The sequence below is a fragment of the Vibrio sp. R11-SG3-ISO9 genome, assembly GCF_059834255.1.
This window is the reverse complement of the sequence record NZ_JCBDGU010000016.1, coordinates 1-57,671: the sequence shown is the minus strand read 5'-3', so window position 1 is coordinate 57,671 and position 57,671 is coordinate 1. Positions and strand designations below refer to the sequence as shown.

Sequence of the window (57,671 nt, the reverse complement as noted above, 5' to 3'; positions counted from 1 at the left end):
TAAAAGAGGGCGGCTTAGGTATTGGCGTTCCTGTGGGTTACATGTCTAAAGCGGCGACCACAATTGAAACGAAAGAGTGGCAACGTTTGGCGGGTGAGTACGGTGTGCCGACTTTCCTTCATGGTCGTTTTTCCAGTGAAATGCCACCAACGTCTGGCTTGTTAGGCATTGAAGAGATGCTTTCTGGCGTGGGTATCTACGGTGGTGGTTTGCTGGTTCAACACATGCACCAGCAAACTCTGAATGAAACACCAGCTGCGCTGAAAATGCTGGATGATGCTAGAGACAAAGGGTTTAGCGTGATGGCGGAGATCTACCCTTATAATTTTGGTGCCACTATCGCGGCTGCGGACTATCTCGCTCCCGATAACTATCAACGCAACATGGGACGTGACTACTCAGACATCATTGAAACGGAGACCATGAAGCCGCTAACCAAAGAGCGTTATGAACAACTATTGAAAGAAGACCCGGGTGCAAGTGTGATGTTCTATGGTGCGACCAATGAAGATCTGAAAAATGCATTGGCACACGAATCTACGATTGTCGGCAGTGATGCATTCCCGCTGATGAAAGACAACGGCATGATGGCGTACAGCTGGAATACATCTTATGAAGGCTTACAAGGTCACCCGCGTGCAGCAGGCACACAAGCTCGCGTATTGAAAATGGTGCGTGAAGATAATCTAATGCCATTAATGTCTGCGGTATCGAAAATGTCTTACATGCCTGCCAAGTTCTTGGAAGAGAACGGTATTGAGCAGATGAGCAAGAAAGGGCGTCTCCAAGTTGGTGCTGATGCAGATATCACGCTATTTGATCCAAACACAGTGACAGACAATTCAACCTTGGAAGAACCTGGCCTACCTTCGACGGGTATTCCCTATGTTGTGGTGAATGGAACTGTCGTAGTAGAAGACTCAAAAGTACTGAAAGGTGTGTACCCGGGTAAAGCGATTCGAAATAGCCTGAGTAACTAACATACTCTATTCGTTATAAAAGACGTTAACTCCTAAGCCTTGTTGAAAGACAAGGTTTTTTTGTGCCTCACGCAAGGTGGGAGGATCCCATCCATCTTACGCGATTCAAAGAAAATGGCGGCTAGCCGTACAGTAGCGTTGTCTTAAGTAAGCAGCGAGCGCGGCATGATGAACAATAAATGGGTTGGTTTGATTCTGTCGCTTGTTGCCTTGAACAATGCGCCTGTACTCGCTTTTGACGTCGAGATTGATGGGTTAACGGGCGAGCTAGAAACCAATCTAAGATCGCACCTTGCTGCTTATGAGAATCACAGGCTAGATCGAGTCAGTCAGCGTCAGTTTCGCTCTGTCATCGACACCGCACTCCACCCTTACGGGTACTATCACTCAACATTTAAATCGACCGTGAAAAATGATGATCACCTAAAGCTTGAGATTGTTGCTGGAGAGCCTGTGAGGATAAATTCGCTGGATATCCGTTTGGATGGAACTGCCGCTCATGATGAAGAGTTTTTGGCGTTGCTTGCTCAAACCCCGTTACAGCAAGGAGCGGTGCTCAATCACCAGAGCTATGATGCATTAAAATCGAAGCTGTTGTCGCTGGCGCTGCGCAAAGGCTATTTCGATGCTCAGTTTTCGGTAGCTCGTATGGAAGTGATTCCAGACCAAAATCTCGCCAATATTCAGCTTCATTTCAATTCTGGCGACCGATATCAGTTTGGCGAGGTGACGCTGCATAACAATCAGATTGAACCCTCACGCACCCAAGGTTTAGCCACATTTGAAGAAGGTCAAGCCTATGAGGCGTATCTGGTTTCCGAATATCAAGCTCGGTTGATTGAAACGGATTGGTATCGTGATGTCGTGTTAGCTCCGAACTTAAGCAGTGGAAAGAAGAGTCACCAAGTACCTATCGATATCTATCTCACGCCGAAATCTAAGCATATTGCTCAAGTGGGGGCGGGCTACTCAACCAATACTGGTGCGCGCGGCTCGCTGCGTTGGTTGCAGCCTTGGTACAACGAAAAAGGGCACAGCTTTGAGAGCAAGCTTGAAATCTCGGAGCCTGAGCAGTCTTTGTTGTTGGGGTATAAGATCCCCGAACGAGATGTTATCAACGATTACTATGGCGTTCGCTTCGAAGCCAAACACACGGATTACCTCGATACCTTGAGTGTGCTGGGGGACCTCACTTTTGAAAAGCATTGGCGGCTGGATAATGATTGGCAAAGCACGGTGTTCCTAAAGTATCTGTATGAGAACTATCAACAAGCCTCAGACAGTAATGAAACGCAGCTGATGATGCCGGGGATTGAATTTCTTTATGAGCCAAGTCGCGAGGATATCACCAGTGTACAACACCGACATCTATACTCAGTTGCTTACTCTTCAAGCAACCTGCTATCGGACTCTCAGGTTCTAAGAATAGAAGGGACTAGCCAGTTAAAGTGGGCGATAGCAGACAATCATAGAGTCTTAATGCGTTCTTATTTGGGCGCTAACTTTGCTGATTCAATTGAGGATGTGCCTTCTTCGTTACGCTTTTTTGCAGGTGGAGATAACAGCATTCGCGGCTATAAATACAACTCTATTTCACCCAAGGATGAAGCGGGCGAACTCACCGGGGGACGTTTCGCTGCAACGTTGGGGCTAGACTATCAAGCTCGACTATACGGCTCCTTGTGGGGCGGTCTGTTTTACGATGTGGGCGATGTATTTAATGATTCATCGCAATGGAAGCGAGGGGCGGGACTGAGCTTAGAGTGGGATTCGAAATGGTTACCCATCAAGCTCGATATCGCCAAAGGTCAACAGTCGGAGGATGACTATCGATTGCACTTGTCGTTTGGTGCGACCTTTAATTGAAATTTAAAGAAAACTGAAAATATAGTCATTCAGCTTTTGGTAGGGTTTAGTCCTACATATGCGATTCATCGACTTTTCCAAATCCTCATAAACTGTGCCCATCTTAACGAGTCAATCACGTTAACAAGCACGGTGATCTGGAATATTCGCCGCAAAGTAAATGGTCAGAGTTTTGAGGAAAAAGCTCTGATTAATGAACGGCACTTAAAAGAATGAACAATCTATTTTCAAATCGTAAACCTAAGCACACTTTATTATCTCTGGCGCTATTCGCGGCGATCTCAGGCAATAGCTTTGCCAATGAATCAAGCTCTACACAGCCAGAAGCACTTTCAGGCAAACAAGTTTTTGCCCACTACGGGTTAGACGAGAATATCCCTAAGCTCGCGATGAGTTCTCTTTTACAGGGTGAGCATCTTGTGGAATACGCGACACGCACAATCAAGGTTGGCGACGATGTTCGAGAGTCGAGCGTGTACTTGGTGAAAGATACAGATGCGAAGGGCAACATCGATTTAAGAATTAAGTACAGCCCAGATGCGCTTGATGCTCATGAAGATGTGATTGATGAGATTGAAAACTTCACACGTACTGAATATCGCCTCCGAGACTATGCCGAGAGCTACGACAAATCGAGCATTAAAGCGGATGAAAAAGAGGACGGTAGTGTCGTGATCAGTTTCGATTACTCCAAGTATGGTCTGCCGCAAGATATCGCCTATTTCCGTTTCTTGAGTGTGGAACTGACGCTAGAGAATGGCCAACCAACCCAGATGCGTATCTTCAATAGACAGCCGTTTTCTTACGACAAATACAGCGTCGACAGCTATGAGCAAGATATCGAATTTAGCGTATTACCGTCTGGGAAAGTGATTCTGGCGAGCAAGAATACCGAGATAAAAGGCACGTCGAAAAAGAAGCCCGTTCACGTGGTGAGCTCTATTGAGCCTGTTGCTATCTACGAAGACGATAGCGGTGTGAACATCTTAGATCATGAGCGATTAGAGCATGTATCAGACCCGCGCATGAGAGAGCAGAGTGTTGACCTTGATAGAGTGTTTCCTCTGATGGGCGACATGGTGAGAAGACAAGGTATCGACCTTCCATTGCCATTCGGTATTTCAGCGGCGTATCGCAATCAGAACATGAATATTCCGTTTACTGACTTTGTGATTGAGGGCGTTGGTCTGAATGAGCTGTTTGACCCACTTGGCAGTGTTGGTGTGGTGAATGCTGAAAGTTTTACTCTACGAGGTGATGTCAACATTCTACCTTTCTGGAATGTGTACGGCTTGGTCGGAAAGATCAACGTCGATGCTCAGGTTGATGCGGAATACACGGGCGCCGCAGGGGAAGCGATTAGAGACAAGCTCAATAACAAAATTCCGCACTTGGGTGACGCATTCTGTAAAGAGGTCTCGATGCTGTGTAACAAAGGCAATGTCCATGTGCCACTGCACCTTGAATACGATTTAGTCGGCATGGGCACCACGTTATCTGTGGGCTACAAAGAGTTCTTTGCCTCTGTTACCGGCAGCTACACAAAGACGCGTTTGAAAGGTACTGACAATTGGGGCGATGGTATCGTGACCGTTCAACCAATGTTGGGTTACCAGCTTGTTGATTACCGCACACAACTGTTTGTCGGCGCAGAGTACCAAGGCTTGGATGCTCGTATGGACGGTCACGTTGTGGCTGGCGATATTGAGTTTGATTATGACATCGGTGTCAATCTAGATAACTGGGCTTACTTGGTCGGCTTTAACAAACAGATCGGTAAGCACTATAACCTTACTGCGCTCTACAGCAAGGGCGAAACACGCGACTCAGTGACGCTGAACTTTGGCTACCGCTTTTAACCTATCTGGACACTGAACCCGAAAAAGACCGCCACTTTTAAAGTGAGAGTGGCGTCCTGCATCCGCGAGTTAATCGATTAAACAAGTCCGCTTAATATTATCGAAACGATTTAACGCTAACGAACCTATTTAACGTTAATGAAAGAACCTAGGCAGATTTGCTAGGTGTGACGAGGGAAAGGATTGGCCCATTACTTGAAGACCATTTTTATTAATAGGTATCAAATGAAAACCAAGACTAAAAACACCTTCGTGAGCATAGTGACACTCATGTTTGTCACAGCATGCTCTTCATCTCATACCCTCGACAAGCGTGTTAACGAAGCTAATTATCAGCACGTTAATGTGAGCTTGGGTGGTGACGTAACAACACCTGAACCGATTCGAATACTCAAAGGCAGCGAGCAATCTCTGTTCTACAACGAGTCGACAGCAACAACGCCATTGACGGTGAGCGATGATCAAATGCATGTACTGGTGCTATCGGGTGGCGGTGCTAACGGTGCGTTTGGTGCCGGTATTCTAAATGGGCTTTACGATGCAGGTGAATTAGCGGACTACACCGTGGTAACAGGCATCAGCGCTGGGGCGATGATAGCACCCTTTGCTTTTGTTGGCGGTGAAAAAATTCCAGAGATGAAAGCGGTGATGTTAGGCATTCAAGACAGCGAAATCATCGGCAAAAAGAACATGCTGAACACACTGTTTAAAGACGCCTTTACTCGTGGCGACAAGCTACTGGCGTTCATTGAACAAATCTACACCCCTGAGTTTATTCAAGAGATTGCTGACGTACATAACTCTGGAAAGCGCCTGTTGATCGGTACGGCACAGTTTGATTCAGAACAGCTGGTGGTTTGGAATCTGGGACAAATAGCCGCGAGCGATGCACCAAATAAAGTGGCTTTGATTCATAAGGTTCTAGCGGCAAGTGCTTCGATCCCCGGTGTATTTCCGCCTCAATTTATTCCTGTGGAATATCAAGGACAATCACTTGAAGAGCTGCACGTTGACGGTGGGCTAGCTGCTCAAATGTTCTTGTTCGCGGATCATATTGAGTACGGGAAGATCAATGATGCACTTGGTTTGAATAAAGCGCCCAAGGTTCATGTTGTGCGTAATGGTCGCCTAGCGCTGCCTTACCATTTAACTGAAGACAAAGGGATCGACCTTATTACTCGCACTGTTCAAAGCATGACCGTGAACCAAAGTGCTGGGGATCTATATCGAATTGCTTATTTTAGTGAGCAGCAAGGGTTGGATATGGCCTATAGCGATATCGATGATTCGTTCCATGCCAAGCGTGGCAGCAAAGATATGTTTGATAGCCAATACATGCTGTCGCTTTACCAATACGGTTACTTAAAAGTTCAAAATCAACAAGTTTGGTCGCAGCTTAATCCTTAAATCTATTAGCGTTTATCCAGTTAAACGGCGCAGCATTTCCTATCGTGAAATTGAATTCGCTGTGCTGTTTATGACTGGAGTGGAGATAAACAATGACAACCACTGAATTTATTATTGATGCGATTACGGTGCTAGGTACAGCAGCATTTGCACTAGCAGCGGTATTGGCGGCGTTGGAAAAGCGTGTTGATATCTTCTCTGTGACCGTACTCGGAGTTATCACGGCTGTAGGTGGCGGCACGATCCGTGACTGTATCCTTGATGTGCCAGTATTTTGGTCTGAAGACATTTCCTACATCACCATTGCCTGTGTTGCGAGCTTATTGGGTTTCTTCTTTTTTCGATTTATTCAGCTTAGAAAAATCAACACCTTGTATCTCTATATTGATGCCCTCGCGATTGCTATGTTCGCGATTCAAGGCACAGATAAGGCGTGGGCATTAGGCTTTGGCTTGCCAGTGGCTCCGGTGATTCTAGGCATTATTACTGCGGTAGGTGGCGGAGTGGTCAGAGATACGCTTCTGCAAAGACCATCGCTGCTATTAACCAAAGAGTTGTATGCGATACCCGTGGCACTCGGTTGCCTGCTTTACACCGGCTTTCTGATGTTTTTTGAGCAGTACACTCAATTCGGCGCGCTGATCTCTGCGGGGCTGGTGGTATATCTGCGCCATCTTTCGATTCAAAAACACATTGTGGTGCCTAGCTGGGCGATCATTAATCATCGCGCTTAGGTAGCGATAGCTAAGGTACTCTGATCTTCGATTTCTTACTGCATTGAGCGGTAAGGTTATGTTCATGCATGGAAGCTTTACTCGCAGGAATTGCCTGCTACTAAAAAGACAAAGCTATGCAATTAAATAAACCGTTCGCAACGCTCGCCATGAGCTGTTCGATACTCTCTACTCCGACATTGGCTTCCTTCTTCGATGAAGTTGACGGTCAATTCGATATGGGTCACCACATCGCAGAAAACGCAGCCGGATTTTTACCTGTGCCTATCATTATCACAGAGCCTGCAGTCGGATATGGTGGCGGCCTAGTTGGCGTATTCATGCATGAGACTGAAGAGCAAAAGCAAGCGCGTAAACAGGCTGCTCTCAATGCTCTGGATGGCGGCGCTCAGCTAATGCCAGCGTCTATTACAGCGGTGGGTGCTGCGGGTACAAAAAATGGTTCTTGGTTTGCTTTCGCTGGGCACAGACACTCATGGCTAGATGACTCCATTCGCTATATCGGTGGTGCTGGCGTGGGTAAAGTGAATCTTGATATCTATCAAGACATTTCATTCCCTGGGTTTGGCAATATTATCCCGCCGTTTGAAACGTCATTTGGTTTCAATACGCAAACAACAGGTGCCGCCATGCTGCAGAACTTGCAGTTTCGTGTCGCTGATACGCCGTTGATGTTAGGGATTAAGCAGTTCGCTTCTTATAGCTCTGTAGAGTCAGATAATCGTGCGATTAACCAGATCCTTGAGTGGACGCTTGGTAAAGAAAGCGTCACGTCTGGTCTTGGCCTTGTGGCGGAATACGACACTCGAAACAACCTTTTTTATCCAACATCTGGATTTAAGGTCGCTGCCGATTATATGGTTTATGACGAGAAATTGGGAAGTGATTCAGACTATCAAAAATTCGGCTTAGAAGGGCAAGGTTACATTCCTCTTGGGGACAAATGGACTCTCGGCTTGGCGGGTGACTATGAAAAGTTCGCCACTGACGAGCTATTTGTCGCCCCGACAACCCAACCTTATATTAAGTTGCGCGGAGTCCAGTCATACCGTTACCAAGGGGATGAAGTGGCTACACTGCAAACGCAAGTGACCTATGATATTGATCACCGCTGGAAGGTGTCTGCCTTTTACGGGATCGGTGCGACAAGAGATGAGAGTCACTACAGTAATGATGCCATGGTCGATGCCTATGGCGTAGGTTTTCGCTATCAGTTAGCTCGCCGATATGGTTTGTATATGGGAGTCGATGTTGCGACAAGCGAAGGAGATGACGCCTTCTATATTAATTTAGGTAGTGGTTTCTAACGCCTTCGATTTTTCGTTAGCCGTAGGTTCATGGCAGAACAAACAGCGATATATTTTCGATCTTCAAAGCCGTCACTTTAATAGAGTGGCGGCTTTTTGCTATGTGGCTCATTTTAATTTTTTCAGGTTATACGCCGAATTCCAAGATCTGTAAATGACGGATGAAGTCCGTCTTTCGCGATTGGTTCATTAAAGAAAATCACCGTAAATTTAGTACCAAGTTCAGAGCGAACGACAGAATTTCAACTTACTTTAACTTCTTGGAGCTACTTACTATGTGTACTCGTATTGTCTACCAAACTAATTCTGAAAAATTCATCACTGGCCGCGGTATGGACTGGAACGATCCAACGTCAAAATTCGCAGTTATTGTATTACCACGAGGCTTAAAGCAGTCAGGCGGTAACTATGAGAATACACTAACTTGGACCTCTAAATACGGCTCAGTTTTCACTGCAATGTATGACTCAGCATCGTCAGATGGTCTTAATGAAGCCGGTCTAGCTGCTAACGCTTTATACTTCGCAGAAGCTGATTATGGTGACTACACAAAATCGGAAAAGCCAGTTATCTCTGTGGGTGCTTGGACTCAATATTTCCTGGATAACTTTGCCACTGTAAAAGAAGCCGTTGATGCGATGCGTGAACCTGAATTCGTTATTTGTGCGCCTGCATTGGCGAATGGCCGTGCGGCAACAGCCCACGTTTCATTGAGTGACGAACAAGGTGATTCGGCGATTCTAGAATACATCAATGGTGAGCTAGTGATTCATCACGGCAGTCAATATACAGTGATGACAAACTCTCCGACGTTTGATGAGCAATTGGCAATCAATAGCTACTGGAAGCTGGTGGGTGGTAACCGCATGTTACCGGGTACGATTAATGCCGCAGACCGTTTCGTTCGTGTTGATTACTTCTTAGAGAGCACTCCGAAGTTTGAAGATGGTGCACCAGCGGTCGCTGCAGCGATGTCAATCATGCGTTCAATTGGTGTTCCTCTAGGCATGGAAGACCCAGATCATCCAAACATTTCAGCGACGCTATGGCGCTCACTGGCTGACCACAGCAATAAAACATACTACTTAGAGTCTTCACGTCAGCCAGGTCTATTCTGGGTGGATCTAAACAAAGTTGACCTAAATGAAGGTGCACCGATTGTTGGAACCGTTGTTGATGGCCCTGCTGCATTCGGTGATGTAAGTGAATCGTTATCACCAATGAAGATGATCACTTGGATGTAAACCCCATTATTTACATCGAATATGAAGACACACGCCAAGTTGCGTGTGTTTTTTTATCAGTAAAGAGTCATCAATGAGGATGAGGGTTTCATCCTACAAACGCGATTATTCGTGTTGCTTTAATCACCATATAATTTTCACACAGACCAGCACAAACAAGTCAAAAGGAAAGAACGACGCACAAGGACACGCCTGTTTGAGTCAACAAATTCAGCCAGCAAACAAGGTAGACAACCTCATGACAACGCATCGCTCAATCATTGCCATTAGCACCTCATTACTACTAGCCGCTTGCGGTAGTGATAGTTCAGGCAGCCAACCAACAAAACCTGAACCATTGAAGCCGGATCCATCGCAGATCATTGATCTCGATTTGGGTTATGCCGACATTACTGCGCTTCGCGAGTCTCTCGTGATTAATCGACTCAATGGAGATGAGGTGTTGGGCTCGGTTGAATCCTTCAAGGGGATCCCTTTTGCGGCTGCTGAGCGCTTTGCACATAGTTCTGTTACGCCTCTTGAGGGAAGCGTTAATGCGACAGAGTTTGGCTTATCTTGCCCGCAGCTAAAGACCACGATTCAGGCCCAATCAGAAGACTGTTTGAACCTGAACCTATGGCGTCCAGACAATACGCAAGCGGGCGATAACCTACCTGTCTACGTATTTTTGCATGGCGGCGATTTTGAATATGGCTCTGGTTCTGATCCATTAGTGCATGGCGATACTGTTGTGGCGCAAGGCGCTGATGATGGCAATCCATTCATCATGATTACCCTTAACTACCGATTAGGTGTACTCGGTAGTCATTGGGTGAAAGGTGAAAACCAAGATGGGAACTACGGCATTGGCGATCAAGCTCGTGCGTTAGAGTGGGTGCAAGATTACATCACAGATTTCGGCGGCGATGCTTCCAATGTCACTGTTATGGGACAAGGGGCAGGAGCGATGTCGATTGCACTGCTTCAACAGCAGATGCAGGAAGGCACTGTATCATCGGACTATTTTCAGCGTGCGATCATGCAAAGTAATCCCTATGGCTTCGAATACCGAACTTACAGTAATGCGAAATCACAGGATCAAAACCTCGATTTAGACGACGCTTCTATCAGTGAGGTACTGCAAGCACAATCGGATATCTTGAGCTTTGGAAGTCGACTAAGCGGGTGGGTAACTGGCGGTATTAACGTGTTGAGCAAAAGCACACCGATGAATGCTCTGATGCCTCTATCACCTTATCGAACCTGTAATGAACTCAGTTGGACAGGCTCTTGCTCTGACCTGACTGAACAGCCTTTTAATGCTGATTTTTCGGTGCCTACCGTTCTAGGAACCAATGCCGATGACGCCAACACCATGAGCATGTTGCCACGGCTGACATTCTTGATTCCAAAAGTCATTGAGATGATAACGGACATGCAACCGGAAGAGTTCGATTCTCTATCCGCTGAGCAGTTGAGACTTGCGGTAGATGAATGGGTGAGCGATGCATCGAATGTTGCGGCGATTCACTCGCTGGCGCAGAGCGATATGCCACAAGCTGACCTGGATCTTCCTATTGATTTGCCTGAGTTGCCAAGTACCGCTTATGAAGCTGTGAGCCAATTGTTCTTTGGGCTAGGAAATCGAGAGGAAACCTCTCAACTACTTGGTTTCAAAGACTTTGCGCCGAGCAACGAAGGTGAATTGAGCTTTGCTTTACAAAACATGTCGCAGTTTAAAATGATGATGAATGACACGCTATTTATGGGGCCAAGCCGCATGAAAGCGAAAGAGTCACAGCAATCTGCAACCTTGTATCACTTTGCTTATAAGCCAAGTTTCAACGTCTGGACTTACAACACCAAAGGCGAAAATGGCGCAGTAGATATAGAAGATGCACTCAAAACCATTAGTTGTATCAGTGGCGCGTGTAACGGGTCGGAGCTCCCGTTCGTGTTTAACAAAGCGCTGAAATTGGATGGAACCACGGTTTCACCATCTAAAAAAGACAAAGCGCTGATGGCGACCCTATCGCGCCTCTGGTTTAACGATGATTTGTTCAACAACTATCAATACCAAATACAAGCTGACAGTGTGCTAGTAATTGACAATGAGGGTGATATTGCATTGGAACTCGACTGGGATCGATACACGCAAGCGGGCGACGATCCTGCGCTTGCTAAAGGGCGTTTAAACGGCCTAGAAGACGCAGGGTTGCTTAGCCACTATTTGTCCAACGAATAGCCTTATTAATGAAAACGACCAATCTTCGATTGGTCGTTTTTTTGTTTGGTCAACAGGCCCTAACAAGAGAAAACTTTTTTGATTTATTTAATCTTCAGTGAAGGTGCACAGCGCCTTAGAGTGGAGGATTACTATATGAATTTATGTCGGGGTTTGGTTTTAAGTTATTGTTTTATATTGGATTTTATCTCTTTGTTGCGCGGTTTTATTGTAGGGTTCAATCCGTCATAACGCAGTGTTTGATTATGAAAACCCTCCATATAATGAACCCAACTTCAACAAACACACACTTAAAAACAGAGGTCATTATGAACACTTCAACTCTTATCAAAAAAGCACAATTTGAGAACGGCACTATGTTCGAAACAGGCGAAGAGATGCTTTATGTTCTTCAACTTAACGGTAGCTGGTATGAAATGGGGCAGCAATACGGTGCTCTTTCAGCTGAGCACATGCAAGCGATGTACGATGTGCTTGTTCAACCAGAATTTGATAAAGGTTTGATCAGCCAAGAAGACGCATTCGAGATGTTCGGTGCTCGTGTATTTGCTTCACTTTCACTGCGTCGTAAACAGTACTTCCAAGGTGTTGCGGATGCATTGAACTGGCCAGTAGAGAAAGTCGTGGTTCTTGATCAAAGCGGTCCAATGGCTATCTACCTTGGCAAGTTACACTCATTTTCTGGCTGTTCTTCGTTGGCAACATGGGGCGACAGCACAACCAATAACAACATGGTGGTTGGTCGTAACATGGACTGGAGTGAGATCTTCCTAGATTTCCCAATCTACACAACGGTTTACAACCCAACAGATGGTTCTAACAGCGTAGTGAATGTGAGCTGGCCTGGTTGGACGTGGATGGTGACAGGCTTTAACGACAAAGGCGTATATACCGACCTTCACGACGGCACATCAATGGGTGGCAATATTGTTTCAGTTGAGAAGCCTTCGTTCCTTAACTCAGTATTCGATTACATGACAGAGTCCGATTCAGCGCAAGCATTGAGTGCACGTTTCCAAGCGGCTCGAACAGACGTGGCTTCTATCTGGATGGTTGCAGATAAAGACGGTGAAGCGTGTGCTTATGAAAATACGATTCAAGAGAACCGCAAACGTGTATCAGACAAAGATGCGAGCTCATTTGCGACAGTAAACACCTTCTTGAATCCTGATTGGGGTCTAGGTAAGCGTGAAACATTGAGCTTCTCCCTTAAGCGATTCGATAACCTAAATGCTCGTCATGACGACCATAAAGGTGAGATTGATACTCAAGTGATGCGCGATATCTTTGATTTACCGCTTTACGACGAAGAGGGTAACTTTAAAGAGAACGGTGGTGTGACCAAGCCAACGAACCAAGATGTTGACCTAACTAACTACCAAGTGGTTGCTGATCTGAATGAACTGCAAATGTGGGTGAAACTGCCAGCGCTAGGTTCACAAAGCGATTGGGCTCATATCGATGTGAAATCACTCTTTAATCGTTAATCGTTAATCGTTAATCGTTTGATGTAAAAACAGATAGATAAGGTTTGCCAGTAGGGACACAGGCAAACTCCTATTTAAATACTCTTTAACGCCAAAGCTTGTAACTTCTGGTTTGTAAAACCTGAGCTTGTCACACCCTAGCTTGGCGATATTAATCCTGCTTCTGCTTATTTTTAAAAGGTAATAACTAACGTGAATTTACGACCGTTCAGATTCTATTGTCTGATGGTTTTCATTTCGCTGGCGATGGGATGTGCCACTTCATTTCCTGAAGTTGAAAGTGATTTTGAACAGAACTGGCAACCAACAGAATTTCAAGCGCAAGCTTACCTAATTCCAACTGCACCCGAGGCGTTGGCTCGCCGAATCGAACTGGTTCGTGCTGCTCAAACTAGCATTGATATGACCTACTTTTCGTGGGATGAGGATCTGGTGGGGCTGTTATTACTCGACGAGATCAAACAAGCGGCAGACCGAGGTGTAAAAGTACGCCTGACCTTAGACGACTTGTTGGTATTCAACGAGAAGTGGCTGGCTGACTTAGCGAATCACATCAATATTGAAATACGTTTATTTAACTCGTTCGATTCAAGACAGACTGGCTGGTTAGGCAGAGTGGTCGACTTTGCAGGAAATCGAGCAACTTTAGACCATCGCCTACATGAGAAATACTTCAATGTAGACCAACAACAGATGATATTAGGCGGTCGCAACATCGGTAATGCGTATTTTGGTTACAGCCCAAAGGCAAATTTCTTTGACCTTGATGTTCTGTTCCAAGGTGACATTCTTCGTCCTTTCGAAGACAACTATGAGGCACTGTGGAGCAGCGAACTACTCACGCCAATATCTGAGCAGATAAAGATCAAATATCAGCGAGATTATCCGCATTTCAACAAGGCGCTCGCTAAGGCTCGAAATAAGGCGAGTGAACCAGAGAGTGTGATTGAGCATTCTGTGCAGCAACTAACATCGGTGACTTTTACTGATGTATTAGCAACACCAGTATTTGATTCAACGAAAAAGCTCACTGATAGTCAGCCCTATTTTAGAGCTCGTGTGGAGAGTTTCCTCAAAGAGCCACTCAATAACGCTGAGCATGTGTTGATATCGACCCCTTATGTGATTCCAACAGAAGGGCGCTTTAAGGCGATTGAAGCGCTGACAGAGAAACAGATAAATGTCGAATTGGTGACCAACTCTTCAAGCTCGAATGACTCCGCTTTTGTCCCAGCTTCTTACGAGGTAAGCCGTGAGCAATTGCTTGATAAAGGGGTAAACATTCTCGAATACAAAGACAAAGCGATGAATGATGACCATTACTTTCATGGCGATACCTATTACCACAATAAAACCGTCGTGATAGATAACAAGCTGACTTATATCGGATCGTCGAACTTCGATCCACGCTCTGATTTCTTGAATATAGAGTTTGGCCTATTTGTTGAGAGCAAAGAGTTTGCGCTGCAGGTAGAGCACTACATCAAGAGGCAAAAAGACCAGTTGTTCTGGACGGTGTCACGCAACCAAGATAACCAAACAGAGTGGGTATCGGGAGATCAGGTAGAGACCACATCGCCAAATTACGGAGCAGGGCACACGGTGCCAGATTGGATCATAAGAAAGCTCAACATTGAGTTAGAGCTTTAATCTGAATCGAGCTTGGTAGACCCTTGGTGGATCGTTGATAAGTAAAGCGCAAAAGGGGCAGAGGTTGCCCCTTCGTTTAATGACGTTCTGCTTGCAGCGATACGAAGTGCTTAATGTACTCGTCTACCGCTTTGATAATGGATTTTTTGATCTCTAGAATTGGCTTGGAGTGGGTATTCCAGAGCGCGAACGAAAACTTCAAACCGTGCTTAAGTTCATCGAGTTTAAGGGGCTCAAGATGTTCAGTCACGTATTGTGATTCCGAAAGCACTTTAGGAAACCATGCCCAACCTAAATCACTCTGGACAAGCTTGATCGCCAACGCCAGTTGATCGACCTCTTCGTTGTCGGCTGAGACAACAATCTTCTCTTTTAAACCATCATGAACGAATGCTCGCAATACAAATTGACGAGTGGTTCGTAATGCACTTAACACCTGATCTTCAGGGAGTTTGGTTAGTGCACTGCCTTTTTTCACAAACGGCAGAAACTCCATGTGCCCGATGAAGGTCGAATCCTTGCCATACATGCCTTTGCTTTTGTCGATATTGACTAAACCAAAGTGGATCTCGCCATCGTTAATACCTTCTTCCACTTCTTGCTTAGTTTTCACCAAAAAGTTAACGCGCATATTGGGGAAGTCTAGAGCCAGCTGTTCTCGAATTGCAGAAAGCAAGCCGTGAGGCACCACGCTAGAGTAGGCAAAGTTAATGCGTTCAAGGCCACCGTAAGAGAGGCTTAAAGCGATTTTGTCGAAGATCTTGGATTGGTCTATGGTCGACTTGGCGTAGTGATAAAGCAGTTCGCCCTCTTCGGTCGGCTCTACGGTTCGGCCAATGCGTTCAAACAGCTCAACGGCCAACACATCTTCCAAGTTGGCGATGACTTGCCCTGTAGTCGTTCTGTGTTTGTTGAGCTTTGCAGCAGCTTTACTGAAAGAGCGTTCTTCATAAACGGTAACGAAAGCCAAAAGCTGCTCAATGCTGAAGTTCATAACCAGAGTTACCTCAAAGGAAAGTTGTTTTAATAATATTAACTTAGCATTGATTTACTCTTCTGACACTGACTTAGCTTCCATAATGGATGTGCGGATGCGTTAGTCGTGAGAACAAATCTAGAACCACTAGCGCAGTCCCAGAGAGATTGAGTTAAGCAATAATGTTTTTCTAGGACGAGATATAGAACGAAAAAAAAGCCTTACTCTTGTGAGAGTAAGGCTTGGGGTAGTATTTGGTTATTTTAGATATTAACCATAAAAGATTGGGTTAGCGGTAAACGGAATTCCTTGCCCATCATCTCGTACACATTGAAACGCACTGTGTTCCAATTGTTGTCAAAGTTGTATTCAAAAACGCTTTCACCTGTTTCTAAACTCTGGGTTAACGTCCATTCTGTTGCGTAGCTAGAAACACCATTACCATTTCCAAAGTCTTTGTATGGCGCATCTGCAGGTACTCGGAAAGGTACAGTGGATAATTTCATCATGGCACCAAGGTCCGTTTCTGGTTGATGAAGCTTGCTGACAAAGTAACTTGCGTGAACAAAACGACTCGGTGAGTTACCGTTACCAATAGAGCCATAATCAGTGTCACGAGTTGCATCTTCCCAAGTATGTTTAACTTTATTTCTCGTTTCGATTTGTAGTTTCATTGATGGGTCGTTAGTCATTACCATCGCTTCTTCACCGCGGTAGGTGTTGAGTCCATCATCGTCCATTTCAATCACCAAGCGGTCGCCGCTTTTATCGGTGACAGACCAGTGAAGCTTCATTTCAACTGGCATACCAGCCATCATTATTGAACCGTACTTTAATGTCGGAAGAGCGTTAACAACTTCTTCAACAGACGCATAGTTAGCGAGTAGGTATTCAGCCAACGTGAATTGAGTCAGGTCAGAGTCACTTTCCACTTCATCCATTGTCATATCAGGATAAAACAGAGTGTCAACTTTCATGCCTTCACTGTTTACACCATCAGCAACTAACTCCCCATAGGCGAGTACCGCTACCATGTCGTATTTAACCGTGTAGTTGTCACCCATGTTGTTTCCCTGCATTGAGCGAATATCTCCCTTGTTAATGTTACCGAGAACAGGCTTGGTTGACTCCATCCAGTCCATTGTTCTGGATGTGTATGTTCCCAGTTCATTATTCCAGGCTACAGAAGTACAAGCATTCGCGATACCTGCAGTGATTGAACTAGCTAATAGGGCAATTGTAAGGGTTTTGATTTTCATGTTTGTCTCCAATGAGTAGTTGATGATTGGAGTTTACGGTGGTTCAGGGATTTGAATAACTCTCATATGACGGATTAAACCATCACATACTATCCCGCACCAACGAGGCTGGGCATTGCACAAAGCTTCAATGCGTAGATAGGAGAAACCCTAGCTAGGGTCAAAGTGATGAAGAAAGCTATAGACCTAGAATACGTGCGCGCAGTCAAGCAGCATAATTATGGGAGACCGAATGGGGTTATTGCGCTCTGTCACCGGAATTGATCAACAGCGCCTTTCTGATAGTAAAAGTTATCCGTGCTTTTCTATTTTTAGTACGTAGCCTAAGAAGCTTTTGTCCAAAAATGAGTTAGGGCTTCAAGCTTATTCCTTCTCTAATATTCTCAGCCTCTTACCCAAAACAACCCATTGTCCCCAGAAGTTTGGTGACAATGGAAGTTATCTTGATGGCTTGTTTTAAACTAGTACTGATGGATGCGCTGTCATTACGTTTTCCGCAAATTGGCCTGGGTGGCGTAATATAGCCCGCCCGACGGCAGCGAGATCGAAATAAGAATGTTCCAACGCTTGTTCAATATAGTCAACCGTTTCTATCCCGCCCACACCAATGATAGGTACTCCTAAATCCGCTTTCTTAAGATAATGGGCCTCTGAGACTAAATAGCCTTCACCCCGTCGGTCTTTTGGTCGATTCCAGCCGCCAATTCCAGAGGAGACATCAATGATACTGACTCCAGATGCAACGAAAGACTGACACACCTCAACCATGTTTTCTTGGGTTAGCCCTTGTGGGTAGAGATCTTGTCCAGGAATGCGCACCATGATCGCTAACTGGGTGTTCAAGCGAATGGCTTGGATTATCTCAACAACCATTCGAATACGATTTTTCAACGACCCTCCATATTGGTCGTCTCTTTGATTCGTGACCGGTGACAAAACTTGGTTAAGGCCATAACCATGGGCGCAATGCAGCTCAACAAAATCAAAACCGGCTTTCTCAACTCTAATGGCTGCTTGTACAAATGATGCGATCCATAGCTTGATATCATCGACTGACATAACTTGTGGCTGAGGTAACGTTCTGTCATACGCCGGTACTGTTATCCCCGAAGGACCCATTAAATTAGGGCAGATATCGAGTTGTGCTTTGCCGCCGCAATGAGTGAGCTGAAAGCCAGCTTTCGCACCGGCGCTATGGATCGTATCAGCAATGGTTGTCATTCCTTCTATGCACTCATCACTGTGAGCGCCAAGCTGGTTGGGTTCACTCTTGCCTGATGTATGGACAAAGCTATATTCAACCATGACGAGCGCAGCGCCAGAGCGTGATAAGTTTCGGTAATGTTCAATGGTTGCTGTAGTTGCTAATCCATTTGTAGTTGCTGTCTGTGAAGCCATTGGCGGTACTACAAGTCGATTTTTCAGTGTATGAGTTGCGAGATTTAAAGGTTGAAAGCGTCGCATACTGTTTCCTCTGTATCCGTTGATTAGCTCCATTTTAGAGAGTTAAAGTGATAAAATTAAGAAACATTATTTCACCAAGTGTTTCTAAAATGGAAACAAGGTAAGAGCGATGAAACTGAATGATTTGGCAGTGTTTGTTGAGGTAGCTAAAGCGCCGAGTATGCGTGAGGCCGCTAAGCAGTTAGGCATGCAGCCCGGTACCGTATCGAAATTGATTAAACGTATCGAAGCCTATTATCAACAACAATTGTTTTCGAAACATGGCACACAATGGGTGCTTACCGAGGCTGGCAATATGCTGTTTCAGCGAGTGATTGAGATGCTGGCTATCAATGACAAAATTGAACGGGAGCTAGGAAAGCCACGTCGTCCACATATACGTGTTAGTGGTTCTGAGGCGGTACTGGGGTATTTCGTACCAAGTTTGATTGAGCGTTTGTTAAGTCATAATCACAATATTTCGCTTGAAACAAAGAGTGCTCAAGACCTTACGCTGCTTAATAAATACGAGGTCGACATTGCACTAGTGTCCAGCTTAAGTGGGTTCCCGCCGCATGAACGCCAGTTAATATCAACAGAGTTGAGTCAGGCAAACTTTGTTACCGTCGCTAATCAAAGTCACCCATTGTTCTCGGAAGCGCGTGGGGAAGTGGTCGCGATTGAAAATTTGCTTCACCACTCTTTCGTTGTCCCGTCGAAGCCTATTTATGGTGCCATGGAAAAACATAGAAGCCTTGACGGTTGGCATGACGAGGAGTTCAGCCGTCGAATATCCGCGCGTGTAGACACTATTTCAACATTGATTGCATTGGTAAAGCACCAGCCACTTTTGGCGTATCTTCCCGACTATGTCGCTAAGGAACATGGGTTGAACGTGATCACTGTGACGGGGTGCCCTTATCGTTGCGAACAAACTATTTGGCTATGTCGACATAGTGAAGTTCAACATCACTGCTTACAGGTGTTTGATAATGCCTCCTAGCATATTTAACCTATGCATCGATGTGTTGTACTCAAAACAACCCCCATTGTCCCCAGAGACTTTTGAAGGGTTAAGGGAAAGCTTTGTTTGGTATTTTGAGTTTTGAGGGCAAGATGTCATGGGACACGTGCCCTCAATAATGGGGTTAGATTGTCTTTACAGTCTATCGTCCGAGCATTCTTAGTAGGGTTCGGTCTTTATCGATGATGTGATGTTTTACCGCTCCTGCTACGTGTAATACCAAAGCAATGGGTAGAAGGTACTGACCTATGATGTGATGAACTGTTTCAGACAACTCTTGGAGGGTAGGAGACAGTATTAACACTTCACCAGGAGTGTTTGGGTCGACGGTTTCCGGCCATACTTCCAATGCAAAGATGTGAAGGCCATGTCCTCCTGCTACAGACATAACGACACCAGATAATGGCATCATAATCATGCACAACATCAGCAACCAATGTACGGCTTTACCCAAATATTTCTCTGTGCGGCTGTAATCTCCTACTGATTCTGGCCAGCCTTCAATAATGCGCCATGCAATCCGCGGGATTAATACAGCGATGATAGCGACGCCTAGTGATGTATGAGAGTCAAAAAACCACTCTACCTCCAAACTCTCCATCAATAATCCAGATAAGAGCATGTAGATCATCATGCTGCCAGCAAGCCAATGAAGTGTGATGGATGCTCTGGATAGCGAATAGGTATTGTAACTCGACATGTTCTTTACTCATTTTTCGATTTCTTTTGAGCCTGACACGCTTGTTGTCGATTATTTGTCGAACCAATAGTAGTAAGGTTTTTCTAGAAGTTATCGAGACATGAATGGCATGTCTAAGGGTACTTGCCACGAAGTTTGTCTTGGAGATAGTTCACGAAGCAACGCACTTTCAACGGGATATGCCGACTTTGAGGGTAGATAGCGTTGATTGGAATCGAATCACTTGGGAATCCTTCGAGCACCGTAACAAGCTCACCTGTCTTTAGATATTCATCGGTCATCCATATTGGCAATTGAGTAATGCCTAACCCTGCGAGCGCCATTTCTAAATTGGTTTCACCACTATTGCTGCGAAAGACCCCGCGAACGGGCACTGATATCTGTTGGTCGGTGTTACTAAAGTGCCAGTTGTTGAGTGAACGATTGAAGGTATAGACAATGCAATCGTGACCTTTGAGGTCGAGTGGATGTTTAGGCATCCCATGCTTCTCTATGTAACTGGGTGAAGCTACGAGTAGTAATGGATTGCTAAACAATGGTCTCGCAATCAAGGTGGAATCTTCCAGGTTTCTTGCGCGAATCGCGACGTCGATACCTTCAGCCACGAGATCGATATGACGCTCATCGATCACCATATCTATCTCAATCTCAGGGTATTTAGATAAAAACTCGGCAATCAACGGAGCGAGTAAGATCCGCGCAAGCGGCGCAGGTGCAGCAATACGCAATGTTCCCTTAGGTGAACTTACTTGCGAGCGAACACTGGCTTCGACCTCTTCAATCTCCTGAATAATGGTTGTGCAGTGTTCGTAATACTCTTGACCGGCCTGAGTCAGTGACAGTTCGCGACTGGTGCGCGTGATCAGTTTTACACCTAGATTATCTTCTAATGCGGCCACTTTTTTGCTGATCGTCGCTTGGGAAGTATTTTGCTCCCTGGCTGCGGCTGAAAAGCTGCCTGTCTGTATAACACGTAGAAATACGCGCATTGCGCCTAGCTTGTTCATGGATGTATTCGATATTGGAATAGATGGTGTTCATTTTAGCCTGGTTCTATAACAAATCTACAGTGGTTACTATCTTCTTCGTCAACCGAATTATCGATAGAGAGAGATAGAAGATGAAACCAACTCATACCAAACAAGCTATTCGTGAAGCTATGGATCACCTGATTGACCGTGCAACGAACTTTGATATTGAAGCTTTAGAGACGATCTACCACCAAGATTTTCATACCACCCTGATCATGCCCGACAGTACAGTTCAAACATTCAATAAAGTGGAGTTTAAAGCGCATTTTGCCAAGCAAGCTGAAGAAGGCAAACACCAACTCAATACATGGGCAGAATGGCATGATTTCCATATTTTAGGAGATTCAGCGGTGTGTGTATTAAGCCGTAAGCACAGTGGGATGAATGGAGAAGAAATGAAGCTGCTGTGTAATATCGAATTGCGCTTTGAAGATGAGCGCTGGCAAGTTCTACGTGAGCAGATCTTCCTACGCCCGCTTTCTGAAGGTTAATGGCTGCATTGCCGTTTGGTTATTGCAATGTCGATACTACTGCTAACCTAGTAAAACTGATTGCTTGAGCGAACAGAAGCAAGTCATAGGTGAATGGAATTGCCTATGACGTACCGCTGCCTCTTTTTGGTGCTCACTCAAGTTTAACTATCTCCTGCCGCCAGTGAGACGCACGAATTTTACAATTAAGCGAAGTAACCAATTAGGAATTGGTGACATGTACGCTTTGACCCCATTGAGGAATGCAGGACGATTTTCAATATCTTTCATCCACCGAACCAAATTAGGGTAGTCATTTAGTGGGTACGCGAACACTTTCCCCAATAAATACAGCGTTGGAAACCACGCGATATCAGCCATAGAGTAAGTGCTTCCGACTAAGTAGCGCTGTTGGGATAGTTTCTGTTCCAGTATTGATAAAGTATTCGCTATTTTGACTTCAGACTCTTTGAGTACAACATCAGGTGCTACCGTTATACGATGATTGTGAAACTGAGAACGATGAGGAACGTATTGGTCATAAAACGCTTTTTGTTTAGGTGTTGGTAGGCGTCCAAAACCTTTGGCGTATATCCAAGGGACGATATAATCCATGTGAGAATGTGAAGCGAGATCGAGAAGCTCCTCCATCTTGACTGCATGGTCTTTATTGCTTGGTGTAAGTGATTGCTCAGGAAACATTGCTTCTAAATAGCGGAGAATAGTGATGCTGTCTCCCATTGCTTCACCATCATGTACTATTGCCGGTACGTCGCAAGTTGGGTTAATTGCGTAGTATTTTGAACTCAATTGCTCACCTTTTAGTAGATCGACAATGTGGATTTGCGTCTCAATCCCCTTTTCCGCAACAGCAAGCATGACGCGACCTGCACAGTTAGAGTACGGATTGCAAAAGAGGTGAAGTCCAGCTAACGAAGTAAAGTCGTCGGGTAACATTTAATATGCCCTTGATGTTTTTAGATGATGGGATGAATTGGCTACTTAATAATCCAACTTGGGGAAATGAATATGCACAGTGCCTACTCGTTCGTGTTCTCTGCGTATGATGATCGTGTTTTCATCTTCTCCGACGATGACTCCTTTTACGCCCTGATTCATATTCGCCATGAACCCCCCATTACGAAATGTGATGCTCTGACCAATACGTGGTGAGTTGAGGTATTGTTGCGCTATCGATGACGGTGCTGCATGACCGGCAATGTCGAGACATTTGTCCCCGTCAATTTCTGTATATCTTCCCGTGCTAAATTTAGACATTGTTTTATACCACTGCTGAAGATGCTCCAGCCCCTGCGCCGCCTTCATCCCATTTATCATGTCTAAAAAGTAGAGCATTGTGAAAGCAGTGAAATCAACGGATGTCGGTTTGTTCTCCGTTAGTAAAAAGTCTCGATTAAGGAGTTGTTGGTTAAGCTGCTCTAAATAGCGGCGCGCAATGGCAGTTTTTTCTTTATGTGACAGCTCTGCGTTGGGTCTTTTGAGTGTTTTTGCAAGCTTGATTCGGTCTGTAATGAAGCGCAACGCATGGTTAGGTGGCATGTTTTTGAAGTAGGCGATCAGCATCTCTATAGGTTTTACTGATTCGAAGATGGCGTTGTTTCCCTCTGTCTCTATTCTTTTTATCCACTGTTTCGCTTCTTTGAGAGAAGGGTAGTGGTTTAGTGAGTATGCGTTGTTACGTTCAGCCATCACCCTAAGGATAAGTTCAGAGTCACAATACATGTCTGCACCGATTTGAAGGATAGGTATACGTCTGCTGTACTCACCCACCAAAATTTCCTCAATGGGTCTGGGCATTCCTTTCGGAGCGATGAAAGAGAGGTAGGGTTGTTCTAAATACCCCATCAACAACATGACTTTTTGTGCGTAGGGGGATTTAAGCGAACGATGAAGTATTGGGGTATTCATAGGAAACCTTACTAAATGAGTATGAATTTTAAGTCCTTGGATTTATATTCCGTGGAATATATTAGATCTGAAAATTCTCCACTGTCAAACGATTTAGCAAATAGGTGTCTAGTTGTTTGCTCCATTTTCACCAATTGGTTATTCTTACTTTCAACATGATTGAGAAAAAGATCTTATTAAATGGCTAATAAACAAGCGATTATTAATTCTGATTTAGACGTTTCCCAAAAGGTAATAGGGCTGATCGCCTGTATTGGTCAAGAAATGAAGTCTGAGATGACTCGTAAGCTTAAGCCGACGGGATTGTCTTTGATACAGCTTGAGATACTCCATGTATTGTCAAAAGCTCCAGAAAAGTATCTGACCGTAAATCAAATAAAAAAGCTAATGACAGATGAGAGTCCGAACGTATCGCGTGCTCTGAATAAATTGATGGACGCTGCACTCATTGAAAAGCGACGCGATAGTCAAGATCAGCGTGTTGTGTACATTCATATTACCGAGGCTGGAGAGCAAGCACACATCGATGCTGACCAACAGCTCCTCAGCGTCAGTTTAGATTTTTCCCCTGGGGATGCTGAAAAGCTTTACGAGTTATTGAAAAAACTCTAATTAAGCCGCCGATTGAACTCGAAAGCCGACCTAACTCTAGGTCGGCTTTTTTATGCCTAGCGCACATCTAAACATAACTTTTCTTACCAAATTCAACATAAAGTCCTTGTAAATATAATCCGTGGAATATATTTTTAATAAAAGGATACGCACCTTACTGTGAATTAGCTGTTACGTACGCAAGGTCGTCATTAGTGAGTGTTGCCCCGACAACTTAGAGAGTAGGAGAAGATCATGATCACTGTCCATCATTTAGAGAATTCACAATCCATAAGGATCCTTTGGCTTCTGGAAGAGTTAAATGTGGACTATCAGCTACAACACTATAAACGAGTAGGGCCCCAAACTTTGGCTCCAGAGGAATACAAAAAGCTGCATGTGATAGGGACGTCTCCCACAATTACGGATCAAGATTTGGTGTTACCAGAGACTGGAGCAATCATGGACTACATCTTGGATAAGTACCCAAGCTCAACATTACGCCCCGAGCCAAACTCTAGCCAGAGAGTGCGTTATTTGTATTGGATGCATGCCACACAAGCTAGCTTCATGCCACTAATGTTGGATGCTTTAATCTTTAAACGTATGGTTTCAAAAGTCCCACTCTTTTTAAAACCCATCATGAGTCTGGTTGTGAATAAAGTCAGAGATGGTTATCTTTGGGTCCGATATCACCGTCATTTGCGTTATATGGATCAACAGTTATCTCAATCGATTTGGTTATCGGGTGAGGAGCTCACTGCAGCAGATATAGCGATGGGGTATTGCTTAGAAGTCGCCGAAATCAGGGTGGGTATTGGAAAAGAGTACCCTAATGTGCATGAGTTTCTGAATAGAATGCGTCAACGTCCGGCATACCAACGGGCTATAGAAAAAGGAGGGAGGTTTACTCCTTTAGCTGAATAAAGTGTCAGTGTTGGGCGCACATTTGACGATTCACCTAAACTTGAACTCGAGAGCCGCTAGTCGTTGTAGCCAGCGGTCATTTAGCGGAACAACCCTTTTATTCCCAGAGTTTATGAGACAGCACAATGGGACTTGCTAGTAAGCTTCTGTCCCAAAGTACACTGCTTTTCGGAATGCGAATTTAGATCATCAACTATTGTAGTTATATTAAACACTAATATTCCTTATTCAGATTGAGTCCTTAAACACTGGTAACAATGATACAAATGTTATCGCTGCTAGGCTGATATTGAACATACGCTGCTTTATTGTGGTATTGAGATAAACACGGATTTTTTGACCAACCCAGACCCAAGTCATATTGGCAAACAGTCCGAACGTCGTAAACACGAAAGAAATCAATGTGACGGATAACCAATAGTCAGAGGGGAGGCTATAGCTTGTGACCAAAGCAAGTGATGCCATCCAAGCCTTCATGTTACCCAGTTGAAACAACGTAGCTTGAGTTACGTTGATTGGTTTGCTTTCGGTGGCTTTACCCGCGAAAGAATTGGTACACAACAGCTTTATGATCAACCAGAACATGTAAGCCAGACCGATGTATTTTATGGCGAGATACCAATTTGGATGAGTTTGGATTGCAACACCGACACCACACGCGCAAAGCAGAATTAACCCGATAACACCAATACGTATACCAATTAGGTGTCGCCATGACTTCCGGATACCAAATTGTGCCCCTGAGTTGGCGAGCAATAAGTTATTTGGACCGGGTGTGATGGCAGTAACAAACGCAAATAAACTCATCGCTGGCATTAGATCCCATAATGTTGTCATTTCCTTTCCTCTCAAATAAGTGCTTCTGAGCTAAGAGTAATGGGGCGAAGTGAGACAGACCTACAGTTAATGCGTCATGGTGACAATTCTTTAATTTCATTTTCGTCAGGCCTTATTTATCCTGAATACAAGAATTAATTGTACCCCTTTGGAGAGAGACAATGTTAGTCCCTGATATATCGGGTCGTTCGGGACCTAAGTTTATGGCACTGGCTGATGCGATTGCTGAGGTGATAGAGAGTGGTGAACTCGAACCAGATACGAAATTACCCCCTCAGCGTATTTTGTCTTATCGCTTGGGTGTGACGGTTGGAACCGTGACAAGAGCGTATCAGGAGCTTGAGCAGAGGGGCTTAACAGAGCCAAAAGTAGGAAGCGGTACTTATGTTCGGAACAGAGAAACTGAACTGAACCACTTTTATCATCCAGTATTGGAAGAGAAAGGAATTGATTTGGCGCGCTGCCGACCTTTGTTAGTATCGCAGCCGAAATTTCTAGCGAATGCGCTGAAAGAACTATCTCACGAGGAAATTGCCCAGGCAGCCGTGCTGGATTACTACTCTGCTGATGGCATTCAAGGTCATAACGAGACTCTTCGACAATGGCTGATGACCAAATTTAATATCGACATTGATGCACGGCGTCTAGTGTGGACTCATGGAGGACAACACGGGATCTCGTTGATTATTCAAGCATTAAGCCGTCCTAAAGATACTATTCTTGCCGAAGGGCTGTGTTATCCAGAGTTCATTTATGCGTGCCAGCAATCCGAACGAAAACTAGTGCCAGTAAAAGTCGATGAACACGGATTAGATCCAGAAGATCTGGTTTTACATTGTAAGAGACATCGTCCCAAACTGCTTTATCTGACGCCGGGAATACAAAACCCGACTGGAGCTCAGTTAACAGATAGTCGAAGGCTAAAAATCATAGAGATATGTCGTCGTTACAATGTGTTGATTATTGAGGACGACGTGCTCTACTGTCCGCCATCTCATCGAAAGAGTCCTTTAGTCGCTATTGCTCCGGATATTACCTTATACGTGGGCAGTTTTTCTAAGTACTTCGCGGGTGGATTGCGACTGGGCTTTATCATTCTTCCTCTGTCTTTCAAAGAGTTACTGCAACGAGCGCTACGAGCCAGTTGTATGTATGTTAGTCCTTTAATAATAGATTTGCTTTGTCGTTGGTTAAGCAGTGGTGCTATGCAGTCGGTCGACGAAGAGATTGCGATGGAACTGAGTGCTCGCCATCGCATCTGGGAGGCTGTATTTCCCGAAGTTCAGATTGGCGTTCCTGGCTATAATGTATGGTTACGTTTGCCCGAGCCATTAACCGGTTATAATTTTAACCAGTCGTTGTTGAAATATGGAGTCAGAGTGAGGGAAGCAGAAATGTTTGCTGTGGGTAGGTATGAAGTGCCAGCAGCGGTGAGGATTTCACTTGCAGGTCCACTAAGCCGTCCACAATTGCAGTCCGCTTTAGAGACTGTCAGGGAGCAAATCGCACGGCTCACTTAACGTTCATAGATACTAGTCATTATTTATGGAGTTAGTTGGTCGTGATGTATAAGTAATATCGTTATTGGATTGATGGCATAGATATGCCTAAATCGACTGAATGCCTGAAAAGGCTACGTATATTCTCTCTATTCACCGATTCAAGGAGGCACGACTAAGAATTCGCACCAGTTTATTTAGTCTCTTTCAAGTTTGATATAACGATAGCCTCACCTATGTTTTTATGCTTTTTCACTCTAGAATTGAGACCATTACAAACAATTAAGAACGCAGAATGTATAAAGATAAAGTGGTCGTCATTACTGGTGGTAGCCAAGGCATCGGTCAACACCTCGCTATGGCTTATCTAGAGCAACAAGCAAAAGTGATCGTATTTGACATTGCCCCAAACCAGAATCCGAATGTCGATTTTCACCTTGTTGATTTAGGAAACCCTGAGTCGGTAGATCAAGCTTTTAACGGGATCAAAAGTCAATATGGCAAAGTTGATGTGCTCATCAATAATGGTGCGATTGCCAACTTTAATAAGCCTATTGAACAACTCACGTTTGAAGAGTTTTCACGTGTGATTGATGTCAATCTCAAAGGTGCGTTTGCCTGCTCTCGACGATTTATTGAGTTGAATCATGCTCAACCTTATGGGCGAATAATCAATATCGCTTCTACGCGCTGGAATCAAAACGAATCGGGTTGGGATGCTTACGGCGCATCAAAAGGTGGTGTGGTTTCCATGACACAATCTATGGCCATCTCGTTGTCAGAAACCCCAATTACAGTCAACGCGGTCAGTCCGGGCTGGATTCAAGTGGAAGGGTATGATGAGCTTGATAGTTTCGATCATCAACAGCATCCATCAGGTAGAGTAGGTAAAGCTGAGGACGTTGTTAATGCGTGTCTGTTTCTAACACATCCAAACAATGACTTTGTTAATGGCCATAACTTGGTTGTTGATGGGGGAATGAGTAAAAAGATGATCTACCAAGACAGTTTGCTAGATTAAATCAACTGAACGACTTCTGGAGGTTGATCTTTGATAGCTCTGTTAAACGAAACATAACCAATTCATTCAGCTTGTTCGCTCCGTGGGAAAAGGTACTTGTGATTCTCGCAGTGACGTTCCACTTTCCCTTCTATTTTGTCAATTTGGTCTTGGATGAGATTCTTGACATCTTGCGCCTGCTGAATGATTTCATCCATGCGTTCAGACTGCTTGAGTAAAATGGAAATCGCCTCTGTATCGGACATGTCATAGTTTAGAAACGCATCAAGCAGTGGCTTAATCTGCTTTAGCGTTAAACCCATATTTTTTGCTTTTTGAATCAGGTAAAGCCTGTTCAATGCTTGTTCGTCAAACTCCCGATATACTCGACTTCCTGCCTGCACTGATGAAGAGGATATTAAACCCAACGATTCATAGTGCCTAACAAGTTCCTTTGATACACCTGCTTGTCTGCACAACTCTCCAATACGCATGATTAATCTCTTGACTGTGTGGTATACCACATAGATTAAGCTCAACCCTCTTTAATATCAACGATGAGGACTTTGGGAATGAGTTGTAAGTGGACAACCCTAGATATGCCTGATTTAACGGGTAAAGTTGCTATTGTTACCGGTGGTAATGCAGGCCTTGGATTTCAGAGTGCGATGGTACTAGCGCAAGCCGGTTGTAGGGTGATTATTGGCTGCAGGAGCAATGAGAAAGGTGTGTCAGCCAAAGAGAAAATGCTCAAGCTTGTTCCGGACGCGGATATCGAGAATGGTTTACTCGATCTGACTGACTTTACATCCGTTCGGCATTTTGCTGATACGGTTATTGAGAGGCATGAACGTCTTGATATCTTGCTGAACAATGCAGGTGTGGTGAATCTAAGTGAACTTCAGCATACAGATCTGGGCCATGAAATGCACTTCGCGACAAACCACTTAGGCCACTTTTTACTCACAGGGTGCTTGCTACCGATAATTAGAATAACGCCCGGAGCAAGAGTCGTTACAGTGAGTAGCGGTGGGTATAAGTTTGGGGAAATACGCTTTGATGATCTTGATTGGAAGAAGAGGCCTTACCATCGAATAAAGTCAGACGGTGATAGCAAGCTTGCAAACATGTTGTTCTTTTGCCAACTCCACAAGATGTTTAAATCGAATGGTATTGATGCACAATCGATCGCAGTCCACCCGGGCCTAACCGCGAGTGAGAGGCAACAAACACAAGGCGTAGGTGGTATGGTTTCCAAATGGCTCGCTTCTCCAATAGAGGAGGGTGTTCAATCCTTGCTTATGGCGTGTTGCGCGCAAGAATACCAAAGTGGGGATTTTATCGGTCCAAAGTTTGGTATTCGTGGGCGCCCTGTGAAAGAGCGCCTAAAGGATACGGCACTGAATCAGGAAGTTGCAGGTGAGCTTTGGGATTATTCTTGTCAGGCCACCGAAATGTACTATCAATTCGGTGATATTGGTTAGCTTGTTGATGTCCGCGCTTTGGCAGGTCGTATTCTTAACAACTTTTGGGACTTAACCGCAATTCTCCAAAGTCAGCAGATGACGGTACTTGTCTGAAGAGCGTAAGTATCTTGCTAAAGCACGATCATTTTGTTCTGCGATGATATGGTCGATGAGCCATCGCGCCATAAAAACGATGATTTCTTTCAAATCGAGCTGGCCATTAACGTAATGCGTGTATTTGTTCCTTAGTTTTTTAAGCAGCATTTGGTGCACCTTTTGGTGCTGCTCGAACCCGTCGTAATGGGTGATCATCATGATGTTATCTTCACTTAAAAAGTGAAACTCAGCGTAAGCAATCACCTCATCAATTAAGCGGCGTACAATTGCTTTGGACTCGTTCTGAAACATGATCAGTTTGTTAATCATTGCCAACAAGTTCTTATGTTGAAGATCGAGCTCTTCTACATCTAAGCTGTACTCTTTTTTCCATGTATAGAGATGCATTGTGATCCTCTATTATTCTCACTAGATTTGTTATTGATAGAATGATCTGCACTTTATAGATTTCTTTGGTGAATGGGTAACTTAACCATATTTTGTGTGAGGGCAGGTAGGTTTTCTCGCAGTATATTGTTTTATTTTTCAATACAAGCGACGGAAAGATAAAGTGTTTTCATTCTATATGACGAAAATCGGCTATAACATCCCGAACTTTCTATCAATAAATCCGGATTCTACATCATTCAGTCATAGGTTTTCCTAAGCCATCATGGTTCTGCATTCAAGCGGTAACCGATATTTATAGGAGAACGATTATGTCAGACGCTACCCCAACAAGACCTATTGTCATTATTGGTAAAAATGCCAAAACCGGTGTTCGAGTTAACAAACGTCTGTGCGATCTTGGTATTGAAACACGCCAAGTTTCTCGCAGCGCGGCGACCTATTTTGACTGGGAGGCGCGAAGCTCTTGGCCTACTGCACTGAAGGGAGCACGCTCAGCTTATGTTACCTATCAACCTGACTTGGCAGTGTCTAACGCTGAGGGAGACATCAGTGCGTTCGTAGAGGTTGCTAAAGCGCAAGGTGTAGAGCATATCGTATTGCTGTCTGGGCGTGGCGAAGAGGGCGCAGAAAAAGCAGAACGTATTCTTATCGATAGTGGTTTAGATTGGAACATTGTTAGAGCCTCGTGGTTCGCGCAAAACTTTAGCGAGAGCTTTATGGCTCAAGGTATTTTAGAAGGCGAACTTGTGTTACCCGCAGGCGATACCCCAGAGCCATTTATTGACACTGATGATATTGCAGAAGTTGCGGTGGCGGCATTGGTTGATCCAAGTAAGCGCAATCGCCTCTATGAAGTGACAGGCCCGGAGTTGATGACGTTTCAAGATTGTGTTGATGAGATTTCAAAACAGCTCGGGAAGGAGATCAAGTTTACCTCTGTGAGCATCGAAGCGTATTTAGATATTCTTAAGAGCCAGAACTTACCAGAAGATTATCAATGGTTGCTGAATGAGTTGTTCACCGTAGTTTTCGATGGACGTAATTCAAATCTTACTCATGGCGTTGAAGAAGCGACGGGACGTAAGCCGACTAAGTTCGCAGACTATGTATCTAAAACGATCGCTGCCGGTTACTGGGATTAGCTGCTTTGATCGAGAGTAAAAAGTGAAACATGAAGAACAGCCTGAATGCTTATTCGGGCTGTTTTCGCAGATGCCTAGGATTTTGGGGCTAGGCTATTCTTTTTAGTGGTTGATGGAGATTCACCGTATTTGTTCTTATAGGCTCGGCTGAAGGCTGCCTCAGATTGATACCCGACGTCGAGAGCGATATTGAGAATATGAGCCTTGCCATATAGCAGCTTTTCTCTGGCAAGCGAAAGTCGCCAATCGGTGATGTATTTCTTGGGCGTTTCCCCTACAGTTCTCTTGAAGTACTCAATGAAGCTGGTACGAGACATCCCGGAAATATCAGCCAGCGTTTCAATATCGATGTTAGCAGCACTGTCGCTGTGGATTCTCTTCATTGCGCGAGATAAGCGTTTGTCGGTATGCGCCATTATCCAACCCTGATTATCGTCAGATACTTGGTCTATCCATGCTCGAATACACTGTAGAATAAGCACGTCGGCCAATTTAGACACCACTAATTCCGAGCCATACTCTTCATTTTTCGTTTCTCTATGTATGGCTTGAACGACACTCTTAATTGTGTCGTGAGCCTGTGATTGTGAGTCAATTAATACGAACTCAGGCATAGATGTAATGACTGAAGTCGTGACCTCGTTTTCAAACAAAACCGTGCCACATAGAGTCGTTGTCGCGTCGCCAGTTCCTTTGGTTGTGAGTCGTTCATAGTGCTCCGTGATTTCTTCTATGTCATTCTCAAATAAATCGGTGGCAGCTGACTTATTTATATCGACGATGTCATGTCCAGTCCCGCGTGGAAGCAAAATAAAATCGCCGGCATTCAGCTTAATCTGTGTTCCATCGACAATGACAATCGCTTCGCCTTCAAGGATTAAGTGGAACATGGTGCTCGATGGAATGGATGGCATTTTGATGCCCCACGGTTGCTTCATCGTTGAGTGAGTGTAAAACACGCTACTCATTTTCAGTTCACTCAAGGGAGAGCTAGCACCACTCTTCTTCCGTTTCTTCGTATCAAACTTTGACAATGCTAGCCTGGCTTTGTCTTCCATAAATGTATTTCCTGCAAATCTTCGACGATTTCCTGTCAATCAAATCATCGCTTAATTGGATGTAATAAACAAACTCAACAAGCGTTGCTCATGGGGTAGTTTGTTTGGGTTGTGCTTTTCGCAAAATATGGGAGGTTTGTATGGCTAGAAAAAGAGTATTGATTGTGTACGGTTCGGGTTTTGGTTCGACCGCAGAAATTGCACATGCCATGGCTCAAGAGTTACAAGAATTGGACATAACAACGGAAGTGTTGCCCGTAGAGGTTGCAAGAGCCCCATATACTGATGAAGCGGTTATTATTGGCGCTCCAATCCGCTATGACAGATGGCTAATTGAAGTCCGAGATTATGTCCGAAAGTATCAAAACGAACTGTCATCAACATCTGTGGCATATTTCTATACTTGTTTGGCGCTTGCAAAACAGCCATCGAATTCATTCAATTCGCCACAGGTTTACGATCAAACATTGATTAAGATGAATCGTAATGTTGAGCCCATCATGATTGCTGGTTTTTCAGGTACATTGCAACCAAAACTGATGCCTTGGTATTACCGGTACCCACTTAAGCTAATTGCAATAGTCAAAGGGGTAGAGGATGGAGATTATCGTAATTGGGATATGATTAGGCGTTGGTCTCGACAAGTTTCGAAAGTTGTATGATTGAAGCTAGGCGACGTCTCGATTGTTGAAATACTTCGGTTAGCTAAGTCTGGTCAACTAACCGAAGTATTCTCATATCACTATTGATGCTTGTACTAAGCTTCACTCGCTTGCGTATTACTTGGTAAAGGTTTTTCGCTTTTCTCAGGGATGAGCGCCATTAACCCTGTAATGATTAACGCAGCGATACCCGACATAGTAACCGGAGAGCCAAAGATACTTTGAACTAACTTAGGCGCTTCTTTTAGCAAATCAGGCACGAGCATAACGCCAAGGCCTAAGCCAAAAGAGATGGCGATAGTCATAATACGGCGGCGATCTAACTCCTCATTAGCAATGATCTTAATACCTGCCGCAGCGACAGTACCGAACATAACAAGAGTTGCCCCACCCAATACTGGTTTTGGAATGGTCATTAATACTGCACCCAACACTGGAAACATCCCCAATAAGAACAGAATGCCCGCGATAAAGTAACCAATGTATCGACTCGCGATACCGGTAAAGTGAATCACACCGTTATTCTGGCTGAAAGTGGTATTTGGGAAGGTGTTGAATACGGCAGCTATGAGCGAGTTAACGCCATCACCTAGTACGCCAGCCTTAAGGCGTTTGATGTATTTGGGTCCTTGGATAGGTTGGCCTGAGAACATACTGTTTGCCGTCAAGTCACCTGTCGACTCGATAGCCGTGATTAAGTAAATGAAGGCGATTGGTAAAAACGCTTGCCAGTCGAAAGCAAAGCCGTATTTGAACGGTACAGGAATACTCAACAACGGCTGAGAAGCGAAGTCAGGCATAGATACTTTACCCATGGCAATCGCGATTGCCCACCCGATGCTTAAACCTATCAAGATCGACGACAGTCTTACCATGATGTTCTGACTAAGGTTTAAAGCGACGATGATTCCAAGAACGATCGCGCCAAGCATAAGATTACTTGGCGCACCAAAGTCTTCTGCACCAAAACCTCCGGCTATATCGGTGATTCCAACCTTAATTAAAGAGATACCTATGGTAGTAATAACAATACCAGTCACGACCGGAGTGATGACGACCTTTAGCTTATCGATAAAGCGAGAAAGCAGAATTTCAATGAAGGCACCAAAAAAGCAGACGCCAAAAATAGTCGCTAACATTTCATCTGGACCGCCACCATTGGCTTTAACGAGAAAGCCAGCGCCCAAGACAGAGCCTAAGAAGGCGAAACTGGTGCCTTGTACACAGATCATCCCTGCTCCGACAGGGCCAACTCGCTTCGCCTGAATAAAGGTACCAACACCAGAAACCATCAAGGCCATACTGATTAGATAGGGGATATGTTCCCCCAAGCCAAGTACACCACCAATGATAAGAGTGGGTGTGATAATGCCAACAAAGCTAGCCAGAACATGTTGAAGCGCCGCATAACTTGCGGCTTTGACTGATGGGCGATCATCCAGTCCGTAGATCAATTCACTGTTACGTTGTTCCATGTGATTTCCTTAATGTATTTATTATTGTATACAATCCTTAATCTACATAGTGAGCAATATACGTACCAATGATGGAGTGCCCATTTAATGGGGGGCAGATATAAAACCATGATTGTGTTGCACTAAAAGTTGCCAATCTTGTTCAGTGTTGGTGCAATCGTTAGGATTTGATCAGCTTGTTTTCGGATTGCTCGTTCTGTGTTGACTGAAAAAACAAGCAAACCATGATTAAAGCGATTCCAAACCATCCCATAGGAGGAATGTGCTCTTCGAGTATTAAGACAGCGATGATTGCAGCAACAACAGGCTCGAAAAGCGTTAAGATATTGGCTGTGCTCGCATTGATGTGTCTTAATCCCACGCCAAACATGATGTAGCCAACGCCCATTGGAATCACAGCCATATAAATGAGCACCAGGCTATTGGTTTGAGATGCAAATAGGTTGTCTCCTGATGCCAGCAGGGTGGGTAGAAGTAAACATGCTCCCAGCCCAAAGATGGCACCCATAGCGGCCTGTGACTGAACTCCTTTATTAATAAGTTCTTTCGCCATTATGGAATACGTGGCGTAACTGAGACCTGCGACGAGTCCTAGTAAGATTCCCCAAAGTTTAAGCTGCGGTTCAGAGTGACTGTGAGTGGTTTCGGCATTGACGAGAAGTACAATGCCAATAATCCCGACGACTAAGCTAAAAAGTTTACGAATATTTAAATGCTTATTTGTGCTAAATAGACACTCAAAAAGAAGAGTGAAAAGTGGGGCAGAAGCTATAGAAACTACGGTGCCAGTCGCAACACCAGCCATTCTCATCGAAGTATAAAAAGCCATTGGATAGATCATCAATGCAAGCGCGCCAATCACTACCTCTTTTCTATGTTGCTTTAGTAACGAAGCATCTTTTTTCAAGGCCGTATTTGCTAACAAGGCCTGTATCATGCCACCTACGCCCATAGAGAAAGCACCAATAGCCAATGGGCTCACCTCCGGAACTAACGTAGCCGCTGCACCTGTTGTCCCCCAGAGGATTGAAGCCAGTAATATAAAAATAGACCCATGCTGATGAGGAGCTAACTGAAAGCGTGTTGTAATCATTTCTTAATCCGAACATCCATTTGATGCTGAAAGGATAAGCGATGAATAAAGGCCGTACTTTGCTGAAAAGACGAAATTGTATTTTAAAAAGACGTTTTTAATTGCGTGTGAACTGGCGTGGGGGTAGGCCGAAATGAAGAGAGAAGCGTCGGCTAAAAGCAGAAAGATCGTTGTAGCCGACTCTTTCAGCGACAATTTGAACGGGTAAATCAGTATGGGTAAGAAGCGCTTTGGCTTTTTCCATTCTATGGTGAGTAACGTATTGTTGGACGCTCATACCGAGGTTGTTTTTGAATAGTACCTTAAATTGAGTCGGGCTCAGACAAGCCACTTTCGATAACTCGGCAATTGAAAGAGGGTTCGCTAAATTGTCAAAAATCTCACTCTGTGCAGCGCGGATGCGAGGATCAATTTTTGAAGTTATCGGTTGCTGCGTCAATAGCATAGTAAAGACATCGAGAATCGAAGACTCTATCGCTTTATCCACTTGGTGTTGTAACTGTTTTTCTACAAAGTAGATAAAGCTCAGTAGTGGCGTTGTGGTAGAAAACACGTGCACATCACTATCGAGAAGATGGTCTGGAAGTGCTGGCATGTCAGCAACAATAAATCGAGCGGCTTCATCGGCTTGAAAACCATGGGTAGTACCTGCAGGAATCACAACACACTCACCCACAGTCACTTTTCCAGAGAAATTATCCATCTGAATATTGATGTTGCCTTGAACTGGAAGCACAAGCTGGTGGTAATCATCATGCGAATGACTGTTGAGCTTCTTTGTGTAGGCTCGGATACTGAGAGTTGGCAGCATTGCGATGTCCATCCATGTGACAACAGGTTAAATGAGTTGGTTGTCTTTAGTTGATATAAAGAGCTTTCAATCTTGGTTATACGATATTAGAGCCTTCTATTGCAAACCACTTAAAGCTTCCCCTAGAGGTTTGAAGTAGGCTTGTAATGCATTGTGAATCTTCAGGCGATGTTCTAAATCAGGGTAGACTTTGATGTGTTCGGGTTTGGTTGTCCCAGATACTAAGTAGCTATTTTCAATTCCAGAGCACGACTCGACAACTGACTCAAATGCTCTCGCCATCATTTCCGTTGGTAGAGAGAAATAATGACTTCCCATCGCTTTGTCTGCTAAAACACTTCGTGACACATAGTCGTGTCGATCTTGCTGATCGTCAGTGAGCAGCGCCGCATCAAATATCTTCAGTAACCTGTCATTCAACGGATGCGGAAAGTGCTCAGCGTTTTTTAACCAACAGTCACTGGCGAAGATTGTTCGTCTTTGTGGCCCAGATCTGTCTCCAATATCAAACGCTTTCTCTGCAATGTAATGATCAAAGGCATGCCAAAACTCGTGGGCTAAAGCGCCAGCACCGGCATTTTTCGCGAGCGCGAGTTCTCTCTGATTCGGTGCGTAATGGGCCTGAACGCCTTTTTGTCCACCGCTGCCGAAAGCGAGATTTAAACTGCCTCGCAACCCAATGGCTTTTGGGGGGAGCGCCAATAAATAAGCAAGGTCTGCAAATGAATCAAAGATCAGATTAGCGGCCAAGTCTTTCTCTTCTTGGTTCACCCACTTACCAACACGAATACTGCCAATGCCAAAGGTATCTCGTATATCGATAAACGACGCTTGTTCCCCATGACGATAGTCTGGGCCTTTACGAGTTTTGTATTTAAAGCTAGTTAAACGCAAGATTCACCTTGTGCGATGGGGAGTTATTGGGGCTAATATTTAAAGCGCGTATTGTACATCAATTCATGTTGATGTGGTCGCGTATAAATCTCGCTGAAAAACTGATGGTCACAACTTTATTTCGACTCTTGGAGTTTGGAAAAGAGTACGAAGTTGGACTCATTCCTAGCAAGCTTTTGGGCAGAAACACGTAAGCGTATGAGCTTCAAAGTACCCAATTTGGATTAGAAAAAGCATCTTGAAACTCTAAACGCTTGTTATGCTTTTCTTTGATACCGAGTAGGAACCTAATTAAATCATCTTCTGCAGTTTCTAGTTCTTTTATGCCTTCAGTTATTAAGCATGCCTCATCATCAAGCCATATTATGAAATTAGTAAAATCAACTGACAGATTTGATGAATGATAATGTATTGCTACAAGCTTATTGGTCACTTCAAAGAAATCGAGTAGACCTAATTCGTATCGTTTCAATAGTTTGATTGCAACTAACTCAAATGCTTCATTCTCCAAATTGGCATGCAGACTACCTAATATTTTAAGTTGCTTTTCTTTGCAGGTTGTTAAACAAAGATCAAATAGAATTTCTTCAGGCTCATCGCTCGAAATGATCTGCTCATCAGCCCAATCTACTATTTGCTTAGCGTTAGTTATTGAACACAAGAGTTCGAACTCAATTACTTTAAAGACTAACTGGCTTGACATTGGAATTCCTCAAGAAATATGACACCGCGTTAAGCGTTGTGAATTCGTCTTGAACGCTTTGTCAGCATTTGGTATCGAGCAACATCGAACCCCAACATTTCTTGTCTGTCTACAAACTCGAACCCGCTACGTTCATAAAACGCTCTTAATCTCCCTCTGCCACCATGACAGTCGCAACGAACCCAAATACATCTACGTTCTTCAGCCAATAAACGGATTGCGGTCAATGCTTGCGAGCCAAAGCCTTTAGAGTTGAATGCATTGCCAATTGCAAACTTATGGAAAAACAGGGTTCCCTTTGTATCCGTGTCTGTCCAAAAATCATCGAAATCAAAACTAATAAATACACACCCGATAGTATGCTGATCAGATTTCAATAGGTATAAGTTTTCGATAGCATAGTTGTTTTTCAATGCCTTCACCGACACTTGTTGGTGAGTCCACAAGGGTAGCCCTCTCTCATTACAACGCTCTACCGTTTGAGCTAAGAAATTGGATGCAATATTCCAATGCTCATCTGTAGATGCTTTGACTAACTCCATTACTCCTCCTGAGATTGCTACGCCTATTGAGTGCCTAGTTGAACGTTGGTTTGAAGTTCTCCGCCAAGTATGGAGGAAACCAACGACCTTCTGGATTTTGTGGCAACTGATTTATTTTTTGAAGATTTTGTACATGATGTTCCAAACAATTAGCCAACCCTTTTATTGCTGACTGTTCACAGCCTTTCATTCTGCATGGTTCATTCTTTGGTTCGAAGTTACTCTGTGACAAAATATCCTGTAAAGATGCCACGTAAACTAATAGCTCATCAGGTTGTACGTAGGGTTCTTGTCGCCAATCTGCATTTTTTATTTCAGGTACTCGAAAAAGATACGGGTCGTTACCCCAATTCCAAGCTCGGCTACTTTGCCAATATTGACCACAACTTTTGCAACTCATTAGAACGTGCTCACCATCTTCTGATTTGGTGAGAAGGTTTAGAACTTTCTTAAGCTTCTTAGATTCCTTGATACGCTTTGAGATAACCTTACGGAGCATTTCTAAATCTTCAAAGTCGGCACATTTACACTTTTCCAATGTGGTCTCCATTTTTACGTTTAACGCCTTGTTATGTGTTGGGTAGCTGTACAGAGAATCTACTTTCATTTTCTACTAATTCTAACGTCATTCTCTTCTCATGAACCACGCTAAGAAAAACATCCCCAACCCTTTGCAAAGTACGTAGTGAGATGGACAACATGACAATTCCTAATGTGCTACTTGCATTCGGATACTCTTTCTCTACATCTTGAAATTGACTATCCAATGCTTCTTCCTGATGCATACCATTACTAATAACAAGCATGCTCGTTTGTCTGCCTATCCGACTTTTAACAAATTTACCATAAACCACTAAAAATTATAGAAAATATATTTAGATGTGCATGCTATCTTCACATACAAACGCTCCGCCTATAGTCGAACACGCTCGCTGACCTTGTTTTGAGCACATACAAAAAAGCAGAGCCGATAATGGGCTCTGCTTGTTTTCTATGGGTTGTAAGTTAGTTACTGTGCGTTCTGAGCATTAAGCTGCGCTGCTTGAGCTTTCTTCTTTCTAATGCGGGCAAATAGGCCACCAAGAATTACGATGCCGCAAAGCGCGTAAGTCACCATGAATGACGTGTCACCTGCGACCAAGCCTAGGTCAGAGAAGGTGATGTAAGCGCCAAGTACCATGTATAGAATCACTGCAGAGGCTTCAAAGCGGAACTCCCAAGGTTTAATGTCCATCGCTTCGTTGACTGGAAGCACGTAGTCTGTATCACGTGGACGAACTTTACCGATAGCAAACATAATGCCGCAACATAGCACGAACAATACTGCTAGCTGGTGGAAGAAGTGCAGTTCAGCCAATGGCTTAAGTGGACCTAAGTAATCGTGCATCGAGGCTGGAGTAAACTGTACGATACCGTAAGCCGCAACAAATACTGCCAATGAAACTTTCGCCGCCATCGCTGGAACACGCTTAGTGATGTAACCCATAAACACGATAGTGAAGATTGGTACACTGAATAGGCCTGCCAAGCGTTGTAGTAAGTCGAATAGGCCATTCGGTGCGAACATGATGAACGGGGCAATACCCACCGATAGGATTGCAATGAACAGACCGAATGAACGACCTTTGTTGACTAACTGTTCATCGGAGAGCTTGTTTTCTTTATCAAAGATTGGTTTGTAGACATTAAGTGTAAATAGTGTCGTTGACGAGTTTAATACGCCGTTGAAGGTCGATAGGATTGCGCCGAACATTGCCGCTAGGAAGAAGCCTACAAGGGGTTTAGGCAGCACTTCGTTAACTAAACGCGTGTACATGGTATCCGCTTCGTAGCTTTGACCTGTCGCGTCTACTGTACCAAACATATGGTAAGCAATGATGCCAGGGATGATTAGGAACAGAGGTGTCACAACTTTGATTGCACCGGCAAGGATTACACCTTTCTGACCTTCTTTTAGGTTCTTAGCACCCAATGCACGTTGGATGATCGCTTGGTCAGTACCCCAGTAGTAAAGGTTAACTAACAATAAACCAGTGAACATGGTCGAGAACGGTACGTTAGGGTCGTCTTCGGCACCAACGGCTTGCAGCTTGTCTGTTGCGTTGGTTGTAATAACGTCCATACCTTCCATGAAACTGCCGTCACCTAGCACGATCAAACCGAAAATTGGGATCATCAAACCGCCGACAATCAAACCTACACCGTTTAACGTATCTGCAATTACCACCGCTTTTAGACCACCATAGATAGCGTAGAAAAGACCTAGGAAACCGATGATTGATGCGATAAGTAGGATCGCTTGGAAACGACTAATTCCGAGCATGCTTTCGATGTCGAAAATACCACCGATAACCATTGCACCTGCGTATAGTGTGTTTGGTAGAAGGTTGATGATATAGCTCAATAGGAACAATACGGTTACGAACTGCTTTACCGACAGGTCATAGCGAGACTCTAAGAAATCAGGAATCGTTGTGATGCCTTGTTTGAGGTAACGAGGTACCAAAAAGAGTGCGATAATGATCAGTGTGATACCTGAAGCTACTTCATACCCCATTACAGACATATTGCCTTTAAAGGATAGGGCACTCATCCCAACAAAACTGGTCGCGGAAAGGTTAGTTAGAATGAGTGAGCTTGCGATAAGGCCACCGGTTAGGCTTCGACCACCGAGGAAGAAACCATCTCTGGAGTCATTTTTCTGATTCTTAACGCGTGACCAGGTGTAAAACACCACCAAGCCCGTGAAGAAAAAGAATGACAGTAGGATTGTCATTGGCATAGCTTTGTCCTTAAATTATTGGAATTTTGAATGTAGTTATCCTGTCAGGCAGAGGCGTCGTGATGATTTTCACAACCGCCTTTGCCCGATGTTTTCTTATGACTGACGACGAATTAGATTTTTTGTAGGTGTACTATCAGTGCTGATTCGGGGTCGAGAATTGGCAACGTCACGCCGATCTCTTTCAGGTTGTCGCCACTGAGTGTGAGCGTTTTATCAAGCCATTTAGGACGTTGCTTCATGAGTTGGAAACTGGTTTGAGGCATCTCGACTAACTTCACTTGATACTTGGCATTGATATCTGCGCAGCTGATTCTTAGTGGTGATGGCAGTGCATGATCTGGCATTGCTAATTGACACACAGTGATCAACATTTCATCGTCACTCTCGACGCCGTAAATGTTTTGGTTTTTGTCTGCCGCGTCGATACGGAAACTGCGGCCGCCATGAAGAAGGTGACGATATTCTTTATGAAGCGCGATATAGCGAGAAAATGCCTCTTTCTCTTCTTTTGATTCTTTCACCGGATCAAGCTCTACACCCATGTGACCACCCAATGCGGTAACACCACGCATGTTTATGCCATGACGACGATTTGTTGAGTGACACTCTGCAGGGCCGATGTGCGCGCCCATCACTTCAGGTGGGAAGAAGTAGCTCATGCCTTTTTGAATGGCTTGACGCTCTAACGCATCATTACAATCTGATGCCCAGAAACGTTGGGTGCGTTTAAGAATTTCAAAGTCGATACGGCCACCGCCTGAAGAGCACGATTCAATTTCCACTTCTGGGTGTGCTCTGTTTAGCTCATCGACAAGATGATATAGCGCTTGCGTTTGACCATGTACAGCTGGGCGACCCTGATGGCCAGGCTGAACCAGCTCACGGTTCATATCCCACTTCAAGTAAGTAATGTTGTAGCGTGTGAGTAGGTCATTTAGGCGCTCAAACAGATAGTTGAAGCAATCTTCATTCTGTAGGTCGAGTACATATTGCCAGCGACCAGAAGGCTGGTGGTAACCTTGTAGTCCCAGAACCCAATTAGGGTGGTTGCGATACAGGTTGGAATTTTGGCTTACCATCTCAGGTTCTACCCAAAGACCAAACTCCATACCTTGTTGGTTCACATGATTGATCACCGGTTCTAAACCATTAGGGTATTTCTTTTCATCTAAATACCAATCACCTAAAGCTGCTCGTTCACCGTCACGACCAATGAACCAGCCATCATCAATGATGAAGCGTTCTACACCCATTTCGGCCGCTTCTGTTGCCATTTGCATGATGTATTCAGGCTTGTGGTCGAAGTAAATGCCTTCCCATGTGTTTAGGTGTACAGGGCGAGGCTTGTTTACAGGGAACTTAACAATGTTATCGCGAACAAATTGTTGGAAGCGTTGAGAAATACCGTTCAAGCCAGTGTTGCTGTAACACCCATACAGCCATGGCGTTTGGTATTCACCTTGAGCTTCAAGGATCGATTCACCAGCCAGTAAAAGCTCACCAGCTTGAACAAAACGGCGACCGTCACTGCGTACATCGGCACGCATTTGGTGGTTACCACTCCAACCAAGGTGGAAACCCCATACTTGACCGAGCTGTTCACTGAACCCATTCGTGCCCACGAACAGGCCTGGGAAGTTTTCATGGGAAGTACGCCCGCGACGGTTTTCCTGCATGAAGCCGCCATGCTCAAAGCGTTGTCGCTGTGTTTGGAACTCGTGACACCAACGGCCGTGAAAAGTCATTAACTCGTTGGCGTGGTTTGGCAAAGGCAAAGTAGAAGAGAGTTTGCCAAGATAATATTTACTGTCGCCGAGGTTTTTAACACGAATTCGTTTCTGAACAACATCAGTATCGAAGTTCAATTTAAGCTCAACAGTCAGTTCAAGATTCGCAACATCATCAACCATACCAAATGTCACTTGGTTTGCTTCAACTTGAGTCGATGCCAGTTTGAATACAGGTGCCCAATCGTAGCCGTCGCGATGGCCTTCAATGCCCGGCGCGTTAAAGTGACCGCTACCCAGTTCAGGACACAGAGACAAAGGAACATCGACATCTAAACGAGCTTGGGAGATCGGGCGCTCTGTTGAAAGCAATAGGTCTTCGTCTATCTGCGCAATTTTGGCGCCCCAATGAAGGATCTCTGGCACTCGGTCAGTTTTGATAATCAAGCTGTGATTTTTGCTTTGTAAATGGACAAACTCACTCATTATTTGCTCGCTCTGCTATTTGTTTGCGTGAACATGTTTTCTGAATTATATATTGCGCCTATCTATGGCTTTTAGAACTTAAATGCCGCTTAAGTGTGATCTAAAGCGGCCTTGAAATTGCCTAAATTAGGTCTAGATCGACTGTTTTCGGGAACAAAAATTAATGTTTTCGCAAACATTTTGAGAGGCGTGCGACGTTATTGTTGAACGCCATCTGTTAGAGTTGGACTAAGACAGCAAAGAGCATTAGAAAAGACGATGAATGTAACTTTTAAAGATGTAGCAAAACTGGCAGGTGTATCGACCCAAACTGTATCTCGAGTGACGAATGGGTCAGACAGCGTTGCTGAATCTACTCGTATTAAAGTGAATAAGGCGATCAAGCAGCTAGGTTATGTACCCAATAAGGGAGCGCAGATGTTGAGTCGAGCGAAATCGACCAATATTGGCCTAGTGACATTAGATATGGCTTTGCATGGCGCCGCACTTATCGCCAATGGTGTAAGAAGAAAAGCGCACGAATTGAATTTTGGTACTGCTTTTTCCGTTGTTTCCGAACCTAGCTTATCCAGTATTCAAGGTGCGATGAGAGAGCTTATTGCTCAGCAGGTTGACTGCATTATTCTCAACGTACCGCTTAGCAAAGACGATGCTATGGTATTGGCAGAGCAGTTTCCAAGCTTACATCTGATTTTTATCGACGTGCCTGATGGTACTCCAGTGCATTTTGTTCATGGTGAGCATGCTATTGGGGCTTCTGAAGTGGTCAAGCATCTGGTAGAGACAGGACGAAGTCAGTTCTTATTGGTTGCGGGCCCAGAGGCGTCAACAGCGGCCAATATTCGTCTGCAATCGTGGCTAGCGGAAATCGATGCATCAGAAACGAAAGCCATCGATTGCTACCGAGGAGATTGGCAAGCACAAAGTGGTTACCTTGCAATCAGTGAAGCGATTGGTAAACAGCTGAGTTTTGATGCCGTGGTTGTCGCGAGTGATCAAATGGCGCTTGGCGTGTTGCGTGCTTTGGATGAGTTTAACATCAAGGTACCCGATCAGGTCGCGGTTGTTGGGTTTGATGGCATCACCGATAGTGCGTATTTCAATCCACCTCTAACGACAGTCAAGCAAGACTTCACAGCCATTGGCGAACAGTGTGTCATCCAAGCGGTTGATTTGAAGGACCATCCGACAAACACGCCAACTCAATTCAAGCAAACTCGCATACCCGTGGAATTAATCGTCCGCAAAAGTAGTCAACCTAAAACAAAGCAAACCTATGATAAGAAGGGTATCCAAGAGCTATTGAAGCAGATTGAGCTGCGCTTGCCTGAGTAACTTAAGTACAATTTGCATTTAGATGCCGGCAGTGCCTAGTATTTGCGAGTGGAAGACATAGACACTGCCGTTGAACAAGCGTTTTAAAAAATGGCTTGCTTCCTGTCTTTTAGATAGAAGGCGACGCTAATGGCGATGAATAGGAAGGTAAAGTAGTAGAAAAACGATGAGAGCGACGCGATGAAGTCTATGTGCTGCTCTATCTCTTCGTTAGTGTAGTTCTTAGACAGGAGCTTGTAATAGTAGGCGTAGAGAACACCAATTAAACCGTAACCCACGTTAAACATTAGCCCTTTGAAACTAAGAACGGTCGCTCGGTTATGAGATTCGGTCTGTTTGTTAAGATGGTAACTGATGAATATGTTCATCGTCATGATAATGAAGATCAGCACCAACGCTGGAATCACACCATAGATAGACCAACCTAAGCTGATCCAATAGTAAGTCGCCATACTGGCTACACCCATGATCAAAATGAACGCCTTAGGTGCCATGCTTTCGGCTAATCGTCGACTTTGACCCGCCATGATGATTTTAAGCAGACTCACGCCAGCACCAATTAAACCAAAATAGATAATAGGGATATCAATGGCCGTGTAATATTGGCTGTTCATGGTCAAGAACATGCGAGATGTATGTTCGAATAAGCTGTAGTAGAGCATGATAAATAGCACGTATGGGGTCGATAATACCCATTTACCTGTATTCAATGTAAGCTTCATGCTTTCGATTGTGCTGGTTAGCTTGTTGCTACCTTGTGGCACAGATTTTTTCTCTTCTTCCATGCTGAATGCTGCATAGATTGCGATCAGGGCGACGATGAGCGTAGCGTAAACAGGAATACGCATAATATCTTGGGTGTTCTGGGGAGCGTCGAACCCAAGAACCTGATAAACACTAGTCATAAAGTTAACGTCGTACATTGCCGCGCCAACTAGGGTGACAAAAATGCCGACCGTTGAAGCGATTCTTAGTTGGATTTGCAGCACTCTAGGCCACAAGTCTTCATGACCTTGCTCCTTTAAGGTGTCATAAGCCAAGGCTTCATCGGCGCCACTCGCAAGTGCCATCGCGAGCCCACTCAATACCCGGTTTATTAAAAACACAACAAACACGAGACTTGGATTTCCCGTCGGCACGAAGGCGATCATGGCGATCTCGATAAACATGACGAGCGATGACAGCACCACCAGCTTTTTACGCCCAAGCGTATCTGCAAATGCACCCGATGGGACTTCGGCAAGCACAATGGTCGCCGCCCACACCACGTTAAGCATGGCGAATTGAGACAGAGTTAGGCCGTAATCTAAGTAGAGTAGTGTAAATACGGGATAGTAAAAGCGAGCGAAGTAACTACTTCTAAACATGAGGAAGTAGCGGACATTGCGAACTTGAAGGATCTCTTTTAGCGTCATGGAGTAGGTTACGCCTTCGTTATTATGTGATTTGATTAATACCTTTCTTAGTGTGATAGCAAAGGATTGATAAGTCGATAAAAATCCAAAATATCTCATCTTCAAACGGAAAGTTCACTTAATGTCATCAAGTGGCCATTTCCTCTCACACTTATTAAATATGATGTACTTACCTTCTTAAACAAGCGTTGGGTTAGATAACAGGAGTAACACACAAAGTGATACCCGCTCTTGCTGTCGTGTTATGCACATATTTAAAAGCGTGACTTTCTAAACTGACCGATAGATAACGAGATAAAAAGAGAGAGTTAAATGAATAGGAAATTGTCGACTTTAAACTTGGCGATTGTAGCTGCTTTGGCCGCATCATCTAGCTTTGCGGCTAATTTCGAAAGCCCTGATTCAGTAGAAAACACCATTGCTCAACAAAAATCCGAGCAGCTCGACTGGCGCGAATCTTTGGCAGCAGATGGTTTTACGTTTGGTGCGGACTATTTTTCTTTAAGGGTTCAGTCTTCGGATGGAACCACAGGTGACTCGGTGAGTGCAGCCTCGGGTGTCGCACGTGTCTATGGTTCTTGGCATCTTACTGGTGATGACTCAAATAGTAGTGGTAGCTTAGTATGGAAGGTGGAACATCGTTATGCTTATACCGACACCTCTCCTAAGGAGTTTGCTTGGCTAGGTCAAGATCAAATTGGATACGCAGGTATGATCGCACCCGCTTTCAGTGATCAAGGCTTTCGTGTCACGGACTTAAACTGGAAACAGAAAATCAACGATGGTAAAGGCACCATTATTGTCGGCTGGCAAGACGTGACCAACTATGTTGATGTTTACGCATTAGCAAGCCCTTGGTCTGGTTTTACCAATCTCGCGTTCTCGACGGGGTCGGGTGCAATGGGACTACCAGATGATGGTATTTTGGCTCTGTCTGCTGGGCACATGATAGGGGATAATTTCTATGTTGTTGGTGGTATTGCTGATGCGAAAGGTAAGTCTGACGATATCTTTGAAGGCTTCGACACTCTGTTTAACGACACCACCTTATTCACAACATTAGAGTTGGGTTGGACAGCATCCCAAGAGCAGATTTATACCGATAATTTTCATGTAACCCTTTGGCACATGGATTCAGGCTCAAGACACAGCTTGTCTTCGACGGTGTTGTCTGATGGCACTGTCGTTGGAGGTGAATCGGGGCAAGGTATCAACTTCTCTTGGAGTCAGTTCGTTACACCACAAATTATGCCGTTCGTGCGAGGTGGCTTGTCTGAAGGGGATGTCGCTTTATACGACAAATCACTTTCAGTCGGTTTAGGCTATTTTGGTTTGGGTCAGCCAAAGAACAACTTAGGTTTTGCGGTGAACTGGTCTGAAACAAACAGCGACACGTTACAGACTTTCTTGAATGCTGGCGAAGACCAAGTAGCGGCAGAACTTTACTACAACATGCAGTTTGGCGATCACCTACAGATTACGCCAGATATTCAATACATAAAGGATCCCGCCTTCTCTAACGAGAGCAGTGCATGGGTATTTGGCATTCGAGCGCGAGTGTTTATCTAAGCAAACAATGTGTGACCGAGTGTTGCCTGTTAAGTGGGTACTCATGCATCTGCTCACTTACAGACATCGTGCAATTACATTTACAGGCGCAGACGTGTTCTGCGCAACATGTAGTTTTTGAATGGAAGGGGCAGATGCTAGTTTATGGCGGTGAATTTTGGCGACTTCAGTCCTTTATTAGCTGAACATGAGTCAGCCCTGGTGGAAACGCGTCTGCACTGCCTTTTATCCAGTTGATGATGTTGTCGATGCCTGCCAATGATCAAACGGCTTATGGGGCGACTAAGGCACTCAACGCTCACGGCTACAAAGTGCCAGAAGATGTGTCAGTATTAGGCTTTGATGACTTGCCAACGTCGAAATATTTCACGCCAGCATTAACGACCTTGAGACAGCCGATTGAAGAGATTGGAGAGATGTGTGCTCAGTCTATTTTGAATTTACTTTCAGGTGAAAGACATGAAGCGCGACTACCACCGATTGATTTGCTTTTTAGAGAATCGACTAAGTCTTTGTATCGTTAATTTAAAGACAAGCCTCAAGGCCTGCGCCCGTTATGATTCGTATTAATGTCAATGCGAACCATGGTGTAGGAGTGTCGCTGAGTAAAACTATTGTTCTTGCTGCTGATATTTATGCCTTCACATCGCTCAATATGGGGCTGGTAAGCTAAAACACTTCTGCCCCAAAACGTTTTAGAAAGCACCTTTCAACCGTTACAAAAAGTGCATTCCATATTGTTGATGCACCTATCCAGTAATCTTACCGTTCAAACTTTGTAAAAGAACATTCTCTAAAACATCTACCGTTGGAACTAATCCATTGGGCAGTGCTCTTGCTGTAATTGAATAGCCTTCTACAAACGGGATCAAGACGGATAGAGCTTGTTTCAAGCAATCATCGTTTAATGCGATTGGACGTAGATTTTCCGCCATCACATCTAGCATCGAGCGGTAGTAATCGAGAATATGATTTTCAATCGCTTCATTTCGAGTGGAAATAGCCCAGTATTCTCTAAACACACGGCACATATCTGACACTTCATATACATGGGAGAGAAGCATTGATAGCAATGGTTTTAACTCTTCTTCACGCTCGACTGCCGAGAATTCTTTAAGCTCATCTAAACATTGCTGGATATAGCGATCTACCATTGCCATTAAAAGCACATCTTTATTTTTGAAGTAGTACTGTACATTACTCAGTGACATATCGGCATTGTTCGCCACCTTTCTCATTGTGACGCCAAAGTCGCCTTCTACTCGAAGGATTTCAAGGGCGACATCTAAAATCTTGTCTGTTTTTTCGGATCTTTTTGCCATTTCTTTGCCTAAGCGTGTTGGTAGTGACTACGTTTTTTCAATCTAATTTAATTTTGCATTGACATTTTAGGTCTCATGACCTAAATTTGCAATCACTAGGTCGAGTGACCTAAATTAATAGGAGAAAAAACATGGCACAAGTACTTCGCACCCCAGACTCTCAGTTTGAAAATCTAAAGGACTATCCATTCACACCTAACTATGTTGAAGGTTTAAAGGGATATGAAAACATTCGAGGTCACTATTTGGATGAAGGCAATGCCGGATCTGATGAAGTATTTCTGTTGCTACACGGCGAGCCAACTTGGAGCTACTTGTACCGTAAAATGATCCCAGTCTTTGCCGATACTGGTGCTCGTGTTATTGCACCTGATCTCATTGGCTTTGGTAAGTCAGACAAGCCTGTGTCAGAAGATACGCATACTTTTGAGTTTCATCGCAACTACCTATTAGCGCTGATTGAACACCTTGATCTCCATAACATCACTCTGGTTGTTCAAGACTGGGGTGGTCTGCTTGGTTTAACGCTTCCTCAAGCAATGAAAGAACGATTTAAGCGCTTGATTATCATGAATACTGCACTGCTGATGGGACCAACTGAGCAAGAAGCCTTCTCTGAGTGGAAGAAAGATATTCTAGAACCAGATGAATTGGCTCTTGATGGTTTCATGAAAAAATATGCACCGACGCTTGATGAGCAAGAAGCGCAAGCTTATGCAGCCCCTTTCGTGGATAGCACTTATCAAGCTGCTGTTCGCAAAATGCCGAAAATGGTCTCAAACCCAGACGAAACCACAATTGAAACCTCAACCGCTGCAATGGGCTTTTGGGGAGAATGGGATGGTGAAACCTTTATGGCTGTTGGTATGAAAGACAAAATGCTAGGTCCAGCAATCATGGGTTGGATGCAAACGGTAATCAAAGGCTGCCCAGCACCAATGGAAGTACCAGAAGCGGGTCACTTTGTTCAAGAGTTTGGTAGAGAAGTGGCACAAGCGGCACTGAAACATTTCGAACTCTAATTCACACCATCAACAAATACATGAGATGCCTGCGAATGTGGGCATCAAATAGGAAATGAAACAAGGTATTTATAAAGAATGAAAGTAATGGTTTTAGGTGCAGGCTTAATGGGCTCTGCATTAATCAAGTCACTGCTTGCTAATAAGCACGATGTTACCGTTTGGAACCGTACTAAAGAGAAAGCGCTACCACTTACTGAGTTTGGCGCAAAAGTAGTGGATAGTGTTGAGCAAGCTCTCAGTGATGTAGACATCATTATTAGCAACCTCCGCGATAACAAAACAACCCAAGCAGTGCTCAATATAAGCAAAACGGCAGAACTTCTTAAAGGAAAGACGATTGTTGAGCTTGCATCCGGAGCACCCAAAGAAGCAAGGGAAGCAAAGCAATGGGGGGAGGAATTAGGCGCAACTTACTTAGATGGTGCGATCCTAGCAACGCCAGATTTAATTGGCACACAAGAAGCGGCAATCGTCATCTCGGGTGATCCTGAACTATTTGAGCAAGTACAGCCTACTTTAGCTGCACTTGGCTCTGCCATTCATGTTGGCAGTGAGATTGGCAGTGCAAATGCGATTGATGTGTCGTCTCTGAGTATGATGTGGGGAGCCTTGTTTGGCGCAGCCCATGCCGTTGCTGTCTGTGAAGCTGAGGGTGTAGACCTGAATGTCTTGGGTGAATTTTGGAAAAGCTCGGGCCCTGTAGTGCAGTTTATGGTTGATGATTTTATTGCACGTAATGCGACTGGAAGAATTGAGGGTGACCAAGAGAGCCTTGCGACCGTCGCAACCCACTATGGCGCAATGCATCACCTAGAATCGGTTATGCAGGATAAAGGCTTGGATGACTCGGTCTTGAATGGCTACAAGTCCATTTTTGCCAAAGCGGATGCTGTTGGTAAATTAACGTCAGATTTTGCCATCATGTCTCAGTTTATGAAAAAGTAATTTGGCTACTTACTGACGACTCAACTGTTTATAGAACGTTCTCGATAGTTACCGGTTACGCTTGCCGGTGGCTTTTTACTTCTGTTCGCATGCTCATAAAGTGCAAGCGCCACAATGCTCTTAGCGAGAAAGTAAGATTCAATCAAATAGAGAAAGCTGGCTAGACTGTTGTGAGTGTGTATTTTTATTTGGCATAAGATTTTCGGGGATTGATTTGTATTCCACACCATTAATCAGATTTCCACTTTGCCTATTACCTTTTCGGATGCCTTCTCCATCAAAAGTTCCCCAAGATTTCCAGTAAAAATGCACCTGTTGTTTATCGCATTGCTCTTTTAATGATAACACCCAGTTAAGCTCTGCTCTTCTAGCCTTCATTGCACTCTCACCTCCACCTACAACAAAGCGAACTCCTTCTAGGTCAATATTGCCAAGCTCTTCAAGTAGAGGTTCGCAGCATAAGTGCTTGTTGGCGGCTTTGATTGCTTGGAGATCACGAATTCTTGGTAAGCCATGCTTTTTGTTTTCCACTGTTACGCCGAGCCATAAGTTGTCAGGGACAGCGCGCGTCTCAAAAAACACTCTCATGCGTTTACTTCGTTTGGTCAACATATAAAAGTTATGCCAGTGTGCTTGCTTCACGACCTCTAAAATTTCCTCCAAAACCTCATCACTCGCGTGCTCATGAAAGCTATCACTCATATTGTTGATAAAGTAGAGCGTGGGCTTTTTACGGCTTAACGGTGGGGCTTGAGCGATGCGATCATCATGGATTGTAAACTTAAAACCGTTCTCATAGCCTTTCGTTCCCCAGTGCTGAAGCTTCATAGCCAATGGCTCTGCGTAACAGTTATCACAGGCTGGCGATATCTTCCGACACCCCGTGAAAGGGTTCCAAGGTGTGACTTTGATTTCTGACATTACGGTACTCTTACTTACTAATTGGTAAGCATGGTAATGGCCTTTTGTATCACTTTCAATCTCAAGATAAAGGTAAATAAATGGGAGGATCAAAAATAGCCCTTGACCACTTACCTACTGGTAAGTAATATTCTGTTCAAACCCAATTTAGCGATGAATCATGTCGAATACTAAACAGAAAATTGTTGATATTGCCTCTGAGCTTTTACAGAAGCGCGTTTTTAGTGCGTTTAGCTATCAAGACATTTCCTCAGAACTTGGTATGTCAAAAGCGGCTATTCACAACCATTACCGCACTAAAGAACTGCTGGGTAATGCGGTTTTGGATGATTATCTCGATAAAACGTTGGCGGTTCACGCCATGGTTGAAAGCACAAAACGCCCAGCTTGGGAGCAGCTTGAGCACTACATTCGCCTTATTCGTGAAGTCACTCTAGAGGAAGGTAAAGGCTGCTTGGCTGTGACGTTACAGGTTGAGCACAATGTGATTCCTGAAAGTATGCAAAAGCAGATTAAAGAAGTATTTGCGCAAGATGTCGCCTTTCTGACCAATGTATTAGCAAAGGGGTTAGAAGAAGGTTCAATGACTTTTAGAGGTGAATCGAAAGCTCAAGCTTTGGTTATTGTCAACTTGCTACAAATCGCGACGATGAGCGCGCGAATGAATGGTGAAGCTGCGTTTGATGCGTTAATGGAGCAAATCAAACTCAATTTGATCAAACAATAAACCAGTACTAATTTTAAACCTACTTGATGTGGGTTTTATTTTAAATTTTCTACTTACTTACTAGTAAGTAATTAAAGCAAAGAGAAATACATATGAACAGCATTGAAACTTTAATGGAACTGGAAAGAGAGTCTTATTACAAAGCAATGTCTAAAGACTTTGTTTGGCTAAGAGAGCTACATGCAAAAAATGCGTTGATGTTTAACCCCGGCAGTGCAGCAGAGAGGGCAGATGACATTTTTGCCAAACGAATAGCTGAAACGGGTGGTAAACCACAGGCCCCAAGCGATGCGTTCCCACGCTTTTTCTGGGAACCAACCGAGGCATTCGTGAGTGCTTCAGATGATATGGGTTGGGTACATGGTGTCATCACCATCACTCATGAAAACGGCAATGTTGAATATGGAAAGTATGTCAGCGTCTGGGCAAAAGAAGACGGAAAATGGAAAGTTGTTGCTGAAATTAGAAACATGAACCAATAAGTCGCATTAACATTTAAAGTAAAGATAATCAGGAACATATAAATCATGAAAGCATTAAAAACACTATTCACATCAGTAGCTCTTGTATCTGCTTTTATTGCACCATCAGCATTAGCAAATGACATAGAAAAGCAATGGTTAGATGGAATGACAGACGAACACTGTGTGGTGACTGGTGTAGAGAAAATCCGAACCCCTCGCTACGAGGATACCGCGGAAACTCGTGAAATCATGGCGTTGGAGCGCAAACTGTGTCAACAGCTAATGGCAGGAGTATACGACGAGCTAGGAGAATCACTGCACGAGCACGGTATCATATTGCTAGAAGAAGGAGGGATTCTGCAAGGTCGTGATCAGCAAGTCGCGATGTTCAAACAATTTATTGGCGAAATGGGTGTTTATCTATCTTACGAGCCAGCGGAAGCACACGTTAGCAAAGACGGTACAATGGCGTGGGCTATCGGTCTTGTGAAATTTCAGATGCCGGGTCAAAAATTAGAAATCCAAAAGTACACTTCTATCTGGGAAAAAGAAGATGGTGAATGGTTAAACGTAGTCGAGATGCGTAATAAGAACTACTGATTTTAATTTTTAAATTGAAGCCAATAATAAGGCAAGGTATGCCATCTGTCTTGCCTCTTGATTTCTCTACCATTGGCTAGCTCAGAACTGCCCCATTTAGCGTTACAAATCCATTACGCAACCTGCGTAATGAACTTACTTTTGCCCCAAAGTTTGCTAGAGAGCTAAAAGTAACTGCTATGCATTTAGCAATTTTGTTCTATCTTCACTATCACTTGCTACCTATACTTTCACTATGGTTCCACTATGTAGATTGAGTCGGTCAGGATGCACGAAAAATTTAGCTATCAACAAAGTGCGCACACACTAGGGTTGTGTTCATTTTCAGCAAAGATGAAAGACTTTAGCTACGGTAAGCATGCGCATGAAGAATTCAGTATTGGTGTAACTTGCCGTGGACGACAGGATTTTTTTAGCAATGGCGCTTTTCATAAAAGTCAGGCAGGAAACGTGATCTTTTTTAGTCCAGAGCAGGTTCATGATGGGCATGCTGGAGATGGAAAAGATATGGAGTATGAAATGCTCTACATACCTGATTCGATAATGATGAGCCTGATGCGAAGCATAGGTAATGTATCTAAGGATCAGTCTCGGCTGAGAGAGGCATCCTTTTATGATGCGGTTTTGCAACGACAGGTCATGTCTTTTTCACGTTCTATGAACTCACAACAACCAATTTCTTCATTAGAGGAAGAACACCTCTTACTAGGCATTGCCCATTCGATAGTTCGTCTAGGCGGCGGTTCGTTTATTGAGAAAGTGGCTCATGGGCGAACAGAGACGCTCTTAGAGCGAGCAAAGGAGTTTATTCACTTCAACCTCAATCGAAAGATAGACATTGAAGAGATTTCAAGTGCCGCCAATATGTCTAAATATCATTTCATTCGACTGTTTAGCAAACAGTTTGGCATGACGCCACATCAGTATGTACTTAGCTATAAAATCAACCGTGTAAAACGCGAGTTAGAGCTAGGTGACAATGCTGCGAATCTTGCTTTTAAGTACGGTTTTTCCGACTTAAGCCATCTTAACCGTCACTTTAAGAACACGTTTGGCATCACGCCGATTCAATACCAAAAACAACTCTCGCTTTAGCTTCAACTAGAGCATCTACTAAAAGATAAAAACTATGCTGGACATAATTATTTATGCTCTAGGGGTTATGTATACCCCCGGGCCAGTCAATGCTATCTGTTTAAACAGTGGTATACAGAAACAAAGTTCAATATTTGGCTTTAGTCTCGGTGTCTCAATCGCCATGTTTGCATTATTCGGTACTGTTTCGCTGATTGGTGAGGCATTAATGAATGATGCTTTCTTACGGTGGACAGCAATACTGGGCGCTATCTACATTCTTTGGTTGGCATACAAAATATTCTTAAGCCAAGTAGGTAAAGTTGAATCAGAGCTAAGCCAAAGCATGAGTCTGCAAGACGGGTTGATGCTTCAGCTTCTCAATCCCAAAGGCATTACGGTTGCATTGCCTATTGCCACGGTTCAATTTCCATCAGCAGGTATTACAGGCGGATATATCTATGTATGGTGCGCTATTTTGGCACTACTTGCATTTGGTGCTCCTACTGCTTACTACATTGCTGGACGCCTAATTGGCAAAAAGATAAACGAAACTAACTATCTAGCTGTAATGAACAAACTAATGGCAGTGTTGTTGCTGTTTGTTGGTTTAAAGATGGGTGTACCACCTGTCATTGATTTAGTGTTCTGATGAATAAGAGGTTACATGCAATTTAATTCTAAGTTTGTCATTGTTGTGGCAGAGGATTTACCAATCTGGCAGAAATTGAATGTTGTTAGTTTTTTGTCTGGTGGTATCACTTCGACATCAGCGGTTGAGACTGGTGAACGATATGTAGATGGGAGTGACAACACCTACTTACCGCTTTGTATTCAGCCAACAATCGTACTAAAAGTGAAGAGAAATAAGTTGACTACTTTTATCCAACGCGCTAATCGCGCAAATATTGAAACCGCAATATTCATCGAAGACATGTTCGCGACAGGTCATGATGAAGCGAATCGAAGTACCGTTCGATACTATGATACGGAAAGCTTGCCTTTAGTCGGGATTGCTATGTGTGCGGAGAAAAAAATAGTGGATAAAGTTGTCAAAGGTGCGAAGCTTCACGACTAGGGTTTAAGTAAGCTATGCCTTTAACAATTTTAAGCAAGAGTAACGAGTCAGAGGTAAGTCTGACTCACTTATGTCCAAAACCTTGTTAGAGATTGATCAAGGCTTATTGTTTTCCGAGGTTTGTAAATGGGCGAATTGTCTGCCCATTTTTTATTGACTACCCAAATTTCTTAACGAGTTTGGTCGTTAAAACGAATCTCTAATCGCATCCGCTAATAAGTCTATTTCCCTTTTCACATCTTCAGTTAGGTCGAAACCAATATTGATCCTAAAACAATCATTGTAGAGTGGTAGCGTGCTAAATAGCTGGCCCAATCGAATATCGATTTTATGTTTCTCAATCAACGCCGTGAATTTTTCGAGGTTGAGTTTTGGGACTTGTAACCACAGTACCATTCCTCCTTGCGGTTGGCTTATGTTAACCCCGATTGGCAAACGCTCGGATAAATAGTTGAGATAAGACTGCCGTAAACTAAGTAGTTTCGTTCTACGGCGCTTTAACTGCTTGGCGTAGTTACCCGATTCAATAAAGTCAGCCACTGCTAGTTGAATAGGCAGTGATACACCAAAGCAAGATGCCGAGTGTTGTTGGCGATAGTTGTCTGTATAGCGACCCGGTAGACACCAACCTAAACGATAACTTGGCGATAGGCTTTTAGAGATCGAACCGCACCAGAGTATGTAGCCATTTGAATCATAATACTTGGCAGGTAACGGAGTGTGTTCTGAATATGAGAGCTCTAAATATACGTCGTCTTCGATCATCGGTACTTGGTAACGATTGGCAAGCTCGGCAAGTTTCTGTTTTTGCTGAGCAGACATAGTAATGCCTTGCGGATTCATATGTGACGTACAAAAGATGCCTGCTTTTACGCTCCCTTGCTGCAAATGTAATTCGAGTTGCGCGAGATCTATTCCTTCATCGATTGATGGGATCTCAACAATGCGCCTTCCCATTTTCCCCAGTAGATCCAATATCCCACTAAAGCATGGAGAGCTGATCGCGATAGCATCGCCAACTTGGGTACATGCTTCAAGGGCAGCCTTAATCGCAGGCATACAGCCAGATGTAATGACAAGGTCTTGAGGGTTGATATGAATTCCCAACTTTGAAAAATGAACGCTCAAAGCATCACACAATGACGGGTCGCCTTGAGTGTGAGGGTAATGATTCAGTCGGCTGCCCAGTCGCTTGCTTGATCGACGGAAGCTACGTTCGAGCTCGAGCAGCGCGGTGTCATCAATCGTCGTGCTGGATATCCCAAGTGGCCCGTTGTAAGGCGAGTGAATAGAGAAGCTTTGGTGTACTTGAGAGACTTTGCTGACAAACTGCGTCCACTCAGGCGTGTTGTGCTTTTTACTTCGCGCAGAAATATAATAGCCTGCTTGTGGGCGAGAGTG

General features: G+C 44.2%; 54 protein-coding genes and 1 pseudogene (1 of these 55 running past the window's edge). 30 read left to right on the top strand and 25 right to left on the bottom strand.

Going from position 1 to position 57,671, the window contains the following annotated elements; translation table 11 throughout:
• From AC6R05_RS05940 to AC6R05_RS05895, 10 genes are all read left to right on the top strand, one after another.
• Positions 1-980, top strand: partial view of an amidohydrolase family protein gene (locus tag AC6R05_RS05940; protein WP_500646868.1) — the 3' portion only. Its footprint begins 589 nt before the window's first position; only the last 980 of its 1,569 coding nucleotides appear in the window; its start codon lies off the left edge, out of view; its stop codon occupies positions 978-980.
• 165 nt (positions 981-1,145) lie between these two features.
• Complete coding sequence (locus AC6R05_RS05935; RefSeq protein WP_500646867.1) at positions 1,146-2,846, top strand: autotransporter assembly complex protein TamA; 1,701 nt, start codon at positions 1,146-1,148, stop codon at positions 2,844-2,846.
• Positions 2,847-3,058: 212 nt separating this feature from the next.
• Positions 3,059-4,705 carry a hypothetical protein gene (locus AC6R05_RS05930; RefSeq protein ID WP_285401899.1) on the top strand — a complete coding sequence of 549 codons (1,647 nt, stop codon included), beginning with the start codon at positions 3,059-3,061 and terminating at the stop codon, positions 4,703-4,705.
• A 225-nt stretch (positions 4,706-4,930) separates the two neighbouring features.
• Complete coding sequence (locus tag AC6R05_RS05925; protein WP_500646866.1) at positions 4,931-6,112, top strand: patatin-like phospholipase family protein; 1,182 nt, start codon at positions 4,931-4,933, stop codon at positions 6,110-6,112.
• Positions 6,113-6,204: 92 nt separating this feature from the next.
• The gene (locus AC6R05_RS05920) at positions 6,205-6,846 is read left to right on the top strand and encodes a trimeric intracellular cation channel family protein (RefSeq protein WP_500646865.1); all 642 of its coding nucleotides are present in this window, start codon (positions 6,205-6,207) and stop codon (positions 6,844-6,846) included.
• Positions 6,847-6,962: 116 nt separating this feature from the next.
• A complete protein-coding gene (locus AC6R05_RS05915) occupies positions 6,963-8,153 on the top strand; it encodes a BamA/TamA family outer membrane protein (RefSeq protein WP_500646864.1) in 1,191 nt (396 codons plus the stop codon).
• Between the two features lie 188 nt (positions 8,154-8,341).
• On the top strand, positions 8,342-9,397 hold the full coding sequence (locus tag AC6R05_RS05910) for a linear amide C-N hydrolase (RefSeq protein ID WP_500646874.1): 1,056 nt from the start codon (positions 8,342-8,344) through the stop codon (positions 9,395-9,397).
• 238 nt (positions 9,398-9,635) lie between these two features.
• Entirely contained in the window at positions 9,636-11,621 is a 1,986-nt protein-coding gene (locus AC6R05_RS05905; protein ID WP_500646873.1) for a carboxylesterase family protein, read from the top strand.
• 308 nt (positions 11,622-11,929) lie between these two features.
• Positions 11,930-13,108, top strand: a complete 1,179-nt coding sequence (locus tag AC6R05_RS05900) for a C45 family autoproteolytic acyltransferase/hydrolase (RefSeq protein WP_500646863.1) — start codon at positions 11,930-11,932, stop codon at positions 13,106-13,108.
• Between the two features lie 225 nt (positions 13,109-13,333).
• On the top strand, positions 13,334-14,758 hold the full coding sequence (locus AC6R05_RS05895) for a phospholipase D family protein (RefSeq protein ID WP_500646862.1): 1,425 nt from the start codon (positions 13,334-13,336) through the stop codon (positions 14,756-14,758).
• A gap of 76 nt (positions 14,759-14,834) precedes the next feature.
• Here the strand turns inward: AC6R05_RS05895 and AC6R05_RS05890 are convergent, their stop codons facing one another.
• The 3 genes from AC6R05_RS05890 to AC6R05_RS05880 form a co-directional block, all read right to left on the bottom strand.
• Positions 14,835-15,752, bottom strand: a complete 918-nt coding sequence (locus AC6R05_RS05890; RefSeq protein ID WP_500646861.1) for a LysR family transcriptional regulator — start codon at positions 15,750-15,752, stop codon at positions 14,835-14,837.
• 245 nt (positions 15,753-15,997) lie between these two features.
• Positions 15,998-16,993: a linear amide C-N hydrolase gene (locus AC6R05_RS05885; protein WP_500646860.1), complete on the bottom strand. Its 996-nt coding sequence runs from the start codon at positions 16,991-16,993 to the stop codon at positions 15,998-16,000.
• 456 nt (positions 16,994-17,449) lie between these two features.
• Entirely contained in the window at positions 17,450-18,457 is a 1,008-nt protein-coding gene (locus tag AC6R05_RS05880; RefSeq protein ID WP_500646859.1) for an NADH:flavin oxidoreductase, read from the bottom strand.
• Positions 18,458-18,566: 109 nt separating this feature from the next.
• Between AC6R05_RS05880 and AC6R05_RS05875 the strand changes: the two genes are divergently transcribed.
• Positions 18,567-19,439 (top strand): LysR family transcriptional regulator, encoded by an 873-nt coding sequence (locus AC6R05_RS05875; RefSeq protein ID WP_500646858.1) that lies wholly within the window; start codon positions 18,567-18,569, stop codon positions 19,437-19,439.
• 163 nt (positions 19,440-19,602) lie between these two features.
• Here the strand turns inward: AC6R05_RS05875 and AC6R05_RS05870 are convergent, their stop codons facing one another.
• Both AC6R05_RS05870 and AC6R05_RS05865 read right to left on the bottom strand, forming a co-directional pair.
• The gene (locus tag AC6R05_RS05870; protein WP_285465985.1) at positions 19,603-20,160 is read right to left on the bottom strand and encodes a cytochrome b; all 558 of its coding nucleotides are present in this window, start codon (positions 20,158-20,160) and stop codon (positions 19,603-19,605) included.
• 113 nt (positions 20,161-20,273) lie between these two features.
• Positions 20,274-21,167, bottom strand: a complete 894-nt coding sequence (locus tag AC6R05_RS05865) for a LysR family transcriptional regulator (protein ID WP_500646857.1) — start codon at positions 21,165-21,167, stop codon at positions 20,274-20,276.
• 113 nt (positions 21,168-21,280) lie between these two features.
• Here AC6R05_RS05865 and AC6R05_RS05860 point away from each other — a divergent pair, with 113 nt between their 5' ends.
• A complete protein-coding gene (locus tag AC6R05_RS05860; protein ID WP_285465983.1) occupies positions 21,281-21,682 on the top strand; it encodes a nuclear transport factor 2 family protein in 402 nt (133 codons plus the stop codon).
• Between the two features lie 147 nt (positions 21,683-21,829).
• On the opposite strand, the gene AC6R05_RS05855 is transcribed toward AC6R05_RS05860, so the two are convergent.
• Together AC6R05_RS05855 and AC6R05_RS05850 are read right to left on the bottom strand one after the other, a co-directional pair.
• Positions 21,830-22,618 carry a glutathione S-transferase family protein gene (locus AC6R05_RS05855; protein ID WP_500646856.1) on the bottom strand — a complete coding sequence of 263 codons (789 nt, stop codon included), beginning with the start codon at positions 22,616-22,618 and terminating at the stop codon, positions 21,830-21,832.
• A gap of 45 nt (positions 22,619-22,663) precedes the next feature.
• The gene (locus AC6R05_RS05850) at positions 22,664-23,590 is read right to left on the bottom strand and encodes a glutathione S-transferase N-terminal domain-containing protein (RefSeq protein WP_500646855.1); all 927 of its coding nucleotides are present in this window, start codon (positions 23,588-23,590) and stop codon (positions 22,664-22,666) included.
• A 180-nt stretch (positions 23,591-23,770) separates the two neighbouring features.
• Here AC6R05_RS05850 and AC6R05_RS05845 point away from each other — a divergent pair, with 180 nt between their 5' ends.
• Together AC6R05_RS05845 and AC6R05_RS05840 are read left to right on the top strand one after the other, a co-directional pair.
• Positions 23,771-24,202 carry a MarR family winged helix-turn-helix transcriptional regulator gene (locus AC6R05_RS05845; protein ID WP_500646854.1) on the top strand — a complete coding sequence of 144 codons (432 nt, stop codon included), beginning with the start codon at positions 23,771-23,773 and terminating at the stop codon, positions 24,200-24,202.
• Between the two features lie 234 nt (positions 24,203-24,436).
• On the top strand, positions 24,437-25,108 hold the full coding sequence (locus AC6R05_RS05840) for a glutathione S-transferase family protein (RefSeq protein WP_500646853.1): 672 nt from the start codon (positions 24,437-24,439) through the stop codon (positions 25,106-25,108).
• A gap of 228 nt (positions 25,109-25,336) precedes the next feature.
• Here the strand turns inward: AC6R05_RS05840 and AC6R05_RS05835 are convergent, their stop codons facing one another.
• Positions 25,337-25,945, bottom strand: coding sequence for a LysE family translocator (locus tag AC6R05_RS05835; protein WP_500646852.1), 609 nt, complete (start codon positions 25,943-25,945; stop codon positions 25,337-25,339).
• 161 nt (positions 25,946-26,106) lie between these two features.
• Here AC6R05_RS05835 and AC6R05_RS05830 point away from each other — a divergent pair, with 161 nt between their 5' ends.
• Together AC6R05_RS05830 and AC6R05_RS05825 are read left to right on the top strand one after the other, a co-directional pair.
• Positions 26,107-27,465, top strand: a complete 1,359-nt coding sequence (locus AC6R05_RS05830) for an aminotransferase-like domain-containing protein (protein ID WP_500646851.1) — start codon at positions 26,107-26,109, stop codon at positions 27,463-27,465.
• Between the two features lie 274 nt (positions 27,466-27,739).
• The gene (locus AC6R05_RS05825) at positions 27,740-28,465 is read left to right on the top strand and encodes an SDR family NAD(P)-dependent oxidoreductase (RefSeq protein ID WP_500646850.1); all 726 of its coding nucleotides are present in this window, start codon (positions 27,740-27,742) and stop codon (positions 28,463-28,465) included.
• A 62-nt stretch (positions 28,466-28,527) separates the two neighbouring features.
• Here the strand turns inward: AC6R05_RS05825 and AC6R05_RS05820 are convergent, their stop codons facing one another.
• The gene (locus AC6R05_RS05820) at positions 28,528-28,938 is read right to left on the bottom strand and encodes a MerR family transcriptional regulator (RefSeq protein WP_500646849.1); all 411 of its coding nucleotides are present in this window, start codon (positions 28,936-28,938) and stop codon (positions 28,528-28,530) included.
• Positions 28,939-29,016: 78 nt separating this feature from the next.
• Between AC6R05_RS05820 and AC6R05_RS05815 the strand changes: the two genes are divergently transcribed.
• Positions 29,017-29,928 carry an SDR family NAD(P)-dependent oxidoreductase gene (locus AC6R05_RS05815; RefSeq protein ID WP_500646848.1) on the top strand — a complete coding sequence of 304 codons (912 nt, stop codon included), beginning with the start codon at positions 29,017-29,019 and terminating at the stop codon, positions 29,926-29,928.
• 51 nt (positions 29,929-29,979) lie between these two features.
• Here the strand turns inward: AC6R05_RS05815 and AC6R05_RS05810 are convergent, their stop codons facing one another.
• Entirely contained in the window at positions 29,980-30,414 is a 435-nt protein-coding gene (locus tag AC6R05_RS05810; protein WP_285401053.1) for a bacteriohemerythrin, read from the bottom strand.
• 311 nt (positions 30,415-30,725) lie between these two features.
• Between AC6R05_RS05810 and AC6R05_RS05805 the strand changes: the two genes are divergently transcribed.
• A complete protein-coding gene (locus tag AC6R05_RS05805) occupies positions 30,726-31,559 on the top strand; it encodes an NmrA family NAD(P)-binding protein (RefSeq protein WP_500646847.1) in 834 nt (277 codons plus the stop codon).
• A 74-nt stretch (positions 31,560-31,633) separates the two neighbouring features.
• Here AC6R05_RS05805 and AC6R05_RS05800 read toward each other — a convergent pair whose 3' ends face one another.
• Positions 31,634-32,617, bottom strand: a complete 984-nt coding sequence (locus tag AC6R05_RS05800; protein WP_500646846.1) for an AraC family transcriptional regulator — start codon at positions 32,615-32,617, stop codon at positions 31,634-31,636.
• Between the two features lie 74 nt (positions 32,618-32,691).
• On the bottom strand, positions 32,692-32,823 hold the full coding sequence (locus tag AC6R05_RS05795) for a hypothetical protein (RefSeq protein WP_408695645.1): 132 nt from the start codon (positions 32,821-32,823) through the stop codon (positions 32,692-32,694).
• Here AC6R05_RS05795 and AC6R05_RS05790 point away from each other — a divergent pair.
• Entirely contained in the window at positions 32,782-33,279 is a 498-nt protein-coding gene (locus tag AC6R05_RS05790) for a flavodoxin domain-containing protein (RefSeq protein WP_500646845.1), read from the top strand. The genes AC6R05_RS05795 and AC6R05_RS05790 overlap by 42 nt on opposite strands.
• A 95-nt stretch (positions 33,280-33,374) precedes the next feature.
• Here AC6R05_RS05790 and AC6R05_RS05785 read toward each other — a convergent pair whose 3' ends face one another.
• The 9 genes from AC6R05_RS05785 to AC6R05_RS05745 all read right to left on the bottom strand — a co-directional run bounded on the left by AC6R05_RS05785 (position 33,375) and on the right by AC6R05_RS05745 (position 43,795).
• Positions 33,375-34,754, bottom strand: coding sequence for a nucleobase:cation symporter-2 family protein (locus AC6R05_RS05785; protein WP_500646844.1), 1,380 nt, complete (start codon positions 34,752-34,754; stop codon positions 33,375-33,377).
• 160 nt (positions 34,755-34,914) lie between these two features.
• The gene (locus AC6R05_RS05780) at positions 34,915-35,847 is read right to left on the bottom strand and encodes a DMT family transporter (protein WP_500646843.1); all 933 of its coding nucleotides are present in this window, start codon (positions 35,845-35,847) and stop codon (positions 34,915-34,917) included.
• Between the two features lie 97 nt (positions 35,848-35,944).
• A complete protein-coding gene (locus AC6R05_RS05775; protein WP_500646842.1) occupies positions 35,945-36,658 on the bottom strand; it encodes a helix-turn-helix domain-containing protein in 714 nt (237 codons plus the stop codon).
• A gap of 96 nt (positions 36,659-36,754) precedes the next feature.
• Positions 36,755-37,552 (bottom strand): CLCA_X family protein, encoded by a 798-nt coding sequence (locus AC6R05_RS05770; protein ID WP_500646841.1) that lies wholly within the window; start codon positions 37,550-37,552, stop codon positions 36,755-36,757.
• A 205-nt stretch (positions 37,553-37,757) separates the two neighbouring features.
• A complete protein-coding gene (locus AC6R05_RS05765) occupies positions 37,758-38,255 on the bottom strand; it encodes a hypothetical protein (protein ID WP_500646840.1) in 498 nt (165 codons plus the stop codon).
• Positions 38,256-38,284: 29 nt separating this feature from the next.
• Positions 38,285-38,797, bottom strand: coding sequence for a GNAT family N-acetyltransferase (locus AC6R05_RS05760; protein ID WP_500646839.1), 513 nt, complete (start codon positions 38,795-38,797; stop codon positions 38,285-38,287).
• Between the two features lie 34 nt (positions 38,798-38,831).
• Positions 38,832-39,404: a hypothetical protein gene (locus tag AC6R05_RS05755; protein ID WP_500646838.1), complete on the bottom strand. Its 573-nt coding sequence runs from the start codon at positions 39,402-39,404 to the stop codon at positions 38,832-38,834.
• 402 nt (positions 39,405-39,806) lie between these two features.
• On the bottom strand, positions 39,807-41,579 hold the full coding sequence (locus AC6R05_RS05750) for a solute:sodium symporter family transporter (protein ID WP_500646837.1): 1,773 nt from the start codon (positions 41,577-41,579) through the stop codon (positions 39,807-39,809).
• Positions 41,580-41,692: 113 nt separating this feature from the next.
• On the bottom strand, positions 41,693-43,795 hold the full coding sequence (locus AC6R05_RS05745) for an alpha-galactosidase (protein ID WP_500646836.1): 2,103 nt from the start codon (positions 43,793-43,795) through the stop codon (positions 41,693-41,695).
• A 258-nt stretch (positions 43,796-44,053) separates the two neighbouring features.
• On the opposite strand from AC6R05_RS05745, the gene AC6R05_RS05740 reads away from it, so the two are divergent.
• A complete protein-coding gene (locus AC6R05_RS05740) occupies positions 44,054-45,130 on the top strand; it encodes a LacI family DNA-binding transcriptional regulator (protein ID WP_500646835.1) in 1,077 nt (358 codons plus the stop codon).
• Between the two features lie 83 nt (positions 45,131-45,213).
• On the opposite strand, the gene AC6R05_RS05735 is transcribed toward AC6R05_RS05740, so the two are convergent.
• Positions 45,214-46,545, bottom strand: coding sequence for an MFS transporter (locus AC6R05_RS05735; protein WP_500646834.1), 1,332 nt, complete (start codon positions 46,543-46,545; stop codon positions 45,214-45,216).
• A 312-nt stretch (positions 46,546-46,857) separates the two neighbouring features.
• Between AC6R05_RS05735 and AC6R05_RS05730 the strand changes: the two genes are divergently transcribed.
• Positions 46,858-48,114: a carbohydrate porin gene (locus AC6R05_RS05730; protein WP_500646833.1), complete on the top strand. Its 1,257-nt coding sequence runs from the start codon at positions 46,858-46,860 to the stop codon at positions 48,112-48,114.
• Between the two features lie 254 nt (positions 48,115-48,368).
• A pseudogene (locus AC6R05_RS05725) lies at positions 48,369-48,638 on the top strand (substrate-binding domain-containing protein); the annotation flags it as partial.
• A gap of 225 nt (positions 48,639-48,863) precedes the next feature.
• On the opposite strand, the gene AC6R05_RS05720 reads toward AC6R05_RS05725, so the two are convergent.
• Positions 48,864-49,436, bottom strand: coding sequence for a TetR/AcrR family transcriptional regulator (locus tag AC6R05_RS05720; RefSeq protein WP_500646832.1), 573 nt, complete (start codon positions 49,434-49,436; stop codon positions 48,864-48,866).
• A 131-nt stretch (positions 49,437-49,567) separates the two neighbouring features.
• On the opposite strand from AC6R05_RS05720, the gene AC6R05_RS05715 reads away from it, so the two are divergent.
• A complete protein-coding gene (locus tag AC6R05_RS05715) occupies positions 49,568-50,458 on the top strand; it encodes a haloalkane dehalogenase (RefSeq protein WP_500646831.1) in 891 nt (296 codons plus the stop codon).
• A 78-nt stretch (positions 50,459-50,536) separates the two neighbouring features.
• Positions 50,537-51,406 carry an NAD(P)-dependent oxidoreductase gene (locus AC6R05_RS05710; protein ID WP_500646830.1) on the top strand — a complete coding sequence of 290 codons (870 nt, stop codon included), beginning with the start codon at positions 50,537-50,539 and terminating at the stop codon, positions 51,404-51,406.
• A gap of 138 nt (positions 51,407-51,544) precedes the next feature.
• On the opposite strand, the gene AC6R05_RS05705 is transcribed toward AC6R05_RS05710, so the two are convergent.
• A complete protein-coding gene (locus AC6R05_RS05705; protein ID WP_500646829.1) occupies positions 51,545-52,327 on the bottom strand; it encodes a DUF5131 family protein in 783 nt (260 codons plus the stop codon).
• A gap of 160 nt (positions 52,328-52,487) precedes the next feature.
• Between AC6R05_RS05705 and AC6R05_RS05700 the strand changes: the two genes are divergently transcribed.
• From AC6R05_RS05700 to AC6R05_RS05675, 6 genes are all read left to right on the top strand, one after another.
• Positions 52,488-53,054 (top strand): TetR/AcrR family transcriptional regulator, encoded by a 567-nt coding sequence (locus AC6R05_RS05700; RefSeq protein ID WP_500646828.1) that lies wholly within the window; start codon positions 52,488-52,490, stop codon positions 53,052-53,054.
• Positions 53,055-53,146: 92 nt separating this feature from the next.
• Positions 53,147-53,536, top strand: a complete 390-nt coding sequence (locus AC6R05_RS05695) for a nuclear transport factor 2 family protein (RefSeq protein WP_500646827.1) — start codon at positions 53,147-53,149, stop codon at positions 53,534-53,536.
• A gap of 45 nt (positions 53,537-53,581) precedes the next feature.
• Positions 53,582-54,118 (top strand): nuclear transport factor 2 family protein, encoded by a 537-nt coding sequence (locus AC6R05_RS05690; protein WP_285352586.1) that lies wholly within the window; start codon positions 53,582-53,584, stop codon positions 54,116-54,118.
• 267 nt (positions 54,119-54,385) lie between these two features.
• Positions 54,386-55,213 carry a helix-turn-helix transcriptional regulator gene (locus tag AC6R05_RS05685; protein ID WP_500646826.1) on the top strand — a complete coding sequence of 276 codons (828 nt, stop codon included), beginning with the start codon at positions 54,386-54,388 and terminating at the stop codon, positions 55,211-55,213.
• A 34-nt stretch (positions 55,214-55,247) separates the two neighbouring features.
• The gene (locus AC6R05_RS05680; RefSeq protein WP_500646825.1) at positions 55,248-55,844 is read left to right on the top strand and encodes a LysE family translocator; all 597 of its coding nucleotides are present in this window, start codon (positions 55,248-55,250) and stop codon (positions 55,842-55,844) included.
• 15 nt (positions 55,845-55,859) lie between these two features.
• Positions 55,860-56,270 carry a DUF2000 family protein gene (locus tag AC6R05_RS05675; protein ID WP_500646824.1) on the top strand — a complete coding sequence of 137 codons (411 nt, stop codon included), beginning with the start codon at positions 55,860-55,862 and terminating at the stop codon, positions 56,268-56,270.
• Positions 56,271-56,456: 186 nt separating this feature from the next.
• Here AC6R05_RS05675 and AC6R05_RS05670 read toward each other — a convergent pair.
• Positions 56,457-57,671 (bottom strand): aminotransferase-like domain-containing protein (locus tag AC6R05_RS05670; protein ID WP_500646823.1); only part of this gene is annotated, 1,215 nt, incomplete at its 5' end.

Excerpts from the sequence above, each read along its gene's own strand:
- AC6R05_RS05715 (WP_500646831.1), top strand. The coding sequence starts at position 49,568 with ATGGCACAAGTACTTCGCACCCCAGACTCTCAGTTTGAAAATCTAAAG.
- AC6R05_RS05830 (WP_500646851.1), top strand. The coding sequence starts at position 26,107 with ATGTTAGTCCCTGATATATCGGGTCGTTCGGGACCTAAGTTTATGGCA.
- AC6R05_RS05815 (WP_500646848.1), top strand. The coding sequence starts at position 29,017 with ATGAGTTGTAAGTGGACAACCCTAGATATGCCTGATTTAACGGGTAAA.
- AC6R05_RS05760 (WP_500646839.1), bottom strand. The coding sequence starts at position 38,797 with ATGGAGTTAGTCAAAGCATCTACAGATGAGCATTGGAATATTGCATCC.
- AC6R05_RS05775 (WP_500646842.1), bottom strand. The coding sequence starts at position 36,658 with ATGCTGCCAACTCTCAGTATCCGAGCCTACACAAAGAAGCTCAACAGT.
- AC6R05_RS05855 (WP_500646856.1), bottom strand. The coding sequence starts at position 22,618 with ATGTTACCCGACGACTTTACTTCGTTAGCTGGACTTCACCTCTTTTGC.
- AC6R05_RS05705 (WP_500646829.1), bottom strand. The coding sequence starts at position 52,327 with ATGTCAGAAATCAAAGTCACACCTTGGAACCCTTTCACGGGGTGTCGG.
- AC6R05_RS05835 (WP_500646852.1), bottom strand. The coding sequence starts at position 25,945 with ATGACAACATTATGGGATCTAATGCCAGCGATGAGTTTATTTGCGTTT.
- AC6R05_RS05805 (WP_500646847.1), top strand. The coding sequence starts at position 30,726 with ATGTCAGACGCTACCCCAACAAGACCTATTGTCATTATTGGTAAAAAT.
- AC6R05_RS05895 (WP_500646862.1), top strand. The coding sequence starts at position 13,334 with ATGGTTTTCATTTCGCTGGCGATGGGATGTGCCACTTCATTTCCTGAA.
- AC6R05_RS05800 (WP_500646846.1), bottom strand. The coding sequence starts at position 32,617 with ATGGAAGACAAAGCCAGGCTAGCATTGTCAAAGTTTGATACGAAGAAA.
- AC6R05_RS05905 (WP_500646873.1), top strand. The coding sequence starts at position 9,636 with ATGACAACGCATCGCTCAATCATTGCCATTAGCACCTCATTACTACTA.
- AC6R05_RS05870 (WP_285465985.1), bottom strand. The coding sequence starts at position 20,160 with ATGTCGAGTTACAATACCTATTCGCTATCCAGAGCATCCATCACACTT.
- AC6R05_RS05935 (WP_500646867.1), top strand. The coding sequence starts at position 1,146 with ATGATGAACAATAAATGGGTTGGTTTGATTCTGTCGCTTGTTGCCTTG.
- AC6R05_RS05875 (WP_500646858.1), top strand. The coding sequence starts at position 18,567 with ATGAAACTGAATGATTTGGCAGTGTTTGTTGAGGTAGCTAAAGCGCCG.
- AC6R05_RS05925 (WP_500646866.1), top strand. The coding sequence starts at position 4,931 with ATGAAAACCAAGACTAAAAACACCTTCGTGAGCATAGTGACACTCATG.
- AC6R05_RS05890 (WP_500646861.1), bottom strand. The coding sequence starts at position 15,752 with ATGAACTTCAGCATTGAGCAGCTTTTGGCTTTCGTTACCGTTTATGAA.
- AC6R05_RS05780 (WP_500646843.1), bottom strand. The coding sequence starts at position 35,847 with ATGATTACAACACGCTTTCAGTTAGCTCCTCATCAGCATGGGTCTATT.
- AC6R05_RS05820 (WP_500646849.1), bottom strand. The coding sequence starts at position 28,938 with ATGCGTATTGGAGAGTTGTGCAGACAAGCAGGTGTATCAAAGGAACTT.
- AC6R05_RS05735 (WP_500646834.1), bottom strand. The coding sequence starts at position 46,545 with ATGACGCTAAAAGAGATCCTTCAAGTTCGCAATGTCCGCTACTTCCTC.
- AC6R05_RS05745 (WP_500646836.1), bottom strand. The coding sequence starts at position 43,795 with ATGAGTGAGTTTGTCCATTTACAAAGCAAAAATCACAGCTTGATTATC.
- AC6R05_RS05880 (WP_500646859.1), bottom strand. The coding sequence starts at position 18,457 with ATGCGACGCTTTCAACCTTTAAATCTCGCAACTCATACACTGAAAAAT.
- AC6R05_RS05755 (WP_500646838.1), bottom strand. The coding sequence starts at position 39,404 with ATGAAAGTAGATTCTCTGTACAGCTACCCAACACATAACAAGGCGTTA.
- AC6R05_RS05810 (WP_285401053.1), bottom strand. The coding sequence starts at position 30,414 with ATGCATCTCTATACATGGAAAAAAGAGTACAGCTTAGATGTAGAAGAG.
- AC6R05_RS05885 (WP_500646860.1), bottom strand. The coding sequence starts at position 16,993 with ATGAAAATCAAAACCCTTACAATTGCCCTATTAGCTAGTTCAATCACT.
- AC6R05_RS05750 (WP_500646837.1), bottom strand. The coding sequence starts at position 41,579 with ATGCCAATGACAATCCTACTGTCATTCTTTTTCTTCACGGGCTTGGTG.
- AC6R05_RS05680 (WP_500646825.1), top strand. The coding sequence starts at position 55,248 with ATGCTGGACATAATTATTTATGCTCTAGGGGTTATGTATACCCCCGGG.
- AC6R05_RS05795 (WP_408695645.1), bottom strand. The coding sequence starts at position 32,823 with ATGTGCAATTTCTGCGGTCGAACCAAAACCCGAACCGTACACAATCAA.
- AC6R05_RS05785 (WP_500646844.1), bottom strand. The coding sequence starts at position 34,754 with ATGGAACAACGTAACAGTGAATTGATCTACGGACTGGATGATCGCCCA.
- AC6R05_RS05900 (WP_500646863.1), top strand. The coding sequence starts at position 11,930 with ATGAACACTTCAACTCTTATCAAAAAAGCACAATTTGAGAACGGCACT.
- AC6R05_RS05690 (WP_285352586.1), top strand. The coding sequence starts at position 53,582 with ATGAAAGCATTAAAAACACTATTCACATCAGTAGCTCTTGTATCTGCT.
- AC6R05_RS05840 (WP_500646853.1), top strand. The coding sequence starts at position 24,437 with ATGATCACTGTCCATCATTTAGAGAATTCACAATCCATAAGGATCCTT.
- AC6R05_RS05730 (WP_500646833.1), top strand. The coding sequence starts at position 46,858 with ATGAATAGGAAATTGTCGACTTTAAACTTGGCGATTGTAGCTGCTTTG.
- AC6R05_RS05720 (WP_500646832.1), bottom strand. The coding sequence starts at position 49,436 with ATGGCAAAAAGATCCGAAAAAACAGACAAGATTTTAGATGTCGCCCTT.
- AC6R05_RS05865 (WP_500646857.1), bottom strand. The coding sequence starts at position 21,167 with ATGAACAAGCTAGGCGCAATGCGCGTATTTCTACGTGTTATACAGACA.
- AC6R05_RS05765 (WP_500646840.1), bottom strand. The coding sequence starts at position 38,255 with ATGTCAAGCCAGTTAGTCTTTAAAGTAATTGAGTTCGAACTCTTGTGT.
- AC6R05_RS05710 (WP_500646830.1), top strand. The coding sequence starts at position 50,537 with ATGAAAGTAATGGTTTTAGGTGCAGGCTTAATGGGCTCTGCATTAATC.
- AC6R05_RS05825 (WP_500646850.1), top strand. The coding sequence starts at position 27,740 with ATGTATAAAGATAAAGTGGTCGTCATTACTGGTGGTAGCCAAGGCATC.
- AC6R05_RS05695 (WP_500646827.1), top strand. The coding sequence starts at position 53,147 with ATGAACAGCATTGAAACTTTAATGGAACTGGAAAGAGAGTCTTATTAC.
- AC6R05_RS05845 (WP_500646854.1), top strand. The coding sequence starts at position 23,771 with ATGGCTAATAAACAAGCGATTATTAATTCTGATTTAGACGTTTCCCAA.
- AC6R05_RS05740 (WP_500646835.1), top strand. The coding sequence starts at position 44,054 with ATGAATGTAACTTTTAAAGATGTAGCAAAACTGGCAGGTGTATCGACC.
- AC6R05_RS05930 (WP_285401899.1), top strand. The coding sequence starts at position 3,059 with ATGAACAATCTATTTTCAAATCGTAAACCTAAGCACACTTTATTATCT.
- AC6R05_RS05860 (WP_285465983.1), top strand. The coding sequence starts at position 21,281 with ATGAAACCAACTCATACCAAACAAGCTATTCGTGAAGCTATGGATCAC.
- AC6R05_RS05915 (WP_500646864.1), top strand. The coding sequence starts at position 6,963 with ATGCAATTAAATAAACCGTTCGCAACGCTCGCCATGAGCTGTTCGATA.
- AC6R05_RS05675 (WP_500646824.1), top strand. The coding sequence starts at position 55,860 with ATGCAATTTAATTCTAAGTTTGTCATTGTTGTGGCAGAGGATTTACCA.
- AC6R05_RS05920 (WP_500646865.1), top strand. The coding sequence starts at position 6,205 with ATGACAACCACTGAATTTATTATTGATGCGATTACGGTGCTAGGTACA.
- AC6R05_RS05685 (WP_500646826.1), top strand. The coding sequence starts at position 54,386 with ATGCACGAAAAATTTAGCTATCAACAAAGTGCGCACACACTAGGGTTG.
- AC6R05_RS05700 (WP_500646828.1), top strand. The coding sequence starts at position 52,488 with ATGTCGAATACTAAACAGAAAATTGTTGATATTGCCTCTGAGCTTTTA.
- AC6R05_RS05850 (WP_500646855.1), bottom strand. The coding sequence starts at position 23,590 with ATGAATACCCCAATACTTCATCGTTCGCTTAAATCCCCCTACGCACAA.